54 protein-coding genes (1 of these 54 only partly in view) are annotated in these 57137 nt (G+C 64.1%); 28 read left to right on the top strand and 26 right to left on the bottom strand.

What is annotated here, in order from left to right:
- The 4 genes from hscB to iscX form a co-directional block, all read left to right on the top strand.
- Positions 1 to 526, top strand: the 3' portion of a protein-coding gene (gene hscB, locus GWC77_RS03235) for a Fe-S protein assembly co-chaperone HscB (protein ID WP_173255428.1). 2 nt of this gene lie to the left of the window's left edge; only the last 526 of its 528 coding nucleotides appear in the window; its start codon straddles the left edge of the window (only 1 of its three bases is visible, at position 1); the stop codon is at positions 524 to 526.
- A gap of 80 nt (positions 527 to 606) precedes the next feature.
- The gene (gene hscA, locus GWC77_RS03240; RefSeq protein ID WP_173255429.1) at positions 607 to 2472 is read left to right on the top strand and encodes a Fe-S protein assembly chaperone HscA; all 1866 of its coding nucleotides are present in this window, start codon (positions 607 to 609) and stop codon (positions 2470 to 2472) included.
- A gap of 67 nt (positions 2473 to 2539) precedes the next feature.
- Positions 2540 to 2881 (top strand): ISC system 2Fe-2S type ferredoxin, encoded by a 342-nt coding sequence (gene fdx, locus GWC77_RS03245; RefSeq protein ID WP_173255430.1) that lies wholly within the window; start codon positions 2540 to 2542, stop codon positions 2879 to 2881.
- A gap of 16 nt (positions 2882 to 2897) precedes the next feature.
- A complete protein-coding gene (gene iscX, locus GWC77_RS03250; protein ID WP_173255431.1) occupies positions 2898 to 3095 on the top strand; it encodes a Fe-S cluster assembly protein IscX in 198 nt (65 codons plus the stop codon).
- A 105-nt stretch (positions 3096 to 3200) separates the two neighbouring features.
- Here iscX and GWC77_RS03255 read toward each other — a convergent pair whose 3' ends face one another.
- From GWC77_RS03255 to GWC77_RS03280, 6 genes are all read right to left on the bottom strand, one after another.
- A complete protein-coding gene (locus GWC77_RS03255; protein WP_173255432.1) occupies positions 3201 to 4052 on the bottom strand; it encodes a glycine zipper 2TM domain-containing protein in 852 nt (283 codons plus the stop codon).
- Between the two features lie 271 nt (positions 4053 to 4323).
- On the bottom strand, positions 4324 to 5850 hold the full coding sequence (gene lysS, locus GWC77_RS03260) for a lysine--tRNA ligase (RefSeq protein WP_173255433.1): 1527 nt from the start codon (positions 5848 to 5850) through the stop codon (positions 4324 to 4326).
- Between the two features lie 86 nt (positions 5851 to 5936).
- A protein-coding gene (gene prfB, locus GWC77_RS03265) for a peptide chain release factor 2 (RefSeq protein WP_173255434.1) occupies positions 5937 to 7041 on the bottom strand; the annotation gives its coding sequence in 2 pieces (ribosomal slippage) (positions 5937 to 6959 and positions 6961 to 7041; 1104 coding nt in all).
- Between the two features lie 94 nt (positions 7042 to 7135).
- Entirely contained in the window at positions 7136 to 8809 is a 1674-nt protein-coding gene (locus GWC77_RS29110) for a histidine phosphatase family protein (protein ID WP_217283152.1), read from the bottom strand.
- A gap of 206 nt (positions 8810 to 9015) precedes the next feature.
- Complete coding sequence (gene recJ, locus GWC77_RS03275) at positions 9016 to 10728, bottom strand: single-stranded-DNA-specific exonuclease RecJ (protein ID WP_173255435.1); 1713 nt, start codon at positions 10726 to 10728, stop codon at positions 9016 to 9018.
- A gap of 70 nt (positions 10729 to 10798) precedes the next feature.
- Complete coding sequence (locus GWC77_RS03280) at positions 10799 to 11917, bottom strand: regulator (protein WP_173255436.1); 1119 nt, start codon at positions 11915 to 11917, stop codon at positions 10799 to 10801.
- 97 nt (positions 11918 to 12014) lie between these two features.
- Between GWC77_RS03280 and GWC77_RS03285 the strand changes: the two genes are divergently transcribed.
- From GWC77_RS03285 to ftsB, 9 genes are all read left to right on the top strand, one after another.
- A complete protein-coding gene (locus GWC77_RS03285; RefSeq protein WP_173255437.1) occupies positions 12015 to 13268 on the top strand; it encodes a lipoprotein-releasing ABC transporter permease subunit in 1254 nt (417 codons plus the stop codon).
- The gene (lolD, locus tag GWC77_RS03290; RefSeq protein ID WP_173255438.1) at positions 13261 to 14004 is read left to right on the top strand and encodes a lipoprotein-releasing ABC transporter ATP-binding protein LolD; all 744 of its coding nucleotides are present in this window, start codon (positions 13261 to 13263) and stop codon (positions 14002 to 14004) included. Before GWC77_RS03285 ends, lolD begins: the two co-directional genes overlap by 8 nt.
- A gap of 33 nt (positions 14005 to 14037) precedes the next feature.
- Complete coding sequence (locus tag GWC77_RS03295; protein WP_173255439.1) at positions 14038 to 14826, top strand: TatD family hydrolase; 789 nt, start codon at positions 14038 to 14040, stop codon at positions 14824 to 14826.
- Between the two features lie 51 nt (positions 14827 to 14877).
- On the top strand, positions 14878 to 17478 hold the full coding sequence (locus GWC77_RS03300; RefSeq protein ID WP_173255440.1) for a DNA internalization-related competence protein ComEC/Rec2: 2601 nt from the start codon (positions 14878 to 14880) through the stop codon (positions 17476 to 17478).
- A 69-nt stretch (positions 17479 to 17547) separates the two neighbouring features.
- Entirely contained in the window at positions 17548 to 18351 is an 804-nt protein-coding gene (locus GWC77_RS03305) for an alpha/beta fold hydrolase (protein ID WP_173255441.1), read from the top strand.
- An 86-nt stretch (positions 18352 to 18437) separates the two neighbouring features.
- Positions 18438 to 20099: a CTP synthase gene (locus tag GWC77_RS03310; protein WP_173255442.1), complete on the top strand. Its 1662-nt coding sequence runs from the start codon at positions 18438 to 18440 to the stop codon at positions 20097 to 20099.
- The gene (gene kdsA / locus GWC77_RS03315) at positions 20096 to 20950 is read left to right on the top strand and encodes a 3-deoxy-8-phosphooctulonate synthase (protein ID WP_173255443.1); all 855 of its coding nucleotides are present in this window, start codon (positions 20096 to 20098) and stop codon (positions 20948 to 20950) included. The genes GWC77_RS03310 and kdsA overlap by 4 nt, the downstream gene beginning before the upstream one ends.
- A 154-nt stretch (positions 20951 to 21104) precedes the next feature.
- Positions 21105 to 22388, top strand: a complete 1284-nt coding sequence (eno, locus tag GWC77_RS03320) for a phosphopyruvate hydratase (RefSeq protein WP_173255444.1) — start codon at positions 21105 to 21107, stop codon at positions 22386 to 22388.
- A gap of 85 nt (positions 22389 to 22473) precedes the next feature.
- Positions 22474 to 22914: a cell division protein FtsB gene (gene ftsB, locus GWC77_RS03325; protein ID WP_173255445.1), complete on the top strand. Its 441-nt coding sequence runs from the start codon at positions 22474 to 22476 to the stop codon at positions 22912 to 22914.
- A 48-nt stretch (positions 22915 to 22962) separates the two neighbouring features.
- Here the strand turns inward: ftsB and GWC77_RS03330 are convergent, their stop codons facing one another.
- The 3 genes from GWC77_RS03330 to GWC77_RS03340 form a co-directional block, all read right to left on the bottom strand.
- Positions 22963 to 23334, bottom strand: a complete 372-nt coding sequence (locus tag GWC77_RS03330) for a hypothetical protein (protein ID WP_173255494.1) — start codon at positions 23332 to 23334, stop codon at positions 22963 to 22965.
- A 150-nt stretch (positions 23335 to 23484) separates the two neighbouring features.
- Positions 23485 to 24441 (bottom strand): Hsp33 family molecular chaperone HslO, encoded by a 957-nt coding sequence (hslO, locus tag GWC77_RS03335; RefSeq protein ID WP_173255446.1) that lies wholly within the window; start codon positions 24439 to 24441, stop codon positions 23485 to 23487.
- A gap of 49 nt (positions 24442 to 24490) precedes the next feature.
- Positions 24491 to 25015: a gamma carbonic anhydrase family protein gene (locus GWC77_RS03340; RefSeq protein WP_173255447.1), complete on the bottom strand. Its 525-nt coding sequence runs from the start codon at positions 25013 to 25015 to the stop codon at positions 24491 to 24493.
- Positions 25016 to 25226: 211 nt separating this feature from the next.
- Between GWC77_RS03340 and GWC77_RS03345 the strand changes: the two genes are divergently transcribed.
- From GWC77_RS03345 to GWC77_RS03390, 10 genes are all read left to right on the top strand, one after another.
- Positions 25227 to 26087 carry a ferritin-like domain-containing protein gene (locus GWC77_RS03345; RefSeq protein WP_217283154.1) on the top strand — a complete coding sequence of 287 codons (861 nt, stop codon included), beginning with the start codon at positions 25227 to 25229 and terminating at the stop codon, positions 26085 to 26087.
- Positions 26088 to 26203: 116 nt separating this feature from the next.
- Complete coding sequence (locus GWC77_RS03350) at positions 26204 to 27088, top strand: alpha/beta fold hydrolase (protein ID WP_173255449.1); 885 nt, start codon at positions 26204 to 26206, stop codon at positions 27086 to 27088.
- A gap of 91 nt (positions 27089 to 27179) precedes the next feature.
- Complete coding sequence (locus tag GWC77_RS03355) at positions 27180 to 28010, top strand: 3',5'-nucleoside bisphosphate phosphatase (protein ID WP_173255450.1); 831 nt, start codon at positions 27180 to 27182, stop codon at positions 28008 to 28010.
- A gap of 113 nt (positions 28011 to 28123) precedes the next feature.
- On the top strand, positions 28124 to 28762 hold the full coding sequence (locus GWC77_RS03360; RefSeq protein WP_173255451.1) for an L-threonylcarbamoyladenylate synthase: 639 nt from the start codon (positions 28124 to 28126) through the stop codon (positions 28760 to 28762).
- A 74-nt stretch (positions 28763 to 28836) separates the two neighbouring features.
- On the top strand, positions 28837 to 29502 hold the full coding sequence (locus GWC77_RS03365) for a site-2 protease family protein (protein WP_173255452.1): 666 nt from the start codon (positions 28837 to 28839) through the stop codon (positions 29500 to 29502).
- 4 nt (positions 29503 to 29506) lie between these two features.
- Positions 29507 to 30709, top strand: coding sequence for a tryptophan--tRNA ligase (locus GWC77_RS03370; RefSeq protein WP_173255453.1), 1203 nt, complete (start codon positions 29507 to 29509; stop codon positions 30707 to 30709).
- A 48-nt stretch (positions 30710 to 30757) separates the two neighbouring features.
- Complete coding sequence (locus tag GWC77_RS03375) at positions 30758 to 31363, top strand: bifunctional 2-polyprenyl-6-hydroxyphenol methylase/3-demethylubiquinol 3-O-methyltransferase UbiG (protein WP_254366761.1); 606 nt, start codon at positions 30758 to 30760, stop codon at positions 31361 to 31363.
- A gap of 42 nt (positions 31364 to 31405) precedes the next feature.
- Positions 31406 to 32323, top strand: coding sequence for a 4-hydroxy-tetrahydrodipicolinate synthase (dapA, locus tag GWC77_RS03380; RefSeq protein ID WP_173255455.1), 918 nt, complete (start codon positions 31406 to 31408; stop codon positions 32321 to 32323).
- A gap of 123 nt (positions 32324 to 32446) precedes the next feature.
- Positions 32447 to 33586 carry an outer membrane protein assembly factor BamC gene (gene bamC, locus GWC77_RS03385; protein WP_173255456.1) on the top strand — a complete coding sequence of 380 codons (1140 nt, stop codon included), beginning with the start codon at positions 32447 to 32449 and terminating at the stop codon, positions 33584 to 33586.
- Positions 33587 to 33596: 10 nt separating this feature from the next.
- Positions 33597 to 34385: an MBL fold metallo-hydrolase gene (locus GWC77_RS03390; protein ID WP_173255457.1), complete on the top strand. Its 789-nt coding sequence runs from the start codon at positions 33597 to 33599 to the stop codon at positions 34383 to 34385.
- A gap of 578 nt (positions 34386 to 34963) precedes the next feature.
- Here the strand turns inward: GWC77_RS03390 and GWC77_RS03395 are convergent.
- Entirely contained in the window at positions 34964 to 36205 is a 1242-nt protein-coding gene (locus GWC77_RS03395) for a cupin domain-containing protein (RefSeq protein ID WP_173255458.1), read from the bottom strand.
- A gap of 32 nt (positions 36206 to 36237) precedes the next feature.
- Here GWC77_RS03395 and GWC77_RS03400 point away from each other — a divergent pair, with 32 nt between their 5' ends.
- Entirely contained in the window at positions 36238 to 36777 is a 540-nt protein-coding gene (locus tag GWC77_RS03400; RefSeq protein WP_173255459.1) for a peptidylprolyl isomerase, read from the top strand.
- Here the strand turns inward: GWC77_RS03400 and GWC77_RS03405 are convergent.
- The 10 genes from GWC77_RS03405 to senB form a co-directional block, all read right to left on the bottom strand.
- Positions 36757 to 38076 carry a hypothetical protein gene (locus GWC77_RS03405; RefSeq protein ID WP_173255460.1) on the bottom strand — a complete coding sequence of 440 codons (1320 nt, stop codon included), beginning with the start codon at positions 38074 to 38076 and terminating at the stop codon, positions 36757 to 36759. The genes GWC77_RS03400 and GWC77_RS03405 overlap by 21 nt on opposite strands.
- Positions 38039 to 40705, bottom strand: coding sequence for a DNA mismatch repair protein MutS (mutS, locus tag GWC77_RS03410; RefSeq protein WP_173255461.1), 2667 nt, complete (start codon positions 40703 to 40705; stop codon positions 38039 to 38041). The genes GWC77_RS03405 and mutS overlap by 38 nt, the downstream gene beginning before the upstream one ends.
- A gap of 108 nt (positions 40706 to 40813) precedes the next feature.
- Positions 40814 to 41206: a helix-turn-helix domain-containing protein gene (locus GWC77_RS03415; RefSeq protein WP_173255462.1), complete on the bottom strand. Its 393-nt coding sequence runs from the start codon at positions 41204 to 41206 to the stop codon at positions 40814 to 40816.
- Between the two features lie 12 nt (positions 41207 to 41218).
- Positions 41219 to 41605 carry a DUF6516 family protein gene (locus tag GWC77_RS30240; RefSeq protein ID WP_367948988.1) on the bottom strand — a complete coding sequence of 129 codons (387 nt, stop codon included), beginning with the start codon at positions 41603 to 41605 and terminating at the stop codon, positions 41219 to 41221.
- A 159-nt stretch (positions 41606 to 41764) separates the two neighbouring features.
- Positions 41765 to 42559, bottom strand: a complete 795-nt coding sequence (phnE, locus tag GWC77_RS29475; RefSeq protein WP_254366763.1) for a phosphonate ABC transporter, permease protein PhnE — start codon at positions 42557 to 42559, stop codon at positions 41765 to 41767.
- Between the two features lie 3 nt (positions 42560 to 42562).
- The gene (locus GWC77_RS29480; RefSeq protein ID WP_254366766.1) at positions 42563 to 43384 is read right to left on the bottom strand and encodes an ABC transporter permease; all 822 of its coding nucleotides are present in this window, start codon (positions 43382 to 43384) and stop codon (positions 42563 to 42565) included.
- Entirely contained in the window at positions 43381 to 44202 is an 822-nt protein-coding gene (locus tag GWC77_RS03430) for an ATP-binding cassette domain-containing protein (protein ID WP_173255464.1), read from the bottom strand. Before GWC77_RS03430 ends, GWC77_RS29480 begins: the two co-directional genes overlap by 4 nt.
- The gene (locus GWC77_RS03435) at positions 44199 to 45074 is read right to left on the bottom strand and encodes a putative selenate ABC transporter substrate-binding protein (RefSeq protein WP_173255465.1); all 876 of its coding nucleotides are present in this window, start codon (positions 45072 to 45074) and stop codon (positions 44199 to 44201) included. Before GWC77_RS03435 ends, GWC77_RS03430 begins: the two co-directional genes overlap by 4 nt.
- A gap of 51 nt (positions 45075 to 45125) precedes the next feature.
- On the bottom strand, positions 45126 to 46181 hold the full coding sequence (gene selD, locus GWC77_RS03440; protein WP_173255466.1) for a selenide, water dikinase SelD: 1056 nt from the start codon (positions 46179 to 46181) through the stop codon (positions 45126 to 45128).
- 13 nt (positions 46182 to 46194) lie between these two features.
- On the bottom strand, positions 46195 to 47190 hold the full coding sequence (senB, locus tag GWC77_RS03445) for a selenoneine biosynthesis selenosugar synthase SenB (RefSeq protein WP_173255467.1): 996 nt from the start codon (positions 47188 to 47190) through the stop codon (positions 46195 to 46197).
- On the opposite strand from senB, the gene senA reads away from it, so the two are divergent.
- Entirely contained in the window at positions 47189 to 48400 is a 1212-nt protein-coding gene (gene senA, locus GWC77_RS03450; protein WP_173255468.1) for a selenoneine synthase SenA, read from the top strand. The genes senB and senA overlap by 2 nt on opposite strands.
- 29 nt (positions 48401 to 48429) lie before the next feature.
- On the opposite strand, the gene lplT is transcribed toward senA, so the two are convergent.
- Together lplT and GWC77_RS03460 are read right to left on the bottom strand one after the other, a co-directional pair.
- Complete coding sequence (lplT, locus tag GWC77_RS03455) at positions 48430 to 49728, bottom strand: lysophospholipid transporter LplT (protein ID WP_173255469.1); 1299 nt, start codon at positions 49726 to 49728, stop codon at positions 48430 to 48432.
- Between the two features lie 125 nt (positions 49729 to 49853).
- Positions 49854 to 50654, bottom strand: a complete 801-nt coding sequence (locus GWC77_RS03460) for an inositol monophosphatase family protein (protein ID WP_173255470.1) — start codon at positions 50652 to 50654, stop codon at positions 49854 to 49856.
- A 393-nt stretch (positions 50655 to 51047) separates the two neighbouring features.
- On the opposite strand from GWC77_RS03460, the gene GWC77_RS03465 reads away from it, so the two are divergent.
- Together GWC77_RS03465 and cysE are read left to right on the top strand one after the other, a co-directional pair.
- The gene (locus GWC77_RS03465; protein WP_254366787.1) at positions 51048 to 51809 is read left to right on the top strand and encodes an RNA methyltransferase; all 762 of its coding nucleotides are present in this window, start codon (positions 51048 to 51050) and stop codon (positions 51807 to 51809) included.
- A gap of 193 nt (positions 51810 to 52002) precedes the next feature.
- Complete coding sequence (gene cysE / locus GWC77_RS03470) at positions 52003 to 52782, top strand: serine O-acetyltransferase (RefSeq protein ID WP_254366773.1); 780 nt, start codon at positions 52003 to 52005, stop codon at positions 52780 to 52782.
- A gap of 27 nt (positions 52783 to 52809) precedes the next feature.
- Here the strand turns inward: cysE and GWC77_RS03475 are convergent, their stop codons facing one another.
- From GWC77_RS03475 to GWC77_RS03490, 4 genes are all read right to left on the bottom strand, one after another.
- The gene (locus tag GWC77_RS03475) at positions 52810 to 53577 is read right to left on the bottom strand and encodes a UDP-2,3-diacylglucosamine diphosphatase (protein ID WP_367948989.1); all 768 of its coding nucleotides are present in this window, start codon (positions 53575 to 53577) and stop codon (positions 52810 to 52812) included.
- A gap of 68 nt (positions 53578 to 53645) precedes the next feature.
- Entirely contained in the window at positions 53646 to 54140 is a 495-nt protein-coding gene (locus tag GWC77_RS03480) for a peptidylprolyl isomerase (RefSeq protein ID WP_173255473.1), read from the bottom strand.
- A 58-nt stretch (positions 54141 to 54198) separates the two neighbouring features.
- Positions 54199 to 54780 carry a peptidylprolyl isomerase gene (locus tag GWC77_RS03485; protein ID WP_173255474.1) on the bottom strand — a complete coding sequence of 194 codons (582 nt, stop codon included), beginning with the start codon at positions 54778 to 54780 and terminating at the stop codon, positions 54199 to 54201.
- Positions 54781 to 54816: 36 nt separating this feature from the next.
- On the bottom strand, positions 54817 to 55515 hold the full coding sequence (locus GWC77_RS03490) for a tetratricopeptide repeat protein (protein ID WP_173255475.1): 699 nt from the start codon (positions 55513 to 55515) through the stop codon (positions 54817 to 54819).
- A 204-nt stretch (positions 55516 to 55719) separates the two neighbouring features.
- Between GWC77_RS03490 and cysS the strand changes: the two genes are divergently transcribed.
- Positions 55720 to 57114, top strand: coding sequence for a cysteine--tRNA ligase (cysS, locus tag GWC77_RS03495; RefSeq protein ID WP_173255476.1), 1395 nt, complete (start codon positions 55720 to 55722; stop codon positions 57112 to 57114).
- Positions 57115 to 57137: the final 23 nt, after the last annotated feature.

Raw genomic sequence — 57137 nt, forward strand, 5'->3', positions numbered from 1 at the left:
GGCCTCGATTCAGCAAAGCCACTTCGATCTCTTTCATCTGCCCGAGCAGTTTGCGCTCGACGTTCAAGCGCTCGATGCTGCTTACCGGACGGTCCAGACGCAAGTTCATCCGGACCGCTTCGCCGCCGCGGGCGACGCGCAAAAGCGGGTGGCCATGCAGTGGGCCGCACTCGCAAACGAGGCTTATGGCACGTTACGCGATCCGTTGAAACGCGCGCGCTATCTCCTGTCGCTGCGCGGCGTGGATGTCGATGCCGAGAACAATACGGCGATGGAGCCGATGTTCCTGATGCAGCAGATGGAATGGCGCGAGCGCGTGGAAGACGCCGCATCCGCGCGCAGCGTTCCGGCATTGGACGCCTTGCTCGAAGAACTGCGCGAGGAGGAACGCGTGCGCTTCCACAAGCTCGCCGCGTTGCTCGACGGCGGTGCCAATCAGCCGGCCGCGGAAGCGGTGCGGCAATTGATGTTCATCGAGCGCGTCGTTGCCGAGCTCGGCAAAGAGATCGAGCGGCTCGAACATTGAGACTGAGCCGAGCCCCGATGCGAACACCGCAGGGCTCATATTCGACAACGGCAGCGCAGTCTCCCCGAAGATAACTACTGATGGCTTTACTGCAAATCTCCGAACCAGGCATGGCACCGGCGCCGCATCAGCGGCGGCTCGCCGTGGGTATCGACCTCGGTACGACGAACTCTCTCGTCGCCGCGGTACGCAATGGCGTGCCCGATGCGCTGCCCGATGAGCACGGTCGCGTATTGCTGCCGTCCGTCGTTCGCTATCTCGAACGAGGCGGACGCCGTATCGGACTGAGGGCGAAGGAAGAAGCCGTCCTCGATCCGCGCAATACGATCGTTTCCGTGAAGCGCTTCATGGGACGCGGCAAGGCGGAAGTCGAAGGCGCCGAGAACGCGCCATACGATTTCGTCGAGGCGCCCGGCATGGTTCAGATCCGCACGGTTGCGGGCGTGAAGAGTCCCGTCGAGGTGTCGGCCGAGATTCTCGCGACGTTGCGTCAGCGCGCCGAGGATACGCTGGGCGACGAGCTCGTCGGAGCGGTCATCACCGTGCCCGCCTATTTCGACGAGGCGCAGCGCCAGGCAACGAAGGACGCGGCACGGCTGGCCGGGCTCAATGTGCTTCGGCTGCTCAATGAACCGACGGCCGCGGCGATTGCCTATGGCCTCGATAATGGTTCCGAAGGGTTGTACGCCGTCTACGATCTGGGCGGCGGAACCTTCGACCTCTCGGTCCTGAAGCTGACCAAGGGTGTCTTCGAGGTTCTCGCGGCGGGCGGCGATTCGGCGCTCGGCGGGGACGACTTCGACCATCTGCTCTATCGCCATGTCTTGAGCGAGGCCGGGCTGGCTCAGCAGCATTTGCCGCCCGAGGATGTCCGCCTGCTGCTCGATCGCGTGCGCGCGGCCAAGGAGGCGCTATCGACTGTCCCCGAGGTCGTGCTCGAAGCGACGCTTTCCGATGGCACGATGATCTCGATTCCCGTGACGGAAGCGGCGTTTTCGGGGCTGGTACAACCGCTCGTGCAGCGCACGCTGACGCCGACCAAAAGGGCGTTGCGCGATGCCAAGGTGTCGCCGGCCGAGATCAAAGGCGTGGTGCTGGTGGGCGGTGCAACGCGCATGCCGGTGATTCGGCGTGCCGTCGAGGCATTCTTCGGGCAACCGCCGCTGACGAATCTCGATCCCGATCAGGTCGTCGCACTCGGCGCGGCGATTCAGGCCGACCTGCTTGCGGGCAATCGCGGCGGAGACGATTGGCTGCTGCTCGATGTCATTCCGCTGTCGCTCGGTATCGAGACGATGGGCGGACTCGTCGAGAAAATCATTCCGCGCAATTCCACGATTCCGGTCGCGCGTGCGCAGGAGTTCACGACGTTCAAGGACGGCCAGACTGCGATGGCTATCCACGTCGTGCAAGGCGAGCGCGAACTCGTGTCCGATTCGCGCTCGCTCGCCCGTTTCGAGTTGCGCGGCATCCCGCCGATGGCCGCCGGTGCGGCGCGTATTCGCGTGACGTTCCAGGTCGATGCGGACGGATTGCTTTCGGTCGTGGCGCGCGAGCAGCACTCGGGCGTGGAGGCATCCATCGTCGTCAAACCGTCGTACGGCCTGGCCGATGATGAGATCGCGCGCATGCTGGAGGACAGCTTCCAATCCGCCGAAGTCGACATGCGGGCACGCGCGCTGCGGGAGGCGCAGGTCGAGGCGCAGCGGCTCATCGAAGCGACGGAGGCCGCGTTGGCCGCGGACGGCGAACTGTTGGACGCCCCGGAGCGTTCGCGCGTCGATAACGCACTCGTCCGTCTTCGCTCGGCGGCAAGCGGCGCCGACGCGAATGCGATCGAGGCGCAAACGAAAGCGCTGGCCGTGGAGACCGACGAGTTTGCCGCCCGGCGCATGAACAAGAGCATCCGCGCTGCCTTGCAAGGGCGCAAGCTCGACGAAATTTGACTGGCGGGCGGAGCATGCTCGACAGCGTGCCCGCCGCCGCACATCTTACTGACCGAACGGAATCCGTATGTCGCAAATCGTGGTGCTGCCTCATGTCGAACTGTGCCCGGAAGGGGCTGTCATAGAAGCCGAGCCGGGCAAGAGCATTTGTGCAACGCTGCTCGAAAACGGCATCGAGATCGAGCACGCTTGCGAAATGTCTTGCGCGTGTACCACTTGTCATGTGATCGTTCGAGAAGGCTTCGGAGCGCTCGAACCCTCGGAAGAGAACGAGGACGATCTGCTCGACAAGGCGTGGGGGCTGGAGCCGACATCGCGTCTTTCATGCCAGGCGATCGTGCCGCCCGGCGAGGACCTCGTGATCGAGATCCCACGTTATTCGATCAACCACGCGAAGGAAAACCACTGAGGAGGAGGGAGCAGCCATGAAGTGGACGGACACCCAGGACATCGCAATGGCCCTCACGGACAAGCATGCCGATGTGGATCCGCAATATGTGCGGTTCACCGACTTGCATCGTTGGGTCACGGAGCTCGAGGGCTTCGACGACGACCCCGAGCGTTCGAACGAAAAGATCCTCGAAGCGATTCAGCTGGCCTGGATCGAAGATGCTCAGGAGTGACCGGCGCCCGCGCGATGGCCGGCCGGTCATGAATAAAAAGGCGATCCGCCAAGCGGATCGCCTTTTTGTTTGTGGGCTCGATCGAGCCCAGGGCTGCCTTTGCGTTTAACGTGCAACGAGCGCGCCATGCTCGATCCGCACGGGTTCTCCCTGTTGGAACGGCGGTGCCTGGTGATAAGTGAAGTAGCGCGTACGTCCGTTCTCCATACGCACGCGGACTTGGTAGACGGTTGAGCTGCGCAGATGTTTTTCGACCGCGTTGCCGGCAAAACCGCCACCCACCGCCCCCAAGGCGGTCATGCCCAGGCGGCCAGTGCCACCGCCGAACTGGTTGCCGATCAAGCCGCCGGCAACGGCACCGCCGACCGCGCCGAGCCCCGTGCCGCGGCCTTCATGGCGCACGGCCGAGATCGATTCGACCGTCCCGCAGCTTGTGCACGGTGCAACCGAGCGTTGCTGCGGCGTATAGGATCGCTCTGTTTGCTGCGCTGCGTACGAAGGCTGCTGCGGGTTTCCTTGCTGCTGGGCGTACTGTTGCGGCTGTCCGTAGGGCTGTTGAGCGTACTGCGGTTGTGGCTGTGGTTGCGGTTGCTGCGCATAGGCGCTTTCAGCCGGCGGCTGGGCCGCAGACTGGTTGGGGCTGCCCGACGACTGAAGCGGCTGGGACGGCTGCCGCTGGCCGGCGTATCCGCTCGTCGCCTCGCCCGGCCGCGCACCCGGCTCGGCGGCTGCCTGCTGTTGGGTACCGCCAACGGCGGCGGGGGCGGCGGTATCCACGACGGGTTGATTGGCCACCTGGGCCGATTGGGTCTGAGCAGTCTCGCCGCCGGTGCCCGATGCTTTCGGGAATACGCCCGTGATCGCGGCGGTCGCGGCAAGACTTGCAACGATGATCGTCGCAGCCGCCGTAGCGATCAGCGGATGAAGCCGGCGCGGCGACGTGGTGGGTTCATTCATGGCGGACCTCGTCGAGACGATGCAGTGCTTGCTGTGCGCGCTTATTTAGACGCGGACAGTTTCGGCGAAAGGTCCACGGTCGACGTTTCAATTTGTAACCGCTTGCGCGGGGCGCGTTTTTCGGGGGTATAGGGCAGCCCGCCGCGGGGCAGTGCCCCCTTGCGGGGCGCAAAGGGGGCGACACCTTCCACGGCGCCCCCGCCGCGCGCTGCGCGCCGCAGCTTTTACCGACGGTTACAAAGTCGACGACGCGCGCTGCCGGTACCGACGCTCAATCCTCGCGGCGCAGGTGGGGGAACAGAATGACGTCGCGAATGCTGGGGCTATCGGTGAGCAGCATCACGAGCCGGTCGATGCCGATGCCACACCCGCCCGTCGGGGGCATGCCGTATTCGAGCGCACGGATGTAGTCGGCATCGTAGTACATCGCCTCTTCGTCGCCTGCATCCTTTTGCTCGACTTGCTTACGAAACCGCGCAGCCTGGTCCTCGGGATCGTTGAGCTCGGAAAAACCGTTCGCGATCTCGCGTCCCGTGATGAAGAGTTCGAAACGCTCCGTGATGCCCTCGATCGAATCCGATGCGCGCGCAAGTGGTGAGACTTCGACCGGGTAGTCGATGATGAACGTCGGCTCCCACAGCTGAGCTTCAGCTGTCTCTTCGAACAGCGCAAGCTGCAGGGCGCCGAGGCCGGCGTTCAGAAACATCGGTTGCGTCGTGTCGACGCCAAGGCGCTTGAGTTCAGAGCGCACGAACGCCGCATCGGCCAGTTGTGTGTCCGTGTAGTCGGGCGCGTACTTGCGGATGGCCTGGGTGATCGTCAATCGATGGAACGGCTTCGACAGATCGAGCTCGCGACCTTGGTAAGTGATCGTCGCGGTGCCGAGGGCGTCGATGGCCGTCTGACGGATCAGGCGCTCGGTGAAGTCCATGAGCCATACGTAGTCGGTGTAGGCCGCATAGAACTCCATCATCGTGAATTCGGGGTTGTGCCGCGGCGAGACCCCTTCATTGCGGAAGTTGCGGTTGATCTCGAACACGCGCTCGAAACCGCCAACGATCAGCCGCTTCAGATAGAGCTCCGGCGCGATGCGCATGAACATCTGCATATCGAGCGCATTGTGATGCGTGACGAAAGGCTTGGCCGCCGCGCCGCCCGGAATCGGATGCAGCATCGGCGTTTCGACTTCCATGAAATTCGCATCCGACATGAAGTTGCGAATCGAGGAAATCGCCTTCGTGCGTGCGACGAAGGTCTGGCGTGCCTCGGGCGTCACGATCAGGTCGACATAGCGCTGCCGGTAGCGCATTTCCTGATCGGCGAGACCATGGAACTTGTCGGGCAGTGGCCGCAGCGCCTTCGACAGCAGCCGCAATTCAGTGCATCGGACCGACAGCTCGCCCTTGTTCGTCCGGAAGAGCACACCGCGCGCCGCGGCGATGTCGCCGAGATCCCATTTCTTGAATGCGTCGTAGGTCTCGGCGCCGACATCGGCGGGTGTCACGAAGAACTGAATCTGACCCGAACCGTCCTGGACCGTGGCGAAGCTCGCCTTGCCCATGACGCGTTTGAGCAGCATGCGGCCGGCGACGGCCACTTGCAGCGCCGTGGCCTCGAGCGCGTCCTTGTCCGCATCGGCGTAATCGGCCTGCAAATCGCCCGCCTGGTGCGTCGGACGGAAGTCGTTCGGATAGGCTACGCCCGCCGCGCGCAGCGCATGCAGTTTCTCGCGGCGCTCGGCGATGATCTTGTTTTCGTCGACGCTGGCGTCCTGGCTCGAAAGGGTCGGTTCGGTCATGATTCTCTACTGTGGGGGAGGGCGGCGCCCGTCGCGGGGTCGCCCGGTGCCGGCTGTCGCGCGTCCGGCATAACACGATTCGGCGCTTACACGCCTTGCTTCAGGCTCGCGCTGATGAACGCATCGAGATCGCCGTCGAGCACGCTTTTCGTATTGCTGATTTCGACATTGGTGCGCAGATCTTTGATACGGCTGTTGTCGAGCACGTAGGAACGAATCTGGTGACCCCAGCCTACGTCCGTCTTGCTCGATTCGAGCTTGTCCTGCTCCGCCTGGCGCTTGCGCATTTCCGCTTCGTACAGGCGCGATTTCAGCATCGCCATGGCTTCGGCGCGGTTGCGGTGTTGCGAACGGTCGTTCTGGCACTGCACGACGATGCCCGACGGCAAGTGCGTGATACGCACGGCGGAATCGGTCTTGTTGATGTGCTGACCGCCCGCGCCCGATGCGCGGTAGGTATCGATCCGCAGATCGGCCGGATTGATGTCGACTTCGATCGAATCGTCGATTTCGGGATAGACGAACACTGACGAGAACGACGTATGACGGCCGCCCGACGAATCGAACGGCGACTTGCGCACGAGGCGATGCACGCCCGTTTCGGTGCGCAGGAAACCGTACGCGTATTCGCCCTCGACCTTGATCGTCGCGCTCTTGATGCCTGCAACGTCGCCTTCCGACTCTTCGAGCACTTCGGCCTTGAAGCCCTTGCGTTCGCAGTAGCGCAAGTATTGACGCATCAGCATCGACGCCCAGTCGCACGCCTCGGTGCCGCCCGCGCCCGCTTGAATGTCGATGAACGCGTTGTTCGGATCGGCCGGGTTCGAGAACATCCGGCGGAATTCCATGTCGGCGACGCGCTGCTCGATCTTGGCGACATCGCTCTCGACGCCGACGAGCGTGTCTTCATCGTCTTCTTCGCGCGCCATGTCGAAGAGATCCTTCGTGTCGCGCAGGTCGTTGTCGAGCGCGCTCAGCACCTCGACGACGCCTTCGAGCAGCTTTTTTTCCTTGCCGAGTGCCTGGGCGTGCTTCGAGTCGTTCCAGACGTTCGGGTCTTCGAGTTCCTTGTTGACTTCGATCAGCCGTACAGCCTTGGCGTCGTAGTCAAAGATACCCCCGTAGCTCGCCTGCGCGGCGGCGCAGGTCGGCGAGAGAGCTCTCGATGGCATTCAGGCGTTCCGCTTCCATGTCGATCTGCTTTTGCGTCGTCAAAAGGGGAAATTATAGCCGATCGGCGTCAACCGCTTCGCACCGTCTCGAGCGCATTTCGCCGTCGAAAGGATCATGGCTCGCTGCTCGGCACGAGCTGCGGCGTTTCACTGGAAGCCCCACGCGGCGCGTCAGCGAACCGACGATCGCGGCGATGCGCACCGAACATCGTCAGCGTCACGCCGAGCCTAAACTGCCTCACGACGATCGTTTCATCGATGAGCGCGAAAGCAAAGAACCCGAGCAGCGTGCCCGCGACGAGTGTGGGCGCGTGGCGAAACGCCTCCGGCATGAGCAGGCTCAACCAAAGAAAAATGTTCGGCGAAGTTTGCAACAGATGAATGTCGCGTGCGACGGCCGGCTCAATCGTCCGCGCACTCAAGCGCTCCTGGATGAGCACGTACAGCGCGCTGCCGATGCGGCTCGCTCCGAACAGGATGAACGGCAGCAGCAAGGCGACCCACGCGTGCCAGCTATTCGAATGCAGTGCGGCGGCGACGAGCGGCCCGCCCGAGCGAAGCGCTACCAGAAAGGCGAGGAATACCATCGCGAGGGAACCGGTCCAGCCCCAGTTCGTACTGAGCCTGCCCGCGGCAATCGGGCGAGCGTACCGCCAGCTCTGCGCGAAAAGCGAGGGCAGCGCGAGCGCGACGACCAGCACCACGAAGAACCGCTGCAGCGCACGCACGTCGCCGACCACTTGATGATGCCCCACGAAGAGCACGAGCAGGATGACAGGTAGCACGATCGAGAGCACGAGCGTGTAGCGCGCGGCGAAAAAATAGTCGCCGCCGCGCGCCAACGAGAACGTGGGCACGGAAAGCGCGGGCGGCACGATGAGCAACAATCCGGCCAGATGAAGCCACTCGCTGCGAAAGCAGCTGAGCAAAACGCACGCGCCGGCCACGCGCGCGGAACTCATGACCGCGAGCGCCACATTCTCCGGACCGCCGCTCGCGCGCAGCGATCGAGGCTCGATTCGCAGCGCGAGAAAAAACGCATTCAGTGCGAGCAGTGCCACGATAGCCGCGCTGCTCCACGCGTGCGGCAAGGTCATGCCAAAAAACGAAAACACGAAACCGGCGAGCGCGGCGGCGAGCATCCATTGCAGCAGGTAAATCTCGACGTGTTCGCCGATATAGTTGAGCGTCGACGAACTGCGTGCCGTCATGGATTTCAGATCGTCCCACGAGAGCGGACGTGAATTCGGCAACCGGAAGTCGATGTAGTCTTCGGTCGGCAAGCCTGAAGCAATCAGCGCGAAGATCTCCACGACATACTTGTGCGCGACGACGAGCACGTTCTTGCCTTGCCGGTCGAGCGGTGCGAGGACGTCGTCGTAGTAGGCCTTGCAACGACTGAACAGATCCATCCAATGCTCGCCTTGCGGCGGCGCGCCATCCGGGTGGTGAAAGCAGAAGTCGTAGAGCCTGTGTCCGATCGACTTTTTGATCAGCGTCTTGTTCTTGCCTGCGAAGATTCCGAAGTCGCGCTCGATCAGCATCTCACTGTGCACGATGCGCGGCGCGCCGCCGGCACCTTCGAGAATAATGGTGGCCGTTGCCTGAGCACGCTCGAGCGTCGATATGTGCACTTCATCGAACGTCAGCCCGAGGCGGCGAACGTAGCGCGCGGCCTGCTGCGCTTGCCGGCGGCCGAGCGACGTCAATGGCGAATTCTTCGATCCCGCGAAGTAGTTCTGCTCGTTGGCGAGCGATTCCCCGTGGCGCACAAAATACAGCGTCATTGCAGTCATCTCCCTTTTCGCGATCGGCCAGCCGCGACAGGCTGTGACGACGATGGCCGTCGCGAGTCGAACATCCGAGGCGCATGGCCCCGTTTGCACGTAGGTGACGTTGCAGCGCAAAAAAGTTGCGGCTTCGGGGAATCAGTTGCGTTCGGTGGAGGTGGGCATCGGGCATCCCGATGCGAATGGCGCAACCAGTCGAGCCGTCAGCCGGCCTCCCGGCCGACCGCATGTTCGACGAAAAGCTGCACGCGCGCGACACCGTTCCAACTATCGCAGGCGAGCCGATATGCGATATGTGCGCGCGCCGGAAGCAGGTCCGTGTGATTGAACCAGATCGCTTGGAATCGCTGACGCCCGCGCATCAGTTGCAGCTTCAGGTGCTTGTCCTTCACGAGCGCCTGCGAGACCACGTCGAAATCGCCCGAGAACGTCGGCGCCGGAAAACCTTGACCCCAGACGGCCGCGTCGAGCATTTCCACGATCTGCGGTGTGAAATAGGCGTCTTCGAGATCGCCGTCCGTGAAAACGACGCGAGCCAGGACATCCTCGCTGAGCCATTCGCGTCCTACTTTTTCGAACGCCGCTGCAAAGCGCGGCACATCGGCCGCCGCAAGCGTGACGCCGGCCGCCATCGCATGACCGCCGAACTTCGCGAGGAGGCCCGGCTCGCGTTTGGCCATCAAATCGAGCGCATCGCGCAAATGGAAGCCCTGGATCGAGCGGCCCGAACCTTTGGCGACGAGACCCTGCTCGTCGGCGGGCGCGAATGTGAACGCCGGCCGGTGGAACTTCTCCTTGAGCCGGCTCGCGACGATTCCGATCACACCCTGGTGCCACGCCGGATTGAAGAGCGTGATCGTCGTCGTGCCCGATGGATCGACCCCGGCGAGATCGGCCAGCGCCTGCTCCTGCATGCCGGCTTCGATCTCGCGCCGCTCGCGGTTCATCGCGTCGAGCTGCTGGGCAAGCTCCCAGGCGCGCCCGACATCGTCGGTGATCAGGCACTCGATGCCGAGCGACATGTCGGAGAGCCGGCCCGCCGCGTTCAGACGCGGCCCGAGTGCAAAGCCGAGGTCGAAGCCGGATGCATTGCGGGAATCGCGTCCGGCGGCTCGGAAAAGCGCCGCCACGCCGGGCTGCATGCGGCCGCGCCGGATACGCGCGAGGCCCTGCGCGACGAGGACCCGATTGTTGCCGTCGAGCTTGACGACATCGGCGACCGTACCCAGTGCGACGAGATCGAGCAGCCCGTCGAGCCGCGGCTCGGTCACGCCGGGCGCTTCGAACGCCCCGCGTTCGCGCAACAGCGCTCGCAGCGCGAGCAATACATAGAACATGACGCCGACGCCGGCGATACATTTGCTCGGAAACGTGCAGCCCGGCTGATTGGGATTGACGATGGCGCGCGCGTCCGGCAAGACCTCGCCCGGCAAGTGGTGATCGGTGATCAGCACCTCGATGCCGCGAGCGCGGGCTGCGGCCACCCCGTCGACGCTCGCGATGCCGTTGTCCACCGTGATCAGCAGGTTGGGCGAGCGCGCCGCTGCCAACTCGACGATCTCGGGCGTCAGCCCGTAGCCGTATTCGAACCGATTGGGCACGAGATAGTCGATCGTCGCGCCGAACATACGGAGACCGCGCACCGCCACCGCGCATGCCGTCGCGCCGTCGCAGTCATAGTCGGCGACGACGAGCAGGCGACGCTTGGCGGCAATCGCATCGGCGAGCAGCACGGCAGCGTCGCTGGCGCCCTTCAGGGCGACCGGCGGGACGAGCCGGGTGAAGGCCGTTTCGATTTCTTCCGGCAGGCACACGCCTCGGGCAGCGTATAGACGCGCCAACACAGGGTGCAGGCCTCGGCTGATCAGCGCAGCAACGTCTGCGGGCGAGGGCGCGCGCTTCACGATTCGGGTCATGGCAAGTCGGGAAAGATCGGAAACGGTGATGTCGCGGGCAGCGTGCTCGGTGCCCGATATGAGCGGCACGTCATTCGAACAGCGAAGCGAGTACGCGTCGACGCCAGAACCGGCGCAAGTCGCCGCGCCCGGCGGCAAGCGTCACCGATGCCGTATCGCCGCACAGCGTCAAGACCAGTGAGCCGATGTCTCCGCCTTCCAGCGCCGCGAGCGCAGGCGCGAACCATGCCTGCTCGAGTTCGGTGAGCGCGTGACTCCAACCGGGCCAGTCCTGGGCGATGAAGGGTGCCGCGAACGCTTCGAGTTCGACGAGCGTGGCGCCGCCGCCCGCCAGGCCGGCTGCCGCCGGATTGGCGGCGGCCGGCAGCCGCTCGTACGAGGAGGGCGGCGCGCTCGCCGCGACGCCGGCGGCCAGCGCCAGGCCGCGCGTGGCGGCCGCGTTGGAAAACACGCGTGCGAACGGACTGCGCACGCTTTGGCGGGCACCTTGCGCGTGTAGCCAGAGCGAGTTGATCGCGGGCAGGCCACGTGCCTCGCGTGCTTCGTTGATCGGATGTTCGAACCACGCCATCTGGACTTCGTTCTGGAGCTTCATCCAGGCACGCGAGCGTTGTCCCGTGCGGGCGTCGTGCGGCAGCCAGATTTCGACGCTGCGCCCGCTCGCCCGCAGCGGCGAGGCGCCGGCCAGAGAGCCCAGCGCCTCGCCGCTCACATACCAGCGGCCGGGACGTGGCGCCTCGATGCGGATTCCAAGCTCTTCGACGAGCGGCCTCGCAATGTCGAAAAGCGCGAAGGCCTCTTCGTCCTGGAGCTCGAGCGATGCCGGATCGAGCAATATGAGATGGTCGTGCGCCACGCGCAGGTGGACGGGTTCGACACAGGCCCAGACCGCTTCGCCCGGATCCGCACCATCCGCCAGCATCATATAGGGCGCGAGCGGCGCCTCGTCGGCGGCGCTCGATGCGGCAGCGTCGGCGAGCGCGCCGAACTGGCGCGCCACCCAGCGCTCGTGCGGCAGCGTGCGCTGAAAATCTTCGCCCGCCACGCGCTCGACGAGCGTGGCGCGTGCGAGCAGTTTGTCGAGGGCCGGCGCGCGCAGCGAATGCAGCTCGCTTGGTGCGTCGGCGGCCGTCGGCAACGCGAACGGCAAGAGCAGATGAAGACGGTTGGCGTGCATGATGGGGGGCATTGTATGGCAAACTGCGCCCTTGATCGGCAGTGCGCGCGTTGCGGCACGTCCATTGCGTCGCATGCGATGCCGATGCGCAACGGATTTAAGGACTCGCTTGAAACTCCCTTACGAATGGCAAATCGGCTGGCGCTACACGCGCGCCGGCAAACGTACGACGGGCAACGGTTTCATCTCGTTCATCGCGCTGGTGTCCATGTCGGGCATCGCGCTCGGGGTCGCCGCACTGATCGTCGTGCTTTCGGTCATGAACGGCTTTCAGAAGGAAGTGCGCGACCGGATGCTCTCGGTGCTCGCGCACGTGCAGATTTTTTCTCCGAACGGTGCGATGCCCGATTGGCAGTTGACGGCCCAAGAAGCACGCCGCAATCCGGAGGTGATCGGCGCGGCGCCCTATGTCGATGCGCAGGCACTGCTCACGCGCGGCGACGCGGTGAGCGGCGTGGCGCTGCGCGGCGTCGAGCCTTCGCTCGAGCCCCAGGTATCGGACATCGGCAAGGAAATGAAAGCGGGACGCCTCACGGATCTTGCCCCCGGCCAGTTCAATATCGTGCTCGGCGCCGATCTGGCCGACGGGCTCGGCGTGACGGTCGGCGACAAGATCACACTCGTCGCGCCCGAAGGATCGATCACGCCGGCCGGCATGTTGCCGCGGCTCAAGCAGTTCACCGTAGCGGGCGTATTCCAGTCAGGGCACTACGAATACGACAGCTCGCTCGCGCTCGTGAACATCCGCGATGCCGAGGCGCTGTTCCGGCTCACGGCGCCGACCGGTGTCAGGCTGCGCCTGAAGGACATGCAGCAGGCACCGCGTGTGGCGCACGAGCTCGCGCGCAGCTTGTCGGGCGAGTTGTACATTCGCGATTGGACGCAGCAGAACAAGACGTGGTTCTCGGCGGTGAAGATCGAAAAGCGGATGATGTTCATCATTCTGACGCTCATCATCGCGGTCGCGGCGTTCAATCTCGTATCGTCGCTCGTCATGACCGTCACGAACAAGCAGGCCGATATCGCAATATTGCGCACGCTCGGCGCGCAGCCGGGCTCGATCATGAAGATCTTCGTCGTGCAGGGCATGACGATCGGCTTCGTGGGTACGGCGACCGGCGTGGCGCTCGGTACGCTCATCGCCTGGAGCATCCCGTGGCTCGTGCCGATGATCGAGCATCTGCTCGGCGTGCAGTTTTTGCCCCCGTCCGTCTATTTCATCAGCGAGCTGCCGTCCGAGCTCGTACCTGCGGACGTGATCCGGATCGGCGTGATTGCATTCGTGCTGTCGTCGCTCGCTACGCTCTATCCGAGCTGGCGCGGCGCGAAGGTTCGGCCCGCGGAGGCGCTGCGCTATGAGTGAGCTCATGATCGGTCGAGGCGCATCGACAATTCCGGCCGTTGCGGCGCAATGCGTGCTCGAAGCAACCGGAATCTCGAAAACGTTCGTGCAAGGCGGCTTGAATGTCCCGGTGCTCACGGGCGCGAATCTATCGGTGCGACGCGGCGAGAAACTCGCGATCGTCGGCGCCTCGGGCTCCGGCAAGAGCACGCTGCTGCACGTGCTGGGCGGGCTCGACGAGCCGAGCGCCGGGCACGTGTCGCTGCTCGGCAAGCCCTTCACGCAATTGGCGGAGCGCGAGCGCAACGACTTGCGCAACCGCGCCCTGGGCTTCGTCTATCAGTTCCATCACCTGTTGCCCGAATTCAGCGCGCTCGACAACGTCGCGATGCCGCTTCGCATTCGCCGGCTCGCGAGCGCCGACGCAAGGCGCGAAGCGATGCGCATGCTGGAACGCGTCGGGCTCGCGCATCGGGCACAACACCGACCCGGCGAGCTTTCGGGCGGCGAGCGTCAGCGCGTCGCGATCGCGCGCGCGCTCGTCACCGAGCCGGCCTGCGTCCTGGCGGACGAGCCGACCGGCAATCTGGACGGGGGCACGGCCGATACGGTCTTCAACCTGATGCTCGAGCTCTCGGAGAAGCTCGAAACGAGCTTCGTCATCGTCACGCACGATCACGATCTCGCGGCGCGCTGCGATCGCACGCTGCGGCTGCGCGACGGCGTGCTGCACGAAGATCCACCGGTGCCCGTCTGAACCGGGCGTCATCGATATCGCGGCCCGCTCGTCATGTGGATCGATACGCACTGTCATCTCGACGCCGCCGAATTCGACGCCGACCGCGAGGCGGTAGCGGGGGCGGCGCGCGACGCGGGCGTCTCGCGGATCGTGATTCCGGCAGTGGCCGCAGGCAATTTCGAAACCGTGCGGCTGCTCGCCCGGCAAGTCCCCGGCGGTGCCTACGCGCTCGGAATTCATCCTTTGTTCACGCGACATGCGCGCGAGGACGATCTTGTCACGCTGCGGCGGGAGATCGAAGCGAGCCTTGAAGATCCATGCTTCGTCGGCATCGGTGAAATCGGCCTCGATTACTTCGTGCCGGAGCTCGACGACGCGCGCCAGCGGTTTTTCTACGATGCGCAGCTGCGGCTCGCGCGCGAGTTCGATCTACCCGTCATTTGCCACGTGCGCAAATCGCAGGACCTCGTACTGAAAGGGCTGCGCCGCAGTGGCGTGAAGTGCGGCATCGCGCATGCCTTCAACGGCAGCTTTCAGCAGGCACACGCCTTCATCGAGCAAGGCATGCGCCTCGGATTCGGCGGCAACGTCACCTTCGAGCGGGCGCGCCAGATTCGCCGGCTCGCCACCGAGCTGCCGCTCGAAGCCATCGTCGTCGAAACCGACGCGCCCGATATCGCGCCCGCGTGGCGCTACAAAGGACGCAATACGCCGGATCAGACCGCGCGCATCGGCGCGGTCGTCGCCGAGTTGCGTGGCCTCGACATCGACCGATTGGCCTTAGGCACGACGGCCAACGCTTACGCCGCATTGCCTCGGCTCGAACCGCGCCATCCATAATCGCTCGTTCCAACGCGCCACCTTTTCGGCGCTTGGCGAAGGAGGGGCGGGATGCGGATGGTGCTCTGCGGGTTCGTGCTCGGCATCGCTACGTTGCAGCAGCGTGCCGATTTGCCCGGCGCGTTCGCATGGAGTCTCGGTGCACTTATCGTGCTGGCCGCGCTCGGAGGGTTTGTCGCGGGCGCGATTCCGCGGCCGCCTGGCGCAGGCGACGATGAGCGGACATGGTGTGCTCGCATGGTGCGATGGAGCCGGCAGCATCCGCTGAGCCGCTGGGGCGCACTCGCATTGGCAGCCGCGCTGATGGGCCATGGCTACGCCGCGTTGCGAGCCGAGTGGCGTTTGCGTGAGGCTTTGCCGCCGCAGTGGGAGGGACGCGATCTGATGCTGCGCGGCGCCGTACGCGGGCTGCCGGCGCATGAACCCGGCGTTGTGCGCTTCTTGCTTTCCGTCGACGTCGTCGATGTTCGCAGCAGGTTGGGCATCGACAATTTTCCTTCTCTCGTTCAGCTCAGTTGGTCGGAACGCGCCGGCGGCCGGGTGCCCGCACTCGTCCCCGGTGCGCATTGGCGTTTGACCGTGCGCTTGAAGCGGCCTCATCGCAACGCGAACTTCAACGGTCGCGATGGGGAGGCCGCACTGTTCGCACGCGGGGTGCGTGCAACCGGTTATGTCGTCGCGCCGTCGAGCGCGCGCCTCGAGCCCGGCCGTGCGGGCAGTCTCGCGGCACGCGTCGACCGTTGGCGTTTCATGCTGGCCGCCCGCATCGATACGGCACTCGCCGGGGCGCCGCACCTTGGCATCGTCAAAGCGCTCGCAATCGGGGCGCAAGAGGCGATCGACGCGGCGGACCGCACGATATTGCGCCGTACCGGGACGAGCCACCTCGTCGCGATCTCCGGGCTGCATATCGGCTTCGTGGCCGGCGCGAGTGCCGCACTGGCCGCCTGGCTCTGGCGCCGCTCGTGCGGTTTCGGCGTGTGGCTTGGGCGTCGCGGCCGGCGCGAATGGCCGCTCGTCGTGCCCGCGCCCGTTGCGGCTGCGCTGACCGGCACGCTGTGCGCAACCGGCTACGCCGCGCTTGCAGGGTTCAACGTGCCCGCGCAGCGCGCGTTGTGGATGCTCGTAGTGATCAGTGCCGCCGCGGCGCTAGGACGCAATATCGCGTCGTCGCTCGTGCTGGCGTGGGCCGCGGTGCTCGTGCTCGCCGCCGATCCTTGGGCCGTGATCGCACCCGGCTTCTGGCTCTCGTTTGGCGCGGTCGCCGTCATCGCGCTGGCAATGCAGTTTCAGTTGCGGCGCCCAGGCGATCGCGAACTCGACATGCCCGAGATCGACGATCCGTTGCAGCCGGGCAGCGAGAGGCGCGCGTCATGGCACGACGGATTGCGCATGCGTTTGCGACGGCTGGGCGAAAGCCTGGCGCGCGCGGCGCGCGCACAATACGCGGTGACGATCGGGCTCGCGCCGTTGACCGCGTTCTGGTTTTCGCAAATCTCGCTGGCGGGACCGCTCGCCAACGCGTTCGCCGTGCCTTGGGTGAGCCTCGTCGTCACGCCGGTCGTGCTCGTCGCCGTGGCGTTGCCCGCACCGCTCGACGGGGCCGCATTCGAGCTGGCCCACACGCTTCTTGCACCGCTCATGCGGCTTCTGGCCAGGCTGTCGGCGTATGAATGGGCTGAATGGCGGCTCGCGCGCCCGTCGACATGGGCAATGGTGTCGACCGCCGTGGGCGTTCTATGGTGTTTGATGCCTCGCGGCTGGCCGATCCGGTTTGCCGCCCCCTTGGCGTGGCTGCCGCTGGCGCTGCCGCCGCCCGCGCCGGCGCCTGGCACGTTCAGGCTGACGGCACTCGATGTCGGCCAAGGTGCGGCGATCCTCGTCGAAACGGCACGGCACGCGTTGCTTTTCGACGCCGGGCCGGGCCCCGAGTCGACGAGTGCCGGCGAGCGCATCGTCGTGCCGTCTCTCGTCGCCAATGGCGTGCGCACGCTCGACGCGCTCGCGCTGAGCCACGGCGACGCCGATCACGCCGGGGGCGCGCCGGCAGTACTCGATGCGATGCCCGTGCGCCAATTGCTCGGCGGCTTGCCGCCCTCGAATCGCCTATGGGCGCTGGCGCAGGCGGCCGATGCGCACGGGCAGCGCTGCGCTTCGGGGCAGCGCTGGCGATGGGATGGCGTCGAGTTTTCCGTCCTGTGGCCCGACGCCGGCCCCTTGCCGAGCAAATCGAACGCGCACTCCTGTGTATTGCGGGTCGAGGCGCCGGGCTTCGCGGCGCTGTTGACCGGCGACATCGATGCGTCCATCGAAAATACCTTGCGCCTGCGTGCTCAGGCAGCGCTGCGAGCCGATGTATTGCTCGTGGCCCACCACGGCAGCCGCACGTCGTCGACCGAACCTTTCCTCGATTCGGTAAGGCCGCGCATCGCCATATTTCAGGTAGGCTATCGCAACCGCTTCGGCCATCCGCATCCGAGTGTGTGGGCTCGCTTTGCAGCGCGCGGCATCGAGCTCGCGAGAACCGATCGCGACGGTGCCGTGCGAGTGGAGCTAGAAGCCGGCGTGCCGGCGCTGGAACGCTATCGCGATGCGCATCGACGCTATTGGATGGATCGCATGGACAGCGGGCATCACGGCGCGGCGGGGTAGCGCCGATCAACCAGGAACGAGCGGGCGGCGGCAGGCAACAGCGGCGGATAACGACGGAGGCAGCGGCGCTTGAAAGACATCATTCATTTTTCGCACGCGAACGGTTTTCCGGCGCCGATCTACCGGACGATGTTTGCGGAGCTCTCCGACGACTACGAGATCCGCTCCATCGAGCGCATCGGGCACGATCCGCTTTTTCCGGTCACGAGCGACTGGCCGCATCTCGTCGACGAACTGCTCGCCGACATCGAGCGGCGATACGAGGCGCCCGTGTGGCTCGTCGGCCATTCGCTGGGCGGCTATTTATCGCTGATGGCGGCGCTCAAGCGTCCGCATTGCGTGCGCGGTGTACTGATGCTCGACTCGCCCGTCGTCGCGGGCTGGCGTGCGAGCGTGCTGCGCGTGTCGCAATGGACGGGCCTCGACGAGCGGCTCTCGCCAGCGGCCGCCACGCGCAACCGCCGCACCCACTGGGCGAGCCGGGAGGAAGCCTGGCGTCATTTCCACGCGAAGCCCGCATTTGCCCGCTGGGACGAGCGGGTCTTGTCCGACTATGTCGACTTCGGCATTCCGCAGGCGGCCGTGGACGGTACGCGCTCGCTCGCGTTCGATCGGCAGATCGAGTACCTGATCTACAGGACACTGCCGCGCACGCTCGGTGCGCGTCTCGCGCACGGCTCGCCGGTGCCCGTCGCCTTCATCGCGGGCACGCATTCGAAGGAGGTGCGCCAGGTCGGCCTCGAAGCGACGCGCCGCGCAACGCGGGGGCGTCTCGAATGGATCGAGGGCACGCATCTTTTTCCCATGGAAAAGCCGATCGAGACGGCGCGCGCGGTGCAGCGGGTGCTGCGCTCGCTGCGTGAGGCTGGATAAGCATGCGGGGAGCGCCGCGCGCTCCTCGGCACGCTGAGCGCGCGAACCTTTACGGTATAATCCGTTTTTCCCGCGAGCATCCAGCGATGACTAAATATGTTTTCGTCACCGGCGGCGTAGTGTCGTCCCTTGGCAAGGGCATTGCCGCCGCCTCTCTCGCCGCGATCCTCGAGTCGCGCGGTCTCAAAGTCACCCTCCTCAAACTCGATCCCTACATCAACGTCGACCCGGGCACCATGAGTCCGTTTCAGCACGGCGAGGTGTTCGTGACCGAGGATGGAGCCGAGACCGATCTCGATCTCGGGCACTACGAGCGCTTCATCAGCACGAAGATGCGCCGGGCGAACAACTTCACGACGGGCCAAATCTACGAATCGGTGATCCGCAAGGAACGCCGTGGCGATTATCTCGGCAAGACCGTACAGGTCATTCCGCACATCACGAATGAAATTCAGGCGTTCATCGAGCGCGGCGCGGCGTCGGCCACCTGCGGCGAGCCCGACGTGGCCATCGTCGAGATCGGCGGCACGGTCGGCGATATCGAATCACTGCCGTTTCTCGAAGCCGCGCGACAGATGAGCCTGCGTCTCGGACGCAACAGTGCTTGCTTCGTGCATCTGACGCTCGTGCCTTACATCGCGACAGCCGGCGAGTTGAAGACCAAGCCCACGCAGCACAGCGTGCAAAAGCTGCGCGAGATCGGCATCTTGCCGCACGTGCTGCTGTGCCGCGCGGATCGCCAGATTCCCGATGACGAATCGAAGAAGATTTCGTTGTTCTCGAACGTGCCCGAAGACGCGGTGATCTCGGTTTGGGACGTCGACAGCATCTACAAAATTCCGCAGATGCTGCACGATCAGGGGCTCGACACGATCATTTGCGACGAGCTCAAGCTCTCGCCCAAGCCCGCCGATCTCACGCTGTGGGCCGATATCGTCGAGAAGCTCGAACATCCGCGTCACGAGGTGACGATCGGCATGGTCGGCAAGTACGTCGATCTGACCGAATCGTACAAATCGCTGATCGAAGCGCTGCGTCATGCGTCGGTCCATACGTCGACGAAGGTCAACATCGAATACATCGATTCGGAGCAGATCGAGCAGGAAGGTGTCGCGAGCCTCGCGCATCTCGATGCCATTCTCGTTCCGGGCGGGTTCGGTCGCCGCGGCACCGAAGGCAAGATCGCGGCGATCCGTCACGCGCGTGAGGCCAAGGTGCCGTACCTCGGCATCTGCCTCGGCATGCAGCTCGCTGTCATCGAGTTCGCGCGCGACGTAGTCGGCCTGAAGAATGCGAACAGTACCGAGTTCGATCCGGCCACGCCGCATCGCGTCGTGGCGCTCATCACCGAGTGGTATGACCGCGAGGGGCGCGTCGAGAAGCGTAACGAGGAATCGGACTTGGGCGGTACCATGCGCCTCGGCTCGCAGCGTTGCCCCGTCAAGCCCGGTACGATGGCCGAAGCGATTTACGGCAAGGATGTCAACGAACGTCATCGCCATCGCTATGAAGTCAACAACCGCTACGTCCCTCAACTCGAGGCAGGCGGTCTCATCATCAGCGCGCGTACGCCGAGCGAAGATCTGCCCGAGATGATGGAGCTGCCGCGCGAAATGCACCCGTGGTTCGTCGGTGTGCAGTTCCACCCCGAGTTCACGTCGACACCGCGTGACGGACATCCTCTGTTCAAGGCGTTCGTCGAAGCGGCCCGTGCGTGCCATCTCGCGCGCGTCGGGGAGAAGGTATGAAGCTCGCCGGTTTCGAGATCGGCCTCGACAAGCCGTTTTTTCTGATCGCGGGAACCTGCGTCGTCGAATCGGAGCAAATGACGATCGATACGGCAGGCGCGCTCAAGGAAATCTGCGCCGGACTTGGCGTGCCGTTCATCTACAAATCGTCGTATGACAAGGCCAACCGCAGTTCGGGTAAATCGTTTCGCGGGCTCGGCATGGACGAAGGCCTGCGCATCCTCGGCGAAGTGAAACGGCAACTGAACGTGCCAGTGTTGACGGACGTGCATTCGATCGAGGAAATCGAGCCGGTCGCGTCCGTTGTCGACGTGCTGCAAACTCCGGCGTTTCTGTGCCGCCAGACCGATTTCATTCACGCCTGCGCGCGCTCGGGCAAGCCCGTCAATATCAAGAAAGGGCAGTTCCTCGCGCCGCACGACATGAAAAATGTCATCGAGAAGGCGCGTGACGCGGCGCGCGAGGCCGGGCTTTCGGAAGATCGCTTCATGGCCTGCGAGCGTGGCGTTTCGTTCGGCTACAACAATCTCGTCTCGGATATGCGCTCGCTTGCCATCATGCGCGAGACGGGAGCGCCCGTCGTATTCGATGCGACGCATTCGGTGCAACTGCCGGGCGGGCAGGGCACGAGCTCGGGCGGTCAGCGCGAGTTCGTCCCTGTGCTCTCGCGCGCGGCGGTGGCCGTCGGCGTGGCCGGGCTTTTCATGGAGACTCATCCCGACCCGGCGTGCGCGCTATCCGATGGTCCCAATGCAGTACCGCTCAAGCGGATGGCCGAGCTGCTGGAAACGCTCGTTGCGCTCGATCGCATCGTCAAGCGTGCGCCACTGCTCGAAAGCCACTTCGACTGACGAACCGACCGACACCCACGCTTCGCGGATGATTCGCGGCGCGGCGAGGCACCGTATAGTGACTCGCAAGCGCAGCGACTCCGGGATGCAGTGGGAAAAACAAGTAAAAACGAGATAGAAGAAGCGGAATTCAACTTCATTTCTAGAGGAAATCATGAGTGCAATCGTAGATATCATCGGCCGCGAGATTCTGGATTCGCGAGGCAACCCGACCGTCGAATGCGATGTGTTGCTCGAGTCGGGCACGATGGGCCGTGCGGCCGTGCCGTCGGGCGCGTCGACGGGTTCGCGCGAGGCCATCGAACTGCGTGACGGCGAAACCGGCCGCTACAGCGGCAAGGGCGTGCTGAAGGCCGTCGAGCACATCAATACCGAGATTTCCGAAGCGATCATGGGTCTCGATGCGTCGGAGCAGGCGTTCCTGGACAAGACGCTGCTCGAGCTGGACGGCACCGATAACAAGTCGCGCCTGGGCGCGAATGCGATGCTGGCGGTTTCAATGGCGGTGGCCAAGGCCGCGGCCGAGGAAGCGGGGTTGCCGCTTTACCGTTATTTTGGCGGATCGGGCGCGATGCAACTGCCGGTGCCGATGATGAACATCGTCAACGGCGGCGCGCATGCGAACAATAGCCTCGATATCCAGGAATTCATGATCGTCCCGGTGAGCCAGCCGACGTTTCGCGAGGCGCTGCGCTGCGGCGCGGAAGTGTTCCATGCGCTCAAGAAGATCCTGGCCGATCGCGGCATGAGCACGGCCGTTGGAGACGAAGGCGGTTTTGCACCGAATTTCGGCAGCAACGACGAGTGCCTCTCGACGATTCTTCAGGCCATCGAGAAGGCCGGTTATCGTGCGGGCGAAGACGTGCTGCTGGCGCTCGATTGCGCGGCAAGCGAGTTCTATCACGACGGCAAGTACCAGCTTGCGGGCGAGGGCTTGCAGCTTTCGTCGGCCGAGTTCACGGACTATCTCGCCACGCTCGCCGACAAATTCCCGATCGTGTCGATCGAAGACGGCATGCACGAGGGCGATTGGGCGGGCTGGAAGCTGTTGACCGACCGCCTCGGCAAGAAGATTCAGCTGGTCGGCGACGATCTGTTCGTGACCAACACGCGCATCTTGAAGGAAGGCATCGAAAAGGGCATCGCGAACTCGATCCTGATCAAGATCAACCAGATCGGCACGCTCACCGAGACGTTCGCGGCGATCGAAATGGCCAAGCGCGCCGGTTATACGGCCGTCATTTCTCATCGCTCGGGCGAAACGGAAGACTCGACGATCGCCGACATCGCGGTGGGCCTCAACGCCGGACAGATCAAGACCGGTTCGCTCTCGCGCAGCGATCGCATCTCGAAGTACAACCAGCTGCTGCGTATCGAAGAGGATCTCGGCGATATCGCCAGCTACCCTGGCAAGTCGACGTTCTACAATCTGCGTTGATCCACGGGTTTTTCGTCAACGATCGTTTTGCTCGCCGCCCCGTGCCTAGCCGCGGGGCGGTTTTGAATTTACGGCGCTTTCTCGCATGCGGCTCGTCACTGTCGTTCTCGTCGTCCTGCTCGTGCTGATCCAGTATCCGCTCTGGTGGGGACATGGCGGCTGGTTGCGCGTGCACGAGCTGCGCGAGGCGCTCGACGCGCAGGCGCATAAGAATACCGATGCCAAGGTGCGCAATCAGCGCATCGAGGGAGAAGTGCAGGACCTGCAAAGCGGCACGGCCGCGGTCGAGGAGCGTGCCCGTTATGAAATGGGCATGGTCAAGGACGGCGAAGTATTCGTGCAGTTCGTCTCGCCGAACACGCCGGCAAGCGCGCTCGCGCCCACCGCGGCGAGCAATACCTCGACGCGCGGCGAAGTATCGGCCGCGCCTGTCAGCGTGGTGCCGAATCCGGTTTCGCGCGTGAAGTCGCGCGGTAAAGAAGAAAAATCAGCCAAGAAGCGCGCCGCCGAAAACACCCGGCAGTAGCCGTCGTCAGCGGCCCGTCACCGCCGTTCGCAAAACGTCATTCGCGCGCTACCACCACCAGCCGGGGTAGAAGCCCGGGCTGTAGTACCCGAAGCCCCCACCGCCGACGTAGCCACCGTAGATCGTAGGCGCCGGATAGTAATACGGCGCGTAGTAGGGCGCGTAGTAGCGAGCCCAGTTATCGGCTGCGATTGCCGCGTCCTGGTCTTTCAACACCTGTTTGTCGATGTCGTCGTAACGTTTCTTCTCCGCACTGGTGAGCGGACGCGCCGGCGAAGCCGCGCCCGGAGCGTCCGGCGGCAGGCGGCTCAGGATGGGGCCGGGGGGCGGCTCGACGACGCAGGCGGCGAGCGTCGTGGCTGCGGCGAGCACGAGCGCGAGTCTCACCGGTACGGTGCGGCCGTTTTCGACTCGTTGCATCGATGGGTGTTGAATGAGCGTTTTCATGATGGCCTCGCGAAGCCGCCTCTTGCGAATCCGTGTATCGGGTATCGGATGAACCCTCTGCGGCTGCCAGTGAAGCTTCGACCGGGCGCACCGTCTGAAAGTGCCGCGGTCCGCGGCCCGCCGTCAGTGCCGCTGCGATGCGGCCGGCGTCACGCCGACGGTGACATCGTTGGCCGAAAAGAGCTGCACGACATCGACGGGGTCGAACTCGAAGCGCTGATTGCAGTATTCGCAATGGATCTCGATGTGACCGTGCTCGTCGATGACGCTGTCGACTTCCTCACGCCCGAGCATTTTGAGCATCGATCCCACCTTCTCGCGCGAGCAACTGCAGGCGAAGTGTGCCTGTGCCGGCGCGAAGTGCTGGACGTTCTCCTGCCAGAAAAGACGCTTGAAAAGCGTCTGAGGGTCTTCCTTCAAGAGCTCTTCTTGCGAGAGCGTCGAGCCGAGCACGCACACGCGTTCCCAGGTATCCGCGTCATGCTCGCCCGCGTGCGGCACGATACCGCCGTCGCCAGGAAGTTTCTGCAGCAGCATCCCCACCGCCCGCTCGGTATTCGCGGCGAGCCACAAGCGCGTTTCGAGCTGTTCGGAGTGGCGCATATAGTGTTCGAGCACTTCGGCCATCGACTGGAGGGGGCCTGCCTCGCCATTCAACGGGACGATGCCCTGATAGGGCTCGTGCCCGGGGCGGCGGTCCTGCGGGTCGAGCGTGATGACACAGCGTCCGTGCCCGCTGGCGTTGAGCAGATCGGCGAACGGTATCTGCGTGCCCTTGGCGGCTTCGGCCTCGAGCTCCGCGGAAAACTTCGCGGTCGCGCGCATGGCGAGCGACGAGCTGCATTGGACGACGAGCATTTTCACCGGGCCGTCGCCGAAAATCTGCATGATCAGCGTACCGTCGAATTTGAGGTTCGCGGACAGCAGCGCGCAGGCGGCCATCATCTCGCCGAGGATGTCGCGCACCGGAGCGGGGTATTGCCGGCGCGTGAGCACTTCCCGCCACGTGTTGTGCAGCGAGACGATCTCGCCGCGCACGGGCGCGGTGCTGAACATGAATTTTTGCAAATGGTCTTCCACAACCTGTTCCTTCGATCGTCGATGTCGGCCGAGCCTGGTTCGCGCTGCATCAACCGATGCGCACGAGCTGTTCCTTGTAGAGCGCCCTGCGTTCGATATAGCCCTGTGCATTTTGCGCGAGGCGGCCCACCTCCTCGTCGGTGAGTTCCCGCACGACCTTGGCGGGCGCGCCGAGGATCAGCGTGCGTTCGGGAAACACCTTGCCTTCGGTGATGACGGCGCCGGCACCCACCAGACAATTGCGGCCGATCACCGCACCGTTCAATACCACGGCCTGAATGCCGATGAGGGCGCCATCGCATACTGTGCAGCCGTGCAGCATTGCCTGATGCCCGACCGTCGCGCTCGTGCCGATGACGAGCGGGTAGCCTGGATCGGTGTGAAGCACGGCGCCTTCCTGAATGTTGGTGCCGGCGCCGACTTGAATGGGCTCGTTATCGGCCCGTAGCGACGCGCCGAACCAGACGCTGGCGTTTTCTTCGAGCGTCACGCGTCCGACGATGGTGGCCGTGTCGGCGACGAATACGCTTTCGTGAATGGTCGGGCCATGCTCGCCCAGCTTGTACATCGCCACAGTGAATGTCTCCCGTGCAAGGCCATGTGTCGCAGCCGTGGAGGGTGGCCGCGCGCCGAGTAAAATGGCCGCCCTTGTCATGCGTTCTACGGCACGCGCGATGCCGAATCACGTATTGTAAACGGTCCCGCCTTTCACCGCGGTGTTCGCTGCCGGCGCGCCGCAGCGGCCGTGCCGGGCTGCGTTTTTATCGATGGGTCCCGACTCAGTCATGTCTGCAACAGGTTCTTCCGAAAGCGACGAAATCGAGCGTGAAGACGACGTTCGTCATCTCGCGCTTTGCGTCCTGCTCGAATGCGAGCCGTCGGCGAAGGCCGCTCATGCCCAGGCGCTGCATCGGCGCTGGCTGGCGCGCGAGTTGCCCTGCGGGACGCAGGCGAGCATCGCCGAGCCGGTCGGTCTACCGGGCAGGCCACGCGCGCCGCTGCTCGTCGAACCGCGCTTGCTCGCGCATCGCGGCATGCGCTCGCCGGAGGGCCGCGCGGTGCTCCTGCATGCGCTCGCCCACATCGAATTCAACGCGATCAACCTCGCGCTCGATGCCGTCTGGCGTTTCGGGCAGATGCCGGGAGCGTTTTACGGCGACTGGCTGCAAGTTGCCGCCGAAGAGTCGCATCACTTCACGCTGCTCGCCGCGCGGCTCGCTCAACTCGGGCACGCCTATGGCGATTTCCCCGCGCACAACGGACTCTGGGACATGTGCGAGCGCACGCGGGCAGACGTACTGGCGCGCATGGCGCTGGTACCGCGCACGCTCGAGGCGCGCGGGCTCGATGCGTCGCCGCCGATTCGCGCACGGCTCGTGCAGGCGGGCGATCTCGATTCCGCTGCCATTCTCGATGTCATCTTGCGCGATGAAATTGGCCATGTTCGCATCGGCAACCATTGGTTTCGCTACCTGTGCGACGCGCGAGGACTCGATCCGCATTCCACGTACGTCCGGCTGGCCGAGCAATACCGCGCGCCGCGCTTGCGCGGGCCATTCAACTTCGAGGCACGCCGCCAAGCCGGATTCGATGAATTCGAACTGTCGCGGCTGACCGGCGATGAGGGCGCGCCAAGCGACGCCTGATGCGCCCGGCGAGGCGATCGTTCGAATCCATGTCGACTTCGCGCACAGCGGGACACACAGACGAAACATTTCTCCCGATATAATCGAACGACCATTCGTTTTTCGGGCGACGCTTCATGAATACTCCGCAATCCGATTTTCTGACCGTTCGCGGCATGCGTCTGCACGTGCGCCGTTGGGGCCATCGTGGCGCCCCGACGCTTTTCATGCTGCATGGCTGGATGGACGTTTCCGCGTCGTTCCAGTTCGTGGTGGATGCGCTGAGCGGCGATTGGCAGGTGATCGCGCCCGACGCACGCGGTTTCGGTCTGTCGGATTGGCCCGTGGCGGAGCGCGGCGGCGGCCATTATTGGTTCCACGAATACCTGGCCGACCTCGAAGCCTTGCTCGACCGTTACGCCCCGAGCGGGCAGGTCAATCTCGTCGGACACAGCATGGGGGCAAACGTCGCGTGCCTGTACGCCGGCGTGCGGCCCGAGCGCGTGCGACGAGTCGTCGACCTCGAAGGGTTCGGGCTGGCTCCCGCAAAGGCTGCGCAGGCGCCGCACCGGCTCGCCGCCTGGCTCGACGAACTGCGCGCGCCTCCCACGCTCAAGACCTACGCGACGCTCGACGACGTCGCCGCGCGTTTGACGAAGACCAATCCGCGACTTGCACCGGAGCGTGCGCGCTTTTTGGCACGGCATTGGGCGAAACGCGGCGACGACGGGCGCTATCTGTTGCTGGCCGATCCGGCGCACAAGGTGCGTGGTCCGCTGCTTTACCGGCTCGACGAAATCATGGCGGTGTGGGCGAAGGTCAGCGCAAAAGTTCTGCATGTCGAGGCCGTTGGATCGCCGACGCTTGCGATGCTGGCGGGTGCCATCCCGCTCGACGAGTTCAAGGCACGCTTCACGGCTTTTCGAGACTGGCGCGAAAAGCTGATCGAAGACGCAGGACATATGGTTCATCACGATCAACCGGAGCAGATGGCGGCGCTGATCGAGGCGTTTTGCGCCTGAGGGGGTGCAAGCGCGTCCGGGCCGCGCTTGGGAAGCCCGAGCCGAACGCCGCATTGCAGTAAAATGCTCGGATACTCTCTCCGCTCGAAGCATGAACGCCGATCTGCATTGCCATTCCAACGTATCCGACGGGCTGCTTGCGCCCGCGGAGGTCGCGCGCCGTGCGCATGCGGGGGGCGTGACCGTCTGGTCGCTGACCGATCACGACGAACTCGGCGGGCAGAGCGAGGCGCGCGCCGCGGCCGAGGCGCTTGGTATCCGTTATTTGCCGGGGGTCGAAATTTCCGTGACGTGGGCCGCCCGCACGTTGCACGTGGTCGGGCTCGGCGTCGATCCGTCATGTCCGACGCTCATCGAGGGGCTGCGTGCGACGCGCAACGGGCGAACCGCGAGGGCGCAGGCCATGGCCGCGGCACTCGAGGCAGTCGGCATTCCCGGTGCCTACGAGGGCGCGCTTCAGTTCGTGTCGAACCCCGACCTGATTTCACGCACGCATTTCGCGCGCTTCCTCGTCGAAAAAGGTTTTGCCCCGTCGACCGCCGAGGTGTTCGATCGCTTTCTCGGCGAGGGTAAGCCGGGCTATGTTCCGCATCGCTGGGCGACCCTCGAAAACGCAGTCGGCTGGATTGGCGCGGCCGGCGGCATTGCGGTCATTGCGCATCCGGGGCGCTACCGCTATACGCCACTCGAATTCGACGCGCTCTTCGGCGCCTTCGTCGATCTGGGCGGCCGCGCCATCGAGGTTGTCACGGGCAGTCACACGCCCGATCAGTACCGCGAATACGCCGAGGTCGCGCGTCGTTTCGGATTCGAGGCGTCGCGCGGCTCGGATTTTCACGCGCCCGGCGAGGGTCGCGTGGAGCTCGGCGCGTTGCCGCCGCTGCCGCCCGATCTGACGCCCGTGTGGGACCGCCTGCTTTGATGCACGCGCGACGAGCGCGGTTTCCCGCGAGAACCGGCTGGGCGGCAGTGCGTCGCACGGCGTCAGGTGTCTGCCATGCGCGCGCGTCGCGTCGCTGAACGCTCACTTCGTCCATGTCCCAATACTTCCGGATCCACCCCGATAACCCCCAGCCGCGCTTGATTGCGCAGGCGGTCCATATCGTGAAAGACGGCGGCGTGATAGCGCTGCCGACCGATTCGAGTTATGCACTCGCGTGCCGTCTCGACGACAAGGACGCCGTGACGCGTCTGCGCCGCATTCGCGGTCTCGATGAGCGGCAGCACTTGTCGTTGCTCGTGCGCGACCTGTCCGAGCTCGCGAATTTCGCGATGGTCGACAACCGGCAGTTTCGCTTGATCAAGTCGGTGACGCCGGGGCCCTACGTATTCATCCTTCAGGCAACGAAGGAAGTGCCCCGGCGGCTCTCTCACCCGTCGCGCAAGACGATCGGGCTGCGCGTGCCGGATCATGCCATCACGCTCGCGTTGCTCGAGGCGCTCGGCGAGCCGCTCATTGCCACGACGCTGATTCTGCCGCCGGACACCGACCCCGTGAACGATCCCGAGGCGATCCGCATGCGGCTCGAAAAGCAGATCGATCTCGTGATCGACGGCGGCGCCTGCCCGCGCGAGCCATCGACCGTGGTCGATCTGACGGGCGATGAGCCGCTTCTCGTGCGTGCGGGGCGCGGTGCGCTCGAACCGTTCGGACTGAGTGCAATGGAGCAGTGAAACGCAAGATGCTTGCCGCGCGAGACCGGCCCGCGACCAGTGCGGCCCGGCCCCCTTGTTACAATAAGACCGATATGGATGCTTCCCTGATACAAACAATCGCGGTCTATGCGTTGCCCGTGATCTTCGCGATCACGCTGCACGAGGCGGCCCACGGCTATGTGGCCAAGCTGCTTGGAGACAATACGGCCTACATGATGGGGCGGGTTTCGTTCAATCCGATGCGCCACATCGATCCGCTGGGCACGATCGCCATTCCGCTGCTGCTTTATTTCGCCACGGGCGGCGCGTTCATGTTCGGCTACGCGAAACCCGTTCCGGTCGCGTTCAGCAACCTGCGCAATCCACGCTGGGGCAGCCTGTGGGTATCGCTCGCCGGTCCCGTCTGCAACTTTGCGCAGGCGCTGCTGTGGGGATTCATCGGCGTCGGCTTGTCGCTGTTCTCGATCGACGAACCGTTCTTCTCGCGCATGGCGGGCGCCGGCGTCAGCGTGAATCTCGTGCTGGGAATCATCAACCTGTTTCCGTTGCCGCCGCTCGACGGCGGGCGCGTAGTCATGGCGCTGTTGCCGCCGCGGCAGGCGATCGGCTTGGCGCGCCTCGAGCCGTATGGCTTTTTCGTCGTGATGGCGCTCGTGATCACGGGCGTGCTGACGAGGTTCTGGCTGCGGCCGCTCATGTCGCTCGGCTACGATGCCTTGACGGCCATCCTGACTCCCTTTGTCTCGCTCTTCAACTAAGACCATGTTTCCAGACCGCATTTTCTCCGGCATGCGACCCACCGGCTCGCTCCACCTCGGCCACTACCATGGCGTGCTGAAGAACTGGGTGCGCCTTCAGTCCGAGTACCCGTGCTTTTTCTGCGTGGTCGACTGGCACGCGCTCACCACCCACTACGAGACGCCCGAGGTCATCGAAACCAACGTCTGGGAAGTGCTGATCGACTGGCTTGCATCGGGAATCGATCCCGCGCAGGCGACGCTTTTCATCCAAAGCCGCGTGCCCGAGCATGCGGAGCTTTCGCTGCTGCTCGGCATGAGCGCGCCGCTCGGCTGGCTGGAACGTGTGCCGACCTACAAGGAGCAAATCGAGAAGCTGAAGGACAAGGACCTCTCGACATACGGTTTTCTCGGCTATCCCGTTTTGATGGCGGCGGACATTCTGCTTTATCGGGCCTCGCTCGTGCCGGTCGGCGAAGATCAGGTGCCGCACGTCGAGATGACGCGCGAGATCGCGCGGCGCTTCAATCATCTCTATGGGCGCGAGCCCGATTTCGAGGAAAAGGCGCTCGAGGCAGCCAAGAAGCTGGGCGGCAAACGCGCGAAGTTGTACCGCGAGCTGCGCAATGCCTACCAGCAAGAGGGCGACGACGAAGCACTCGAGCAGGCGCGTGCACTGCTGCAGGAGTCGCAAAGCATTTCGATGAGCGATCGCGAGCGGCTTTTCGGCTACCTGGAAGGCGCGCGCAAGATCATCCTCGTCGAACCGCAGGTGCTGCTGACGAAGGCTTCGCGCATGCCGGGGCTCGATGGGCAGAAGATGTCGAAGTCCTACGGCAACACGATCGGGTTGCGCGAGGACGCCGATACGATCGCCAAGAAAGTCCGCACGATGCCGACGGATCCCGCGCGCGTGCGCCGGACCGATCCGGGCGACCCCGACAAATGCCCCGTCTGGCAACTGCATCAGGTCTATAGCGACGAGGCCACCCACCAATGGGTGCAAAAGGGCTGCCGCTCGGCCGGTATCGGTTGTCTAGAATGCAAGCAACCCGTCATCGAGGGCATCTTGCGCGAGCAGCAACCGATGCTCGAGCGCGCGCAAAAGTATATGGACGACCCGACGCTCTTGCGGGCCATCGTGGCCGATGGCTGCGACAAGGCGCGCAAGTTTGCCACGGAGACGATGCGCGACGTACGTGAGGCCATGGGCCTTTCGTACTCCTGATCGACCGGCGGTCACGATGCACGCGCAATGTGCCCGGGCGGGGTGGCGATGAGCGGCGGGCATGCGGCGGCGCCGGGCGCTTCCGCCTGGATCGTCCGGTGGTCGCATCTGCTTTCGCCGGATGCGACCGTGCTCGACGTTGCCGCGGGTAGCGGTCGTCATGCACGCTGGTTCGCTGCGCGCGGGCATCGTGTGATCGCCCTGGAGCGCGACCCGGACGCGCTTGCGGCACTGGCGCAGATCGAGGGCGTCGAGCCCGTCGCAGCCGATCTCGAAGACGGCAGTCCATGGCCGCTTCCCGATGCGGCGCGATTTGCGGCTGTCGTGGTCACGAACTACCTTCATCGTCCGCTGTTGCCGCGTCTTGTCGCATCGCTCGCGCCCGGCGGTTTTTTGTTGTACGAAACGTTCGCGCAAGGCAATGAAACGGTCGGGAAACCTTCGAACCCCGCGTTTCTGCTCGCGCCGGGCGAGCTGCTCGACGCCGTGAGCGGCATCTTGCGGGTCATCGCGTTCGAAGACGGTTACACCGCATTACCGCGGCCTGCGTTCGTGCAGCGCTTGTGCGCGGTGCGCGAGGCCGAGAGCGTTCGGGATGCCGTGAGCGGGGCGGGCGCAACCCCGGGTCTGCCGCGTTACGATTTGAGCGGCTAATCCGCTACAATCGCGCTTTCGGAATGGAATTCATGGCGTTTCATGGCTAACGGCACATCCAGCAGCACCCGGGACGGCGTCCGGATTCGCGGCAGCATTCCCGCAATCGTCACGCCGATGCTCGACGACGGCGGCCTCGATCTGGCGGCGTTTCGCAAGCTGATCGACTGGCATATCGAGGAAGGCACCAACGCGCTCGTCGTCGTCGGTACGAGCGGCGAATCGGCCACGTTGTCGGTCGAGGAGCACGTCCTCATGATCGAAACGGCCGTTACGCACGCGGCCGGCCGTATTCCGGTGATTGCCGGCGCCGGGGGTAATTCGACCTCCGAGGCGATCGAGCTGACGGAGCGGGCGAAAGCCGTGGGCGCCGACGCCACGCTGCAAGTCGTCCCTTACTACAACAAGCCGACGCAAGAGGGCATCTACCGCCATTTCGCGAAAATCGCGGAAGCGGTCGATTTGCCCGTCATTCTCTATAACGTGCCGGGCCGCACGGTGGCCGACATGTCGAACGAGACGATCCTGCGCCTCGCACAGGTGCCGGGCATCATCGGCGTGAAGGATGCGACGGGCAACATCGATCGCGCGGCACATCTGATCAAGGCCGCGCCGTCGCATTTCGGCATCTACAGCGGGGACGACCCGACCGCGATCGCGCTCATGCTGCTCGGGGGCCACGGCAACATTTCCGTGACGGCCAATGTTGCCCCGCGCGCGATGAGCGAGCTGTGCAAAGCGGCGCTCGAGGCCGACGCGAAAACCGCCCGTGAAATTCATCTCCGTTTGCTTTCGTTGCACAAGACGCTTTTCATCGAATCGAATCCGATCCCGGTGAAATGGGCGCTCGAGGAAATGGGCCGGATACAAGGCGGCATCCGCCTGCCGCTGACGCGTCTCGACGAGCGCTGCCACGGTGCCGTGCGCGATGCGTTGCGCGAGGCAGGCGTGCTGCGATAAAGGCGGGACCGATGTCCGCGCGCGCACGCAACGGCGCGCCGGCTGCTGTCATTCACTAACCGAGGTCGTTCGACTCGCGCTCCAGCATCGTTGCAGGCACGCGTTCGCATCACGAAGGGTTCCATGAAACGTTCTGTTTTTTTCATTCATGCCGCGCGTACGGCGGCGCTTGTGCTCGCGCTCGGATCGCTTGCCGGCTGCGACACCCTCAACGAATGGTTCTCGTCCGATAAAGTCGATTACAAGGCCACGCGTTCCGCCCCGCCGCTGACGGTCCCGAGCGACCTGACGGCGAGCACCGCGCCGACGCAATACACGGCCCCGCCGTCGAACGCTGCACTCGGCGGCGCACCCGAGCGCAATCGCACGGCCGCGGGCAATGCGACGGAAGGGGTGCCGAGCGCGCAAGACCCCTACGGCATGCATATCGAGCGCGATGGCGACCGCCGCTGGCTCGTCGTCGACGGCCGCTCGCCCGACCAGCTTTGGCCGCAGTTGCAGGAATTCTGGCAGGACAACGGCTTCGCGCTGAAAACCAATGCGCCCGCAACGGGCATCATGATGACGGATTGGGCGGAAAACCGCGCCAACATACCGGACGATTGGTTTCGCCGCACGATTGGCCGGGTGATCGATTTCGCCTACTCGTCAGGCACGCGCGACCGATTCCGTACGCTCGTCGAACGCGGCCCGAACGGCGCAACCGATATTTCGATCACGCATAGCGCACTCGAAGAAGTGCTGACCGGGCAGGACAAGGACTCGTCGCGCTGGGTGGAACGTCCGCGCAATCCGGTGCTGGAAGCCGTGTTTCTTTCGAAGTTGATGCAGAAGTTCGGCCTCACCGACGCGCAATCGAAGGAACTGCTCGCGAACGCGCGTCCCGGCACGGCGCCTGCCACGATCGATATGGCCGGTGCCCAGACCACGCTCGAGCTTCAGGAGTCCTTCGATCGGGCATGGCTGCGCGTCGGGCTGGCGCTCGACAGGACGAATTTCACGGTCGATAACCGCGATCGCGCGAAGGGGCTCTATTACGTGCGCTATGCCGATTCGATGGCCGAGCTCAAGCGCGACGGTCTGTTCGGCAAGCTGTTCTATCGCAAACCGGTGGCGTCCGCACCGGGACAGTCGTTCCTCGTCAATGTCCGCCAAAAAGGCGAGGGCCAGACGCAAGTCGCAATCGTGGATGCAAACGGCCAGATCGATACCTCGCCGGACGCGAAGAAGATTCTGTCGCTCTTGCATGCTCAACTGAACTGACGGGCCGTTCATGCGTTTTGCCAGTCTCGGCAGCGGAAGCGAAGGCAACGCGCTCGTCGTCGAAGCGACGAGCGGCACGACGGCGACGCGCGTATTACTGGACTGCGGATTCTCGGCGAAAGAACTCGAACGGCGGCTCGCGCGCCTCGGATGCGGCATCGAGCAGCTCGACGCCATTCTCGTCACGCACGAGCACAGCGACCACATCGGCAGCGCGCTGACGGTCGCACGCAAATGGAGTGTCCCGCTTTACATGAGTTGGGGCACGGCGCGCGCGGTGGGTGCGGACGTGGCGCCGGGCGTCGATCTCCACGTGTTATGGGGTGACGAGACGGCCGCTATCGGCGACCTTCAAGTATGCCCTTATACCGTTCCCCACGACGCACGCGAGCCGCTGCAGTTCGTTTTCGGGGACGGCGCGCATCGATTGGGCGTGCTGACGGATGTCGGTACATCGACGCCGCATATCACGGCAATGCTCCACGACTGCGACGCGCTGGTGCTCGAATGCAATCACGATGTCGATATGCTGGCGACGAGCCGCTATCCGGCATCGCTGAAGGCGCGAATCGGCGGTAATCACGGGCATCTCAGCAACGACGCGGCAGCGGTCATTTTGGCGTCGCTGCGGCGTTCACGGCTCAAGCACATCGTTGCGGCGCATCTGAGCCAGCAAAACAATCAGCCAGAGCTTGCCCAGGCCGCGCTGGCGCGTGTGCTGGGCTCCGCCATACACGACGTGAGGGTTGCATCGCAGGACGACGGTTTCGCGTGGCTGACGCTAGACGGGATCGACTAAGGGCGATGTCGGTTCGCGGGAACGCAATTCGCAATTGGCGCAGGCAAGAAAAAACCGGCTCGAAGCCGGTTTTTTCTTGCCTTGCAGCTTGACAGCTTACTGGCTTGCGCCCGAAGCCGGAGCGGCAGCCGAAGCAGCAGCGTCCGAAGCAGCGGCAGCAGCACCCGAAGCCGCAGCAGCGTCGCTCGCAGCAGCACCAGCGCTCGAAGCAGCTTCCGAAGCGGCAGCAGCGGCGGGAGCCGAAGCAGCAGCAGCGTCGCTAGCCGGCGCAGCAGCTTGATCGCTGCTCTTGTTGCATGCGGCCAAAGCCATGGCAGCCAACAGGGATGCTACGAGGAGGGATTTCTTCATGATCACGTCCTTTTATGGTTAAAGGTAAGCAACAGCGCGAAATAATACCGGTAATGTGCTCCAACACCAACCTGGGCCGCTGGTGGGATGCACATCAGAGCGTGAATCTTCCCCACGGCTTGGGCGGAAATTATATGCACTTTCGTACGGACCGTCGACAAACCAGGGTCAATACGTTGCCTTTCTCATACAAAATTTCAGCTTTTTGAACAATAGGGACGATTACCTCAAGCGGATGCGCCGATCCGTACCCAGCCGGCAAGATACCACTCGTGCAACAGCGCTGTCATCGACGAATCGGCAGAGAGTGTTACAAACCGTTTCCCCTCGATGCGCCTCGTGTCGGCCAGCTCGAGCAGCCACTTTTTGCTCCGCGGCAGACGGTCTTCCTCGCCGTTGAGAAAGTAGCTGTGCTTTCCGTAAAGCAGCGTCGTCTTCCTGTCGAGCCGAACGCCATGGCGAAGCGCCTTTTTCACGAACGCCGCCTCGTTTGCCGGCCGCTCGGGCGCCTCGAAGACGACGTGAGCCTTCGGTTCGCCCAGGTAGCTGCCAAGGAACGAGACGATGTCGCGCTCGCTCCAGTGGATGCGAGCAAGGATCGCGCCGACCTGCTCGATCAGCCCATCCGGCAGCCGTGCGGGATGCTCGACTGCGTCTTGCCGGGGATCGCGATAGCGGTCGTCCTCGCGCGCTTGCCGCGCCACGCTGCCGCGTTCGGCCAAGTGATAGAGAAATTGGCCGATGAGTTCGCGCGCCGAAGGCGAGCGAAAGCCGATCGAGCATGTCATACATTCGCCGAGCGCCACACCGTCGTGAGCGATGTGGGGCGGCAGATACAGCATGTCGCCCGGTTCCAGTACCCATTCTTGCTCGGGCTCGAAGTGCTGTAACACTTTCAACGGCAATCCGTCTTTCAGGGAAAGATCTTTTTGACCGGAAATTCGCCAGCGTCGCTTGCCCTGAACCTGCAGCAAAAACACATCATAGGAATCGAAATGCGGGCCCACCCCGCCGCCGTCGGTGGCGTACGAAATCATGAGGTCGTCGAGCCGCGCGTCCGGAACGAAGCGGAACCTGTCGAGCAAAGCGCGAGCGCGGTCATCGTGCAAATCGACGCCTTGCACGAGCAACGTCCATTCGCGGCGCCGCACGCTCGGGATTTGCTCGGGTTCGAACGGACCGTGTGCAAGGCGCCATGCGCCGCGAAAATGCGTAATGAGCCGTGCTTCGGCGTCGTCGCTTGTCGCCAGAGCGAAGAACTCATCGCGCGCGAGCGGGGGCGCGATGCCGGGCACGGCCTGACGGACGAGCAACGGTTTTTTCTGCCAATGCCGACGCATGAATTCAGACGGCGTCAAATTCGCGAGCAACGGCGTCGGCAAGTCGTGTGGAGGGGGCGGAACGGCGGAAGCGGCAGAAGTGGCGGATCGAGCTGAGGCCGGTGTGTGGTCAAGGGGCCGCTTGGGCATCGTATAATGAGACCGTATTTTGGAGATTCCGAATGAAAATCGCGAAGAACACTGTCGTCTCGGTCGCCTATAAGTTGTCGGACGCGCAAGGCAATCTGATCGAGGAAAGCGACGAGCCGATGATCTATCTGCACGGCGGGTATGATGGCACGTTCCCCAAGATCGAGGAAGAGCTCGATGGGCAAGAGCCGGGTTACCAAACGCAGATTCAGCTCGAGCCGCAGGACGCGTTCGGCGAATATGACCCCGACCTCGTGAAAATCGAGCCGCGCAATCGCTTTCCGGAGCCGCTCGAAGTCGGTATGCAATTCGAGGGTACGCCGGAAGACGGCGACGACGACATCGATACACTGATTTACACCGTGACGGACCTGGCCGAAGACAAGGTCGTACTGGACGGCAATCATCCTCTGGCGGGCATGGCGTTGCGCTTTGCGCTGACGGTCAAGGAAGTGCGCGAGGCGACGGCCGACGAGATCGAACACGCCCATGTCCACGGTGCCGATGGCCTCGAAGTCCTCGACGAGGACGACGACGAAGACGAGCCGGGCTCAGCTCCCACCTTGCACTGAACCTGGACCGCTGCGCGCTGGCGCCGCGGGCGCTTCGAGTTGCGGTATCTTCCTGTCGATACTGCCGCTCGCGCTGCCTGCCTGCGGCCACGCAGGCGGTTGCGGTAGTAGCGGCGGTTCGGATGCGGGCGCATCCGGGATGGAGGGCAGCGCGGCCGGAGGCGTCGGGAGAAGTTCCGAAGCGCCGGGCGCGACAGACGGGGAGGCGATGCGCGGCGGCATCGCAGGCATCTCCCGCATCTGTGCCGGAATACGGCGCACGGTGACCTGAAACGGCGGCGCTCTGTCGAAATTCACATCCACTCTGACCCATTGCCTCGTTCTCTCTCGCGGCGCAATCGCGATGCGCGTGACGTTCGTCATGCGCGCGCCCTTGTCGTCAAAGAGCGGTTGATCGATGGTAAAGCCTCGCGACTGGGCAGCCGCGTCGTCGTGAATGACGACGACCGGCCCTCGGTACGTCTGGGCCGCTTTAACGAGAGAGCGTTTGAATTCGAGGTAGCCGTCGCGCTTGCGCGTGCGGCCCAGGCGGAGCCACGAGAAGCGTTCGGCATGTTCGTAACGCGCGAAGTCCGGGTCCGCCTCCAGAAAAACGACGAGCGCATGCGCATTGCGTCGACGGGCGAATTCGGCCGCGTGCTCCAACCAAAAGGCGGAAGCGATGGCGCGGTCGTCGTATTCCCCGTTGCGGCCACCCCCGCTCAGATAATGATTATTGCCGCCGACGACGTTCAGGCTCACGAATACCGTGTCGTTCAGCTGCCAGCGGACGTTTTCCCGATATGAATGAAACCGCGCGACGTCGCTTTCGCGTTTGAGGACGATCTGCGATTGGCCGAGCGAGACGTTGTCCGCATAAATCGTTTGACGCAGGAAGTCGAGCCGTTCCGCCGCGTCGTAGCCGCCGCCGTTCGCGCTGCCGCATTCCGCCCAGTCATATTGCCCCGGCACGACGATGAGCGGTACGCGCGAGGTTGCCAGAATTTGCTGGCGCTGCGCATAGACGTTGTCGGCGCAGCGCTCGGCCGGCCCTTTCAGGTTGCCGTCGTAGACAACGAACGCAATGTCATCCTCGAGTCCGATCGCTTGAAGGAGTCGCTGCGTAGCCGCTTCGTCGCCACTCGTTCGCATCGTTCCCGCAATGACGGAGAAGGCGAAATGCGGTCTGGCCGCGAGAGCGGCCTCACCGTACGCGAGAGCAAGCAGTGCGGCGAACCCTGCCGCTACCGGGCGCAGCGCGGCGCGCGCAAGCCGGCCCTTCTCAGTGCCGGTCGTCTTGCGCCGCATTGGCCTGTTCATGCAGCTCGTAGAGGAGATCGAGCGCGGCGCGCGGGTTGAGCTCGTTGGGGTCGATGCCGCGCAGGCGGCTGATGACCGGGTGCGGTGGCGCATCGTGTTCGTGCGCGGATTCATCGGGTGCATCTTCGACGAACGGTGCCGCCGCGAACAAATCGAGCTGCGGTGTTGCGTAACCGACCGATTGCTGCTCGAGGTGTGCAAGATGTTTGCGCGCGGCGCGTATGACGGCGGCCGGCACGCCCGCCAGTTGCGCGACCTGGAGCCCGTAACTCTGGCTTGCGGGGCCTTCTTCGACTGCATGGAGAAAGACGATCCCATGCCCATGCTCGACGGCGGACAAGTGGACGTTCGCGGCCTGCGGGAATTCAGCCGGCAGTTGCGTGAGCTCGAAATAGTGTGTGGCGAAAAGCGTCTGGCAACCGTTGTGCGCGAGCAGGTGCCGGGCGATGGCCCAAGCGAGTGCGAGGCCGTCGAACGTCGACGTGCCGCGACCGATTTCATCCATCAATACGAGGCTCGCCGGCGTTGCGTCGTTGAGGATTGCGGCGGCCTCCGTCATCTCCACCATGAACGTGGAACGGCCGCCGGCCAGATCGTCGGCGGCGCCGATGCGGGTGAAGATTCGATCGATCGGTCCGAACCTGGCACGGCGGGCCGGCACGTAACTGCCGACATAGGCGAGCAGCGCGATCAATGCCGTTTGCCGCATGAACGTCGATTTACCGCCCATATTGGGGCCGGTGATCAACAGCAGTTTGCGCTCGTGGCTCAGGCGGCAGTCGTTTGCGACGAACTGCTCGACCTGCGCCTCGACGACGGGGTGCCGTCCCTGCTCGATATCGATCCCTATCTCGGTCGTGAAAGTGGGTGCGACCCAGTCGAGGGCTTGCGCACGTTCCGCGAAGGCGGCCAGTAAGTCGAGCTCGGCAAGCGCCGAAGCCACACGCTGACATTCGCCGATGTACGGCAGCAACGCTTGAAGCACGGCGTCGTAGAGCGCTCGCTCGCGTGCAAGCGCGCGTTCCTGCGCCGATAGCGCCTTGTCTTCGAATGTCTTGAGCTCCGGCGTGATGTAACGCTCCGCATTCTTGAGCGTCTGACGCCGACGGTAGTCGTCGGGGACCTTGTCGGTTTGCCCTCGCGTCACCTCGATATAGAAACCGTGGACCTTGTTGTATTCGACGCGCAGATTGGCGATGCCGGTACGCGCGCGCTCACGCGCTTCGAGGTCGATGAGGAATTGCCCGCAGTTTTCCGAGATATCGCGCAACTCGTCGAGCTCGGCGTCATAGCCACGTGCGACGACGCCGCCGTCGCGCACCATCGCGGCCGGCTCCTGGGCGATGGCGCGCTGGAGCAGTTCGCCGCATTCACGCGGCGGCTCGAGGGCGGCCGCGATGCGTTCGAGCGCAATCGCGCCGGCCGCGGCGTGCGCCACCTGTTCGCGCAGCGCGGGCAGGGCGGCGAACGTATCGCGCAAGCTCGACAAGTCGCGGGGGCGCGCCGATAGCAATGCGAGGCGCCCTGTGATGCGTTCGATGTCGGCGATGTGCCGTAAGGCCGTTCTGAGCGCATCGAGACTTGCATGGACAGGCGCATCGAGGAGCGCGCCGATCGCGCCGTGCCGCTCGCGCGCCGACGCTGCGTCGCGCGGCGGGTGATGGAGCCAATGACGCAGCAGGCGGCTGCCCATCGTCGTACAGCAGGTATCGAGCAACGAGCACAGTGTCGGCGATTCGCCGCCGCGCAGCGTCTCGGTCAGCTCCAGATTGCGGCGCGTCGCAGGGTCCAGCCCGATGTACTCGGATTCATACTCGACCCTGAGACTGCGGACGTGCCGCAGTTGTTGCCCTTGTGTCGCCGAGGCATACAACAGCAGCGCACCGGCCGCTCCGCACGCGGCCGTCAGCGATTCAGCACTGAAGCCGTCGAGGCTCGCGACGTTCAACTGATCGCAAAGCCGCTGTTTGCCCGATGCGATATCGAAATGCCATGTGGGCACGCGCGTGACAGTACCGGGTACGGTAGACGGGAGCAGCGCTGCCGGCGTGTCGGCGGCCAGGATTTCGGCCGGCCGGATGCGTTCGAGCGCGGCAGCGAGCTGGTCTGGCGCTACCTCGGCCAGCCTCAGTGCGCCGCTCGCGAGATTGAGCCAGGCGAGACCGACGCCCGTTACGATGCCGCGTTTATTGTGCGCGGGGCTCATCGCAAGCAGATAGGCGTCGCTCTTGTCTGCGAGCAGCGCTGCATCCGTCAGGGTGCCAGGGGTCACCACGCGCACGACCTTGCGCTCGACCGGGCCCTTCGACGCAGCCGGATCGCCGATCTGCTCGCAGATCGCGACCGACTCGCCGAGTTTGACGAGCTTCGCCAGATATTGCTCGACCGCGTGATGCGGCACGCCGGCCATCTTGATCGGATTGCCGGCCGATGCACCGCGCTGCGTGAGTGTCAGATCGAGCAGGCGCGCCGCTTTTTCGGCGTCCTCATAGAACAGCTCGTAAAAGTCGCCCATTCGATAGAAAACGAGCGTGCCGGGGTGTTCCGCCTTGATGCGCAAATACTGCTGCATCATCGGCGTATGCGCGGCTACGTCAGGGGCGCCGGGTGCTTCGATTGGATTGCCCATCTCAGTGTCTTTCGTGCTTGCGAGTACAGCGCGAGAGTGTACCGCGACGAAGGGTTTGAGCAGTCGGCCGAATGGCCAACGAGGGCCGCATCGCCACGCGATGGCGGCTCAGGCAAATGCGATGACGTCCTTGGATTCGAGAACGTTGATCTTGATGATGACTTCGTGAGCCAACAATGCAGGCCTTTTTGCTCTGCCGGCACCTTCGATCAGCTTCACGAAGCCCGTGGCCGCCATCTTGCTCAGCGTACGGCTCACGTTGGGTTCCGCCCGGCCTGCGAGATTGGCGAGCTCCGCGACGGACTCGGGGCGATGGCTTTCGATGAGGGAGAGCAGGTGCCGATTTTCCGGCGTCAGCAAGCGGACAATGGCTTCGGCCGATTCGAAGACCTCTTGCGATTCATAGGAAGTCTCGCCGGCGTCCGCCGGCGCTTCGCGCTCGTTACGCGCCACGGCCAGCATTTCTTTTTTCAACGACTTGAGGGTTTGGATCTTCGCCATGGTGTGCTCCGTCTAGTGGTGCTCTGTGACTTCGAATGGAACGTCAAGCTCATCGAGCCTTCTCTCGACCTCACCGAAAAAATCCGCGACAAGCTTTTCTGCGGATTCGAAGCGGTATGGGCGGCCTTTGTCGTCATGGGTCCGGTGCCAATGATCGGCCGCCACGGGGCGGGCAAGGAACCGATTGCCTCGCGCACGAACGGCATGTGCATTGTCGAATCCCAATAGCCGCTTGCTGTCCGGGCCATGAAGCGTGAACGAATACGAAAGTCCGTGTGGAACACGCTCCGACTTTTGAACCTGCTTCACTTCGAACCTCAGAAAATATCCGTCCGCCAAAACATGTTCGCGCCCGTCGTAGCCCAACAGAAATTCAAGAGAGTGCTCGGGTAGGTGCATAGTATCCTGTCGTGATAGGGAAGTAAAGGGTTGTCTGGAATGCTGCACAAGCGCTTCGGCGCATTTGGCACTCACGAAGAGGATGGATGTGGAGGGCGGGTGTCGGCAGTCGGTCGAACGACCAACGATGAGGGGGAGAGGGAGCGCGCCTTGCGGGCTTCAGTGCGCGAGGACGCTGCGCCGGCGCAGCAGTGCGCTGGCCGTATCGACGAAGGCCGCGAGCACGAGCATCGCGACGATCACCGTGCATGCCTGCGGCAGGTGGAACAGTGAGAGCTCGTAGTAGAGCATCTGGCCGAGACCGCCTGCGCCGACGAAGCCCAGAATCGCTGCCATGCGGATGTTGGTCTCCCATCGATAAAGCACATACGCCAGGAACTGCGGCTGGACGCAGGGCAGCGTTCCATAGACGAAGGCCATGGCATGAGAACTTCCTACTTCCGTCAGCGCACGCGCGGGCGCATCTGGTGCATTCTCCAGCGTTTCGGCGAAAAGGCGGCCCAGGACGCCAGCGGTATGCAGCGCCAGCGCAAGGGTACCGGCGAACGGCCCCAGTCCGGCGACGAGAACGGTCAAGGTCGCCCACACGAGTTCGGGGACGGCGCGCAGCACATTCAGCAGCAAACGCGATAGCGCGCGCAGACTCCTTCCGTACATGCCCGAGGCCGGCAGGGCCAACGCAAAGCCGAATAATGCCGCACAGAGCGTCCCGATGGCGGAAACGGCAAGCGTTTCGAGCATGCTGCCAGCTGTCTTCGAGAGAAACGCTGGCGATAGCTCAGGCGGGAAGAACGACAGCAGGAAATGCAGCATGTCGCCGGCGGCGGCCGCCGAAACGAGCTGGCCGAGATCGAGCGAGAGATAGGCGAAGCTGCCCAGCACCGCCATGGCGACAGCGATTCCCATGACCAGGCATTTCGTGCAGATGCGGACCGGTTCGGCTTCGCTCGCCATCGCTCAGTCCAACAGTTTGCGCAAGCCCGCGCTGAGCGCATCCGCGAGCAGCACGAGCAGCAAAAACGTCACGAGGATCGTCGCCGTTTCGCCGCCGTCGAGCATCTTCATCGCCTGATCCATCAATTGGCCGAGCCCGCCGGCCCCGACGAATCCCATGACCACCGATGCGCGGATTGCGCACTCCCAGCGATATACCGTGTACGACACGAGTTCGCGCGCCGCATTGGGCAATAGACCATAGGCCAGCGCCGACAGACGCGGGCTGCCGCTGCCGAGCAGCGCATGCGCCGGGCGCGCGTCGCTCGATTCGAGGATTTCCGTATAGACCTTGGCCAGCATGCCGCCGTAGGTGATTGCGAGCGCCAGCACGCCGGCGGCGGGCCCGAGTCCCAGCACCCGTACGAACACCAGTGCCCAAACGAGCTCCGGTATGCCCCGTAGCAGCAGCACGACGACGCGTACGCCGGCGCGCGTCACTGCGCGTATTCGATATCCGCGGCCGGGGCCGATCCGCGAAACCGACAAGTTGCGGGTCATGGCGGTAGCCAGCGGCGCGGCGAGGATGAACGCGAGCGCGATTCCGGCCGTGGCAATCGCCAACGTTTCGACCGTGGCCTTCGCGACCAAGCCCAGAAATTCCGCCGAAGCGTCCGGCGGAAGGAAGTGGCCGAGAAAACTTCCTGCAACCTTCAAATTGCCGGCCTCGAACAGGGCCGCCGGATGAAATTTCGACAGCCTCAAGAGCGGCCACAGCACGATCAGCGCAAGCACCAGGGTGGACGCGCGACGCAGTGCGAGAGGATCGCGGGGATGCGCGATCATTGGCAGGCCGTCCGTGGCGAGGGACCGCGCGTCGAGCGGATCGATACCGTGTCGTCGCCTTGTACCGGCGGGACGTCGCCTTCGGATGCATAAAGCTCTCGCAGCAATGCATCGCTGACGCGTGCGACGGGCAAGTCGAAGGCGATTTCTCCCGACCTCAGGCCGACGATGCGCGGAAACCAGCGCAGCGCGAGATCGACCGCATGCAGGCTGGCCACCAGTGCCGCACCATCCGCGTCGGCCTGCTTGCACAGTTCGCCGAGGGCAAGGTTGGACAACGTGGGATCCATGGCCGATACGGGCTCGTCCGCCAGGACCAAATCGGGACGCTGGTACAGCACGCGCGCGATGCCGACGCGCTGCAACTGACCGCCGGACAATCGATCGCAGCGATCGAACAGGCGATCGGCCAGCTCGAGCCGCGCGAGCTGATCGCCGGCGCCCGTCGTATCGAGCGGATAGACCAAAGAGAGCAAAGACTTCCATCCCGGCCAAGCCCCGAGGCGGCCCGCGAGAACGGCCGTGACGACGCGCTGGCGTGGCGGCAGGGGGGGCGCCTGGTGCACCATGCCGATGCGCGATCGCAATCGCCGCAGGCGTGCCGCCGATAGCTCCCACGGGCTGAGGCCGAGGACCTCGACGCGACCCTCGCTGGGCCGCAGGGAGGTGGCGAGCAAGCGCAGCATCGAAGTCTTTCCCGCGCCCGATGGACCGATGAGCGCAATGCGCTCGCCGCGCTGCGCGGAGAGCGTGATCTGCCTGAGCGCCCGGTGCCCGTTGGGGTAGCCGAGGCCGACCGCGTCGAGCTGGAAGCTCACTTGATCAGGCCCGCGGTGCGAGCCGCCGCTTCGATGCCGGCATAGTTTTCCGGCTTGGTCGGAATGAATTTGACGGTCCGTTGCAACGCCATGATGGCCCGTTGCTCGGGATCGTGCGGGTCCAAGCGGAGGAAAGCTTCGGTCAAAGTCTTGCGCAAGGCCGGATCGAGTCCGCCGCGCACGGTCCAGTTGTAATCGTAGTAGGGCGGTGTCACGGCGAATACCCTCACCTTCGCCGGATCCACCTTGTGCTGCTCGACCAGCTTGTCCCACACCGACGAGTTGAGCACGCCCGCGTCGGCCCTGCCGGACTGCACGAAAGCGGCGGTTGCGTCGTGCGCGCCCGAAAACGCCACCGTCTTGAAGTCCTTGTCGGGATCGATGCCCGCTTGCAGCAGGAAATAACGCGGCATCAAGTGGCCGGACGTCGATGACGGCGCGCCGAAGACGAACGTGTGGCCCTTCAGATCCGCCAACGATTTGATGCCAGGGTCGGCCGTGATGAACTTGCTCGTGAACGTCGCATCTTCCTGCCGTTGTACGATGGGCACCGTTGCGCCATTCGTGCGGATCTTGCTTTGCACATAGGTAAAGCCGCCCAACCAGGCGAGGTCGATCTTGCCGGTCGCGAGCGACTCGACGACCGCCGCATAGTCCGTGACCGGCACGAACTCGACCTTCATTCCCGTTTCCTTCTCGAGGTATTTACCCAGCGGCGCGAACTTGCGCTGCAGTTCGGTCGGCGATTCGTCGGGGATGGCCGACACTTTCAGCACATGTTGCTGTGCCCTGGCGGGCGCGAGAAAAACAAGGCCAAAGAGGGCGATTGCGGCAAGGCGTTTGAGGACGGGCCAGAGGGCGATGAAGGGCATGGTGCGCCGAAATCCAATGGTGGTTGAGTGAACGGTTGATGCGAAACCTGTTTATGCCACGGCGACCCGGGCGGGACCCGGGATCATCTCGCCGATCACGGCCGCGTCTTCGAATCCTTCGCTGCGGAAAATATCGAGAATCGCGTCCGCGGCGCTCGGTGCGCAGGACACGAGCAGACCGCCGCTCGTTTGAGGATCGGTCAGCAGCGCTTGCAGGCTAGGCGTGATCGACGAGGCCAGGTCCACCGCATCGCCATAGCTGGCCCAGTTGCGCGCCGACGCTCCGGTCACCATGCCGGCACTCGCGAGTTCGAGCACGCCCGGCAGCAACGGAATCCGATCCATGTTCAAGCTCGCGCCCAGACCCGCGCCGCGGCAAAGTTCCAACAAATGGCCGAGCAGACCGAAGCCGGTGACGTCTGTCAGCGCGTGGACGTCCATCACATCGGCGAGGCGCCGTCCCGGTGTATTGAGCTGAGTGGTGCACGCGATCAGCGCCCGGTAGCCGGCCGCATCGAGTTTGTCTTTTTTGACCGCCGCGGATAGTACGCCCACGCCCAGCGGTTTGCCGAGGATCAGCTTGTCCCCAGGCTGGGCGGCGTCGTTTTTCTTGATTCGATCGGGATGCACGAGCCCCAGCACCACGAGGCCATAAATCGGTTCGACGGAGTCGATCGTATGGCCGCCCGCGACCGGAATGCCGGCTTGCGCGCAGACGGATTCCCCGCCCTCGAGGATTTTGGCGATGACTTCGGTCGGCAGCTTGTCGATGGGCATACCCACCAGTGCGAGCGCCATGATGGGCGTTCCACCCATTGCATAGACATCGGAGATGGCATTGGTGGCGGCGATACGCCCGAAGTCGTATGGATCGTCGACCACCGGCATGAAGAAGTCGGTAGTGGCGATCAGTGCCTGGCTTTCGTTGAGCTTGTAGACAGCGGCATCGTCGCTGGTTTCCTTGCCGACGAGCAGTGCTGCCGGAGCGGGCAGGCGCATCGAATTCTTCAGAATTTCGGACAGCACGCCCGGGGCAATTTTGCATCCGCATCCGCCGCCGTGGGAGAGCGATGTGAGTTTGATCGTTGCGTTGGCTGGCTGATTCACGAGAGGTCTCCGGTTATGTCGGGCGCAGGGCGTCGGCCACAAGTTTAATCACTTCGGCGCGCTCCCGCGCGGGCGCGAAAAGCGGCGCGCGCCGCGCGCACTGTCGGCGCAGGCGCGTCAGAAAGCCGGTATCCTGGCTTGCCCGCTGGAGTAGTTCTGCCAGCTGCGCCGCCTCGCCGGGCGGGAAATAGCCTTCATAATCGCGGCCCAGCATCCCGATATTGCCCGGGATGCGACTCGCCAACACGGGTACGCCGCTCGTGATCGCCTCGACGATGACGTTGGCGCCGCCTTCCATGACGCTTGAAATCACCAGCGCTTGCGCGCCGGCGATCCGTCGCCGCGTCTCGGCATGCGGCAGATTCGCCAGCCACACATAGCGCTCGCCGAGCGGCCATGTTTGCGCTTGCAGTGCCTGCGCTGCTCGCTGATATTCATCGTCGAGCGCACCGCCGATGTGAGTCAGGCGTATGCGCGAATCGTCGGGAAGAAGGGCGAGAGACCGCATGGCGGTCAGCGGATCCTTTTCCGGCCGCATGTGGCCGACGAGTACGACGTCGAAGTATGCGGAATCCACGGGGGGAGAATGGCACGCGATTGCCGATTGATAGATCACACGGCACTTCGCGCGATGGGCGGCGGACAGCTCGAACGGGCCTTCGTCTTGCAGCACCACGAGATGCGTCGCGAGCTCGAGGGAACGCTGCGCGGCGGGATCGCTCCGGATGTCCCGGTAAAGGTCCGTTCCCGTGAGGACCACTATCAACGGGTGTTTTGGGCACGCATCGGCGAATCGCGCGACGGCGTCGGCCGAGCGCCGCGCATGCAGGGCGATCAGGCATGCGGGCGCCAGATCGCCCGCGGCGGGCCCCGGCCATTCGCTCGCCAGCGTGACATCGTAGCCGGCGCGCAGAAACCGGGACCAGCGATGAGCGGTTTGCCAGTTGCCGTTGTTGGCTTTGCGCAGCGCCGGGCTGATAATCGCAATCGTTGGCTTCGGAGGACGCATGACACTCGGCTCTGAGGGAATAGCGGCAAGACACATGGGTAAGGTCGAGCTGGCCGCGGCATTTACCGATTCGCACCGGCGAACCTGGGACGTCCTTCGGAATCTGTCGCCGTCTCAGTGGCAGGTCCGCTACGACCGCGGCATCAACCCGCCCTTGTGGGAGTATGCACACATCGCGTGGTTTACGGAGCATTGGGTCCTCAGGGCGCCGCGCCCCGGCCAGGATGGCCGCTTGAGCGCGACATTGCCTTCCACGATGGAACAGGCGGACGGCCTTTTCGATTCGATGCGCGTGGCACATCGGGATCGCTGGCATCTGGTGTTACCGTCGCATGCCGAAATACGCCAGTATGGCGCTGATGTACTGGAGCGGGTTCTTGCCGCGCTCGATGCGGCGGACGAAACGGATCGGGATCTCTATTTTTTCAGGCTTGCGTTGTTCCACGAGGACATGCACGCGGAAGCGCTGACTTACATGCGCCAGACGCTCGATTACCCGCCGCATGCGCCGCTCGTCCTGCCTGCGGTACGCTCGAACGCGGGGGCCGCAGCGGCGGGTGGGGAAACGTTCGCGATGGGGTCGCGGGCCGGAGAAGGATTCGTCTTCGACAACGAGAAGTGGGCGCATCCGGTCGATGTCCCCCCGTTCCGAATCGATCGGACGTGTGTCAGCAATGCGGCCTTCGCCCAATTCGTGGACAGCGGCGGATACCTCGACCCGCAATGGTGGTCCGCATCCGGTACTGCGTGGCTGCGACAAAGCGGCCTTGCTCATCCCGCGCGCTGGCGTCCCGCCGGCGATGCAACCGTGGCTGGCCGCCCCGGCCAATGGGAATGGCGCTGGTTCGGCGAGTGGGTGCCGCTGCCGCTCGAGTTGCCCGTATGCCATGTCAATGCCTTCGAGGCCGAAGCGTATTGCCGCTGGGCGGGCAAGCGTTTGCCGACGGAGGCGCAATGGGAATACGCGGCCACGCGTGAGCTGATCGAATGGGGTGATTCGGTGTGGGAATGGACATCCGATTCGTTTTTGCCGTACGCGGAGTTTTCCGCCGATCCCTACGAGGAATACTCGCTGCCTTGGTTCGGTAGCCATCGGTCGGTTCGCGGAGGCTCGTTCGTGACCCGCGAACGCATGCAGCATCCTCGGTATCGCAATTTCTATTTGCCGCATAGAAACGACATCTTTGCCGGATTTCGCTGCTGCGCGTGACCCGTTTGGCCGGCGGCGGGCACTGCGGCTCATTCGTCGATCATCGCCTCGATGTCCAGATGCCGCGCGTTCGCATCGCCGCGCCGCTTTACGAGCCAGATCATGGCGCAGACGAACGTGCCGAACGCGACGATGATCCATTGCACCGGCATCTTCGCCGCGAGCAACAGGGCATAGGCGCCGAGCATCAACAGCACTGCGATGTTCTGATTGAAATTCTGTACGGCAATCGAATGGCCGGCCGTCACGAGCGTCGCGCCGCGATGCTGCAAAAGAGCGTTCATCGGCACGACGAAAAAGCCCGCCAGGCCGCCGAGGCCGATCATCAGCGGATACGCGAGCAGAACGTAAAGCGGCAAGAAAGCGCTGCCCAAATGAGCGCCTGCGGAAGCAGGGAAAAGCCCTTTACCGTAGAACGCCATCGCTGCCGTCACGATGCCGGCGGCCATGCCGACCGGCAGCACGCGTAGCGAACGCACGAGGGGTACCCATGCTGCGGCGGCCGCGGCGCCTAAAGCGATGCCGATGCCCGTTGCCCCCTGCATCAGCGCGGCTTTCGACAGCGTCAGGCCGAGATTGACTGCGGCCCATTTGAGCACGAGCAACTGGAGCGTGACGGCGGCGCCCCACATCAGCGTCGTCACTGCCAGCGGGATTTGGGCCAGCTTGTCCACCCATAGCGTGTTGAAGCATTCGAGGAAGTCGGCGAGCAGTCGGCCGGGCTCGCGCAGGCGGTTCGGATACCGGGCGCCCGTATCGGGGATCCCGATGTTGACGAGCGCGGCCAGCCCGTACACCGACATGACGGCGAACATGGCGCACTGCGGCGCATGGGGTATCAACGGCAAGTGCCTGGCCGCGATAGCGTGCTCGACGTAGGCGCTGACGAGCGCGCCGCCCAGCGCGGTGCCGGCAATGGTCGAGAGCACGGTTGCCGATTCGAGCCAGGCGTTGGCCGCAACGAGCCGCTCGGCCGGCAGTAGTTCAGTGAGGATGCCGTACTTGGCGGGCGAGTAGGCCGCCGCGCCGAAACCCACCACACCATAGGCGATGATCGGATGCACGCCGGCGATCATCATTGCACAGCCGATCGCCTTGGCCGCGTTGGCCGTGAACATGACGTGGCGCTTTTGCATGGCATCGGCGAATGCGCCGACGAACGGGGCAAGCAGCACGTAGGACGCCGTGAAGAAGATTTGCAGCAAAGGCGTGACCCAACTGGCGGCACGCATGGCGGACAGCAGTGCGATCGCTGCGATGAGCAGCGCGTTATCGGCTACCGATGAGACGAACTGAGCGGCAATGATCGTGTAAAAGCCTTTCTTCATGGAGAAACGGCGACGATGGCGCGCGGATGGACAAAAACGCAAAGGGCGGCCGAAGCCGCCCCCGTTACATGACCTGACGTTGGCCTGACCGGTCCGCGCACGCGGACCGGCGCCCCGGTTCGCCGTCAGTCTTGCTGTGCTCGCCGGCTATACGGCGAGAGAATGGGCACCATCTGAGCGTAGATCTTCGGGTTGCCCGCAACGATCTCGCCGACATGGAGAAACTCCGAATCGCCCGTGTAATTGCCGACGAGTCCGCCCGCCTCTGTGATGAGCAGGCTGCCTGCTGCCATGTCCCAGGCACTGATGCCTTGCTCGAAAAAGCCGTCGAGCCGGCCCGCCGCGACGTTCGCGAGATCGAGTGCCGCCGCGCCCGGCCGGCGCAGGCCCGTGCACGAGCGCGTCATTTCAGCGAACAGGCGGCAGTAGGCTTCGAGCCGATCGTTCTCGCGAAACGGGAACCCCGTACCGATCAACGAATCGGCGAGCCGGTCGCGGCGGCCGACGCGAATGCGCCGGTCGTTCAGATAGGCGCCGCGGCCGCGCGAGGCGGTGTAAAGATCGTTGCGAGTGGGGTCGTACACGCACGCCTGGGTAACGATGCCCTTATGGGCCAACGCGATCGATACACAGTAGTAGGGCAGCCCGTGAATGAAATTCGTCGTGCCGTCGAGCGGATCGATGATCCATTGGAAATCGGATTCGTTTTCCGAGCGGCCCGATTCCTCGGCGAGAATCGCGTGATCGGGGTAGGCGGTCTTCAGCGTATCGATGATCGCCGCTTCCGCCGCCTTGTCGACCTCCGTGACGAAATCGTTGTGCTGTTTTTTGCTGACCTGGATGAGGTCGAGATCGAGCGATGCCCGGTTGATGATCTGCCCGGCGCGGCGAGCGGCCTTGACAGCGATATTGAGCATGGGATGCATGAACAGATTCCTTTTGCCGCGCGAGGCGCCGACGCCGCCGCGGATGGGGCCAAAACCGCCCGGAATGCGCGCCGGGCGCGTATTCCGTCGACGAAGACGAATTGAAGAAGAGCGGAGCGCACGCGGCCGATCGCACCATGATCGGCCCACCGCGCGCGAATAGGCGTGATTTTACCAGGAAGCGACCGCGGCGCTCCGGCGAAGACAGCCAACGCGTGAACGACCGTCTCGGGACATTCGCCGCGGCCTTGGGCGTCACATGGCGATACCATATAGCGCATCTGTCGGGCGGGCACGATGCCGCGTGTGCCGCTCGTCTCACTGGGAATCGATCGACTCATCTTGAACTCATCCAATCATCGTTCGTTGCAGGCGCCAGATATCGACCCCGCCATGGCGGGGCCGCACGGCGGCTTTACCTCTACGCTCTTCGTGCTCGTCGAGCCGAGCCATCCCGGTAACGTGGGCGCGGCGGCGCGCGCCTTGAAAACCATGGGTTTTTCGCGGCTGGTGCTCGTGGCGCCCCGCGTCGTTCATGTGAAGACGGATGCCGAAGCCATCGCGATGGCGAGCGGCGCGGACGACGTGCTCGCCTGCGCAACCATCGTTCCAACGCTTGGCGAGGCCCTGGCCGGCGTGCAGTGGTCGGTGGCGCTGACAGCGCGCTCGCGCGAGTACGGACCGCCGCAGATGGCGCCGCGTACCGCGGCAAGCGAGGCATGTCGTCATACCGCGCAAGGCGATATCGCGTTCGTCTTCGGTAACGAGCGCACCGGGCTGTCGAACGAACACGTGGAGCGCTGCAGTGCGCTCGCACATATCCCGGCGAATCCCGCCTACAGCTCGCTCAATCTTGCGCAGGCGGTTCAGGTGCTCGCCTACGAGCTGCGGCTCGCTTATCTTGGCGAGACCGTCGACGTACCGTCGGGCGAGGGGCTCGGTCCGCGCGCGGCGAGCGACGAAATCGAGCGGATGTTCGTGCATCTGGAGAATGCGCTGATTGCGCTGGAGTTTCTCGATCCGTCGAATCCCAAGAAGCTGATGTCGCGGCTGCGGCGGCTTTTCGCACGCGCGGGCCTCGAGCGTGAGGAAGTCAATATCGTGCGTGGCATCGCCAAGCACATCTTGCTCAAGACTCCGGGCCCGGGCGACTGACAGCCGCGATCGGGCGGGCTCACCGAGGCGCGCGGCGTTTCGGCAATGTCCCTGAAACAAACAGGGCGAAAAAGCGCCTCGGGCAAAAAGCGTCGGTTCCCTCTACAATCGGCCGGTCGGTCATATGCAAATCGCCGCCGGTCATATGCGCGCCTTCGCGCGCCGCGGCCGCGGCTTTTCGAGCGAGCCATTTATGTTCACGAGACTTCGCGAAGACATTGCCTCCATTCGGGAGCGGGATCCGGCCGCGCGCAGTGCCTGGGAAGTCCTCACGTGTTATCCGGGCTTGCATGCGATCGTGCTGCATCGTGTCGCGCACGTCTGCTGGCAAGCCGGACGCCGCTTGCTCGCGCGCGCCATTTCGCAGTTCGCCCGCTTTTTGACCGGCATCGAGATTCATCCAGGTGCGACGATCGGTCGACGCGTTTTCATCGACCACGGGATGGGCGTCGTCATCGGCGAGACCGCCGAGGTAGGGGACGATTGCACGATCTATCAGGGCGTCACGCTCGGCGGCACGATGCTGACCCGCGGTGCAAAACGGCATCCGACGCTCGAGCGGGGCGTCATCGTGGGCGCCGGTGCCAAGGTACTGGGTGGGTTCACTGTGGGCGCCGAAGCCAAGATCGGCTCGAATGCGGTCGTCGTCAAACCGGTGCCGGCTGGCGGTACGGCGGTTGGCAATCCGGCCCGCATCGTCGTGGCGGCCGAAGCAAGCCGTACGGGCGAATGCGCGCCTGAGCGCACCGCGTTTTGCGCCTACGGCATTACGCCGAACGCCGAGGATCCATACTCGCTCGCGCTGCATGGGCTCATCGACCACGCCGCCAAAGAAAGCCAGCGCGTCGATGAAGTCGTCGCGGCGCTCGAACGTTTGGGCGAGCGTCTGCAGGCGCTCGATGGCGCCGATGGTGCGCTATCTGAACTGCGCCGCATCTCCGCGGCGATCGAAGGCAAGGTCGCCCAACCCTGAGTGAGAGGCGGACGCGGCCAGGCCGCCTCAGTCGAGCGGCAATGCCCGAATGCCCTCGGCGTCGACGCGCAGGTAGCCGCCGCGCCGTGGGCCGTGATCGAGATCCCAGTCGGGCAGCACCCAGCGGGTGCCTTCTCTTCCCAGGTGGCACGCGGGCTTGTGCGTATGGCCATGGATCATCGTGGTGGTCCCGCTTGCCTTGAAAAGCGCCGCCACGCCCTTCGTCGTGACGTCGTAAAGCGGTGACGGCGGGCGCGTGCGGCCTGCTTCGCTCGATACGCGCATCCGCTCGGCGAGCGCCCGCCGCCATCTGAGCGGCCAGGCCAGGAACAGCAGCTGCGCGGCGCGCCAACGCGCGAGCCGACGGAACGTCTGATACTTGTGGTCGGCGGTGCACAACGCATCGCCATGGGCGAGCACGATGCGCGAGCCGAAAGCAGTCATCACGAACGGATCGGGCAGCCAGATCGCGCCGGCCGCGCGCATGAAGCGCTTGCCGAGCAGAAAATCCCGATTCCCATGCATGATGTAAAGCGCAATGCCGCGCTCGGAGAGCGTATGCAGCACCTCGGCGACGCGCGCGGCGAACGGATCGACCCTGAGCATATCGTCGCCGATCCAATACTCGAACAGATCGCCGAGCACGAAGACGGAATCCGCACTGTCCGCGGTCATGAGTATGAAGTGCTCGAAGGCGGCGACGGTACGCGGAATGTGCGGACTCAGATGCAGATCGGAGATGAACAGCAGCGGACGCGGCGCATGGCCGCGCGTATGCCCGTGCTCAGCCGGCACGGTCGATTCGTTGCTGCGGGGCGCCCCGTCTTGACGCGACGAAACGCCCGCACGGATGACGCTCGTGTTCAATCGACGACGACTGCTTTTTCGATGATGACATCGTCGACGGGGACGTCCTGATGGAAGCCCTTCGAACTCGTCTTCACCTTCTTGATCTTCTCGACGATGTCGAGTCCTTCGACGACGCGCCCGAACACCGCGTAACCCCAGCCTTGCGGCGTCGGCGACGAGTGGTTTAGGAAGTCGTTATCGTTGACGTTGATGAAGAACTGCGCAGTGGCTGAGTGCGGATCGTTCGTCCGAGCCATTGCGACGGACCCCGTCACGTTCTTCAGACCGTTGTTCGCCTCGTTGGCGATCGGTGCATCGGTCGGCTTTTGCTTCATGCCCGGTTCGAAGCCGCCGCCCTGGATCATGAATCCGTCGATCACGCGGTGAAAGACCGTGTTGTCGTAGTGTCCCTTCTTCACGTAGGTGAGAAAGTTCTCGACAGTCTTCGGCGCTTTTTCGGCATCGAGTTCGAGCTTGATGACGCCGTGGTTCGTGTGCAATTCGACCATGATGAATTCCTTCGCTTGAAAAGTGCCGCGCGGCGACCTGCCGGCGGCGGGTGGAGCGTTATTTCGAAACGACGCTTGCCGACTCGATGACGATCGGTTTTTGCGGCACATCCGCCATCGGGCCGCGCGTCGTGGTGGGAGTGGCCTCGATTTTCTTCACGACGTCCATGCCCGAGACGACCTTGCCGAAGACGGCGTAGCCGTTGCCATCCGGTTTCGGATAGTCGAGCCCGTCGTTGTCGACCGTATTGATGAAAAACTGAGCGGTGGCCGAGTTCGGATCGCTCGTGCGCGCCATCGCAATCGTTCCCGTCGCGTTCTTCAGACCGTTGCGGCTTTCGAGCGGGATCGGCGCACGCGTCGGTTTTTCCTGATAGGCGGTGGTGAAGCCGCCGCCTTGAATCATGAAGCCGCGAATCACGCGGTGGAAGATCGTGCCGCTGTACTGGCCGGATTTGACGTAGTCGAGAAAGTTCGCGACCGTCTTCGGCGCCTTGTCGGGATAGAGTTCGACGCGGATATCGCCCTCGCTCGTCTTCAACAGCACTTGCGGGTGCGCGGCGGAAGAAGCCGTTTGCGCGAGCGCGGGCGCACTCGCGATCAGAGCGGCGCTGCCTAGCGCCAACCAGAAGCGTTTCATGAGCATCCTCATGCGTGGAAAAAAGAAATACCGCGCTCAGTTCGACGGCGCGATGTAAGGGGCGGGCGCAAACGGGCTCGGGGAACCCGTCGTGAGCGGAGGGGCGTCGGGTGCCGCGATCGTCGACGCGGGGACCGCCGTTGCCGCGGCGCGCGCTATCGGCTTTTTCGCGGCGCGCGGGGCGACGATGCGTTCGATATCGGCAAGGCGCGCGTTCGTTGCGCCGCTCGTGCGGCCGAGCCGTTGCGCGCGCTTGTAAGCTTCGGCCGACATTCGCAGATAGAGATCGCCCAGGTTCTCGTAGGCAAGTCCATACCCGGGATTCGCCTTGACGGCCGTTTCGAGCGCGACGCGCGCGTCGTCGTAGCGACCCGCTTTCGCGTAGAGCGCCGCGAGATTGTTGTAAGGCTCCGGCAGTTCGGGGTATGCCTGAGTGAGCTCGACGAATTGCTCGATGGCTTCGCTATCGCGATTCAAACGTGCGAGTACGGTGCCGCGTTTGAATTTTGCTTGCGCGTCGCGCGGATTCGATGCGATTCGCGTATCGAGCTCGGAGAGGGCCGCATTCCAATTTTGCGCCGCGATGGACGCGTCGGCTTGCGGCGTCTCGTCGCGCGTCGCGTGCGTGGTTTGCGCATGCGACGCCGTGGCCGGCAATACCGCGAGAGCAACGCCGAAGAAGGCGATGGCGGCGAGGGCCGCGATGCGCTCGGTGCGGCCGCTTGAAGGTTTCATAGGCTGAGGTCGAGATGTTATACTCCGGCCCATTCTAACAAAACGTTTGCTCGTTTCCTCGAACGGGCGAACGGTCTTCCGCCAGTCGTGGTCGTCCTTGCCCCGATCGCAGTCTGATCGCGGCGCCGAGCGGTCACCCGCCCGCCGCGCCGCCTGCGCGTCGCCCATCTCGCGGGGATGGCTCGGGGCTCGCTCATCGTCTCTATGGAATCACTGCGCATCTACAACACGCTCGCGCGTGACAAGCAAGCTTTCGTGCCGCGCCGTGCAGGCGAAGTACGAATGTACGTCTGCGGGATGACGGTCTACGACTACTGTCATGTCGGACACGCGCGCGTGATGGTGGTGTTCGATATCGTGCAACGCTGGTTGCGCACGCTCGGATTTCGCGTGACTTATGTTCGCAACATCACCGACATCGACGACAAAATCATTCGGCGCGCAGTCGAAAACGGCGAACCGATCAAAGCGTTGACCGACCGCTTCATCGCGGCGATGCACGAGGACGCCGATGCGCTCGGCGTCGCGCGCCCCGATCTCGAGCCGCGCGCGACCGATCACATTGCGCAGATGCTCGGCATGATCGAGAAGCTCGAGGCCAATGGCTATGCGTATCGCGCGAAGGATGGCGACGTCAATTACGCGGTGCGCAAGTTCGCACGTTACGGCGCATTGTCGGGCAAGTCTCTCGAAGATCTGCGCGCGGGCGAGCGTGTTGCCGCGAACGAAGCGAAAGACGATCCGCTCGATTTCGCGCTGTGGAAACGTGCGAAGCCCGAAGAGCCGGCGGATTCCAGCTGGGATTCGGCGTACGGGCGCGGGCGCCCCGGGTGGCACATCGAATGTTCGGCCATGAGTTGCACGCTGCTCGGCGAACACTTCGATCTGCACGGCGGCGGTCAGGATCTGCAGTTTCCGCACCACGAGAACGAAATCGCGCAAAGCGAGGGCGCCACCGGGCAGACGTTCGTCAACTACTGGATGCACAACGGGTTCGTTCAGATCGACAACGAGAAGATGTCGAAGTCGCTCGGCAACTTCTTTACGATTCGCGATGTTTTGGCGAAGTACGATCCCGAAGTCGTACGGTTTTTCATCGTGCGCGCGCACTATCGTTCGCCGCTGAATTACAGCGACGTGCACCTCGACGATGCGCGTGCCGCGCTCACGCGCCTTTACACGGCATTGAAGGACGTGAGTCCCGATGGGGCGCCGCTCGACTGGCATGAAGATCATGCAGCGCGGTTCCGCGCGGCCATGAATGACGACTTCAATACGCCGGTGGCCGTTGCCGTGCTCTTCGAGCTTGCGAACGTCGTCAATCGCACGCGCGACGCGGCGCTTGCACGGCAATTGCGCGAGCTCGCGCAAACGGTCGGGCTGCTCGGCCGCGAACCGCGCGTATTCCTGCAGCAGGCGGCGGGCGGTGTTGGACTTGATTTGGACGAAGCGGCAATCGCGGCGAAGATCGCCGAACGTGCCGCTGCGAAGCAGGCGAAAAAGTATGCCGAGGCAGACCGGATTCGGGCCGAGTTGCTCGACGCCGGGGTTGCGCTTGAGGACAAACCGGGCGGGATCACCGAGTGGCGCCGCGTATGAACGTGCATTGCGCGAAGCGCTAA

The sequence above is a fragment of the Paraburkholderia sp. NMBU_R16 genome (assembly GCF_013282575.1).
Taxonomy (GTDB): Bacteria; Pseudomonadota; Gammaproteobacteria; order Burkholderiales; family Burkholderiaceae; genus Trinickia.

Bases quoted from the DNA above. Each gene is read 5' to 3' on its own strand.
- hscA (WP_173255429.1), top strand. From the start codon at position 607: ATGGCTTTACTGCAAATCTCCGAACCAGGCATGGCACCGGCGCCGCAT.
- fdx (WP_173255430.1), top strand. From the start codon at position 2,540: ATGTCGCAAATCGTGGTGCTGCCTCATGTCGAACTGTGCCCGGAAGGG.
- iscX (WP_173255431.1), top strand. From the start codon at position 2,898: ATGAAGTGGACGGACACCCAGGACATCGCAATGGCCCTCACGGACAAG.
- GWC77_RS03255 (WP_173255432.1), bottom strand. From the start codon at position 4,052: ATGAATGAACCCACCACGTCGCCGCGCCGGCTTCATCCGCTGATCGCT.
- lysS (WP_173255433.1), bottom strand. From the start codon at position 5,850: ATGACCGAACCGACCCTTTCGAGCCAGGACGCCAGCGTCGACGAAAAC.
- GWC77_RS29110 (WP_217283152.1), bottom strand. From the start codon at position 8,809: ATGACGCTGTATTTTGTGCGCCACGGGGAATCGCTCGCCAACGAGCAG.
- recJ (WP_173255435.1), bottom strand. From the start codon at position 10,728: ATGACCCGAATCGTGAAGCGCGCGCCCTCGCCCGCAGACGTTGCTGCG.
- GWC77_RS03280 (WP_173255436.1), bottom strand. From the start codon at position 11,917: ATGCCCCCCATCATGCACGCCAACCGTCTTCATCTGCTCTTGCCGTTC.
- lolD (WP_173255438.1), top strand. From the start codon at position 13,261: ATGAGTGAGCTCATGATCGGTCGAGGCGCATCGACAATTCCGGCCGTT.
- GWC77_RS03295 (WP_173255439.1), top strand. From the start codon at position 14,038: ATGTGGATCGATACGCACTGTCATCTCGACGCCGCCGAATTCGACGCC.
- GWC77_RS03300 (WP_173255440.1), top strand. From the start codon at position 14,878: ATGCGGATGGTGCTCTGCGGGTTCGTGCTCGGCATCGCTACGTTGCAG.
- GWC77_RS03310 (WP_173255442.1), top strand. From the start codon at position 18,438: ATGACTAAATATGTTTTCGTCACCGGCGGCGTAGTGTCGTCCCTTGGC.
- kdsA (WP_173255443.1), top strand. From the start codon at position 20,096: ATGAAGCTCGCCGGTTTCGAGATCGGCCTCGACAAGCCGTTTTTTCTG.
- eno (WP_173255444.1), top strand. From the start codon at position 21,105: ATGAGTGCAATCGTAGATATCATCGGCCGCGAGATTCTGGATTCGCGA.
- ftsB (WP_173255445.1), top strand. From the start codon at position 22,474: ATGCGGCTCGTCACTGTCGTTCTCGTCGTCCTGCTCGTGCTGATCCAG.
- GWC77_RS03330 (WP_173255494.1), bottom strand. From the start codon at position 23,334: ATGCAACGAGTCGAAAACGGCCGCACCGTACCGGTGAGACTCGCGCTC.
- GWC77_RS03345 (WP_217283154.1), top strand. From the start codon at position 25,227: ATGTCTGCAACAGGTTCTTCCGAAAGCGACGAAATCGAGCGTGAAGAC.
- GWC77_RS03350 (WP_173255449.1), top strand. From the start codon at position 26,204: ATGAATACTCCGCAATCCGATTTTCTGACCGTTCGCGGCATGCGTCTG.
- GWC77_RS03355 (WP_173255450.1), top strand. From the start codon at position 27,180: ATGAACGCCGATCTGCATTGCCATTCCAACGTATCCGACGGGCTGCTT.
- GWC77_RS03360 (WP_173255451.1), top strand. From the start codon at position 28,124: ATGTCCCAATACTTCCGGATCCACCCCGATAACCCCCAGCCGCGCTTG.
- GWC77_RS03365 (WP_173255452.1), top strand. From the start codon at position 28,837: ATGGATGCTTCCCTGATACAAACAATCGCGGTCTATGCGTTGCCCGTG.
- GWC77_RS03370 (WP_173255453.1), top strand. From the start codon at position 29,507: ATGTTTCCAGACCGCATTTTCTCCGGCATGCGACCCACCGGCTCGCTC.
- GWC77_RS03375 (WP_254366761.1), top strand. From the start codon at position 30,758: ATGAGCGGCGGGCATGCGGCGGCGCCGGGCGCTTCCGCCTGGATCGTC.
- dapA (WP_173255455.1), top strand. From the start codon at position 31,406: ATGGCTAACGGCACATCCAGCAGCACCCGGGACGGCGTCCGGATTCGC.
- bamC (WP_173255456.1), top strand. From the start codon at position 32,447: ATGAAACGTTCTGTTTTTTTCATTCATGCCGCGCGTACGGCGGCGCTT.
- GWC77_RS03390 (WP_173255457.1), top strand. From the start codon at position 33,597: ATGCGTTTTGCCAGTCTCGGCAGCGGAAGCGAAGGCAACGCGCTCGTC.
- GWC77_RS03395 (WP_173255458.1), bottom strand. From the start codon at position 36,205: ATGCCCAAGCGGCCCCTTGACCACACACCGGCCTCAGCTCGATCCGCC.
- GWC77_RS03400 (WP_173255459.1), top strand. From the start codon at position 36,238: ATGAAAATCGCGAAGAACACTGTCGTCTCGGTCGCCTATAAGTTGTCG.
- GWC77_RS03405 (WP_173255460.1), bottom strand. From the start codon at position 38,076: ATGAACAGGCCAATGCGGCGCAAGACGACCGGCACTGAGAAGGGCCGG.
- mutS (WP_173255461.1), bottom strand. From the start codon at position 40,705: ATGGGCAATCCAATCGAAGCACCCGGCGCCCCTGACGTAGCCGCGCAT.
- GWC77_RS03415 (WP_173255462.1), bottom strand. From the start codon at position 41,206: ATGGCGAAGATCCAAACCCTCAAGTCGTTGAAAAAAGAAATGCTGGCC.
- GWC77_RS30240 (WP_367948988.1), bottom strand. From the start codon at position 41,605: ATGCACCTACCCGAGCACTCTCTTGAATTTCTGTTGGGCTACGACGGG.
- phnE (WP_254366763.1), bottom strand. From the start codon at position 42,559: ATGGCGAGCGAAGCCGAACCGGTCCGCATCTGCACGAAATGCCTGGTC.
- GWC77_RS29480 (WP_254366766.1), bottom strand. From the start codon at position 43,384: ATGATCGCGCATCCCCGCGATCCTCTCGCACTGCGTCGCGCGTCCACC.
- GWC77_RS03435 (WP_173255465.1), bottom strand. From the start codon at position 45,074: ATGCCCTTCATCGCCCTCTGGCCCGTCCTCAAACGCCTTGCCGCAATC.
- senA (WP_173255468.1), top strand. From the start codon at position 47,189: ATGACACTCGGCTCTGAGGGAATAGCGGCAAGACACATGGGTAAGGTC.
- senB (WP_173255467.1), bottom strand. From the start codon at position 47,190: ATGCGTCCTCCGAAGCCAACGATTGCGATTATCAGCCCGGCGCTGCGC.
- lplT (WP_173255469.1), bottom strand. From the start codon at position 49,728: ATGAAGAAAGGCTTTTACACGATCATTGCCGCTCAGTTCGTCTCATCG.
- GWC77_RS03460 (WP_173255470.1), bottom strand. From the start codon at position 50,654: ATGCATCCCATGCTCAATATCGCTGTCAAGGCCGCTCGCCGCGCCGGG.
- GWC77_RS03465 (WP_254366787.1), top strand. From the start codon at position 51,048: ATGGCGGGGCCGCACGGCGGCTTTACCTCTACGCTCTTCGTGCTCGTC.
- cysE (WP_254366773.1), top strand. From the start codon at position 52,003: ATGTTCACGAGACTTCGCGAAGACATTGCCTCCATTCGGGAGCGGGAT.
- GWC77_RS03480 (WP_173255473.1), bottom strand. From the start codon at position 54,140: ATGGTCGAATTGCACACGAACCACGGCGTCATCAAGCTCGAACTCGAT.
- GWC77_RS03485 (WP_173255474.1), bottom strand. From the start codon at position 54,780: ATGAAACGCTTCTGGTTGGCGCTAGGCAGCGCCGCTCTGATCGCGAGT.
- GWC77_RS03490 (WP_173255475.1), bottom strand. From the start codon at position 55,515: ATGAAACCTTCAAGCGGCCGCACCGAGCGCATCGCGGCCCTCGCCGCC.
- cysS (WP_173255476.1), top strand. From the start codon at position 55,720: ATGGAATCACTGCGCATCTACAACACGCTCGCGCGTGACAAGCAAGCT.